This window comes from Virgibacillus siamensis (genome assembly GCF_039522605.1).
In the GTDB taxonomy this organism is placed as follows: Bacteria; Bacillota; Bacilli; order Bacillales; family Amphibacillaceae; genus Lentibacillus; species Lentibacillus siamensis.
In genome coordinates this window covers 115,344-173,014 of the sequence record NZ_BAAADS010000016.1, presented here as the reverse complement: position 1 = coordinate 173,014, position 57,671 = coordinate 115,344, and the positions used below count along the sequence as shown (strand labels likewise).

The following is a 57,671-nucleotide window of genomic DNA, read 5'->3' as shown; positions in this document are numbered from 1 at the left end:
TGTTAAAAGTTGGCTCGTACAATTCGGGGAGGAAGCAAATGAGCCCTTGTCAAATGCATATGCTGAACAATTAGCAAGCAGTTTTATCGGCAAGTACTCGATGTATTTGTGGGAAGTGGATGGTGTACCTGTATCGATGGCAAATCAGTCCAGGAAAACGGAAAATGGGGCTACAATCAATGCTGTGTTTACACCGGATGAATTTAAGCGGAATGGGTATGCAACCGCCGTTGTAGCAGGTCTCTCATCAAAATTACTAGCAGAAGGGTCCAGTTTTTGCAGTCTGTATACCGATTTGGATAATCCCGACTCGAACAGCATTTACCGGAAAATCGGCTATAAAGAAGTGGGAAAGTCGATTGTGTATGAATTTAAGGCGTAGCAGCAATTTTATGCTGCTGCGCCTTATTTTTGCAGATAAGTATAAAACTTTCTTACTGCATAAGTGCAACTATGGCTGTCACCTAAAGGCTTGGTGACAACTAAGTTTTCTAATCAGTCTGAGAAGGCTCATACATTATATCAAAACATCATCCCCGTTTTTCTTATAATATGTCTGATAAACATGGACAATAACTGTTTTGACGATTGCATAGAATGGCACTGCAAACAGGATGCCAAGAAATCCAGCGATACTTCCTGCCGCCAGAATAATGGTGATAACTGTGAGCGGATGCAGCCTCAGCGCGCGTCCCATAACGTTTGGCGATACGAGGTTCCCCTCCAGCTGCTGAGCGACCAGCATAATAATACCTATCCATACTAAATTCATCGGATCCTGAAAAGCCCCAACAATCAGTGCCGGGATAACCGCAAGAAATGGTCCGACAAAAGGGATGACATTAACGAGCATCGCGAACAGTGCCAGTGTTAATGCATAATCCAGGTCAATAATCGAGTAACCAATGTACAATAATACGCCGATGCAAAGGCTGACAATCAGCTGTCCCTGTATGTAGGACGTTAATGTTTCATCAATTTTATGAAGCAGTTCCCGGAAGTTATCGGCTTTCTTTTTTTCAAATATTTGTGTTACAAATGGAACGAATTTGTCGCCGTCCTTCAGCATGAAGAACAGGAAAAACGGAATCAGAACAATCGCGAAGACAAAGCTGATGAGTTCCCCAACAAATCCGAATATGAATGACATTGCAGACTCTATGTATGTTTGCAGGTTGGCCGTAATGTTATTGATGGTTTTGTTGACCTCTTCCGGTATATTTTCCTGGTTCGCCTGCCAGTAGATGATTAATTCCTGAACACCGTCAACCATTTCAGGAATGTTTTCAATCAGTTTGGATACCTGTTTCTGAGCAATTGGAGCAATATAGGTAACCGCCAAATATCCAAATAGAATCAACAGCAAAAACACAATGATAATGGAGATAATCCGGTTTATTTTATATTTTTCCAGAAGATGCATGACCGGCCGGGTTAAGTAATAGAGGACACCTGCACCGATTAGCGGAATCGCAACAGCCCCAACATATTTAAAAAGCGGATCAAAGATAAAATCGGTTGCTGAAATCAGCAGTATCAGTAAAAAAATCAGTATAAAGGTGACCAGCGTTTGGAACCACCGCTTATGCTGCATCATCATCACAACTTTCTTTTTGTTTATTAATCTCTATTTTAACCGTTTGGGGGCAGAATAAAAAGGATGCTTTTTCATATTTTTGGATAAGACCGTCAAAAATGGCTTGTCCATAGTATAAATGATAAAAGTATGCTAGAATTTGGGCATATAAACGGGATTTACATAGAGGGGGAAATGATAATTGGACAATTGGGAAGAAGTGCATGAGAAATGGACATCCTTTCAGAACCTTGATCCGTCATTAAAAAAGGAGCTGGACCATTTAGCGGGTGATAAAAAGAAGCTGGAGGATGCGTTTTATAAGGAATTGACATTCGGTACCGGGGGCCTGCGCGGTGTACTGGGGCCGGGGATTAACCGGATGAATATTTATACAGTGCGAAAAGCGGTAAATGGCCTTGCACAATATTTAAAAGAAAATACGGTGAACGTGTACGACCGTGGTGTAGCAATATCGTACGATTCGAGGTATATGTCACAAGAGTTTGCACTTGAAACAGCGAAAGTTCTCGGAGCATATGGAATCCGGTCGTATGTTTTTGATGAATTGCACCCAACGCCGGCACTGTCGTTTGCTGTCAGAAATCTGGGAACGGCTGCAGGGGTTATGATCACCGCAAGCCATAATCCGCCTGAGTATAACGGGTTTAAAGTATATAATGAAGATGGCGGCCAGATTACACCGGCCGAAGCCAGTGAAATCATCACATTTATCCAGCAGACGGAAAATGAACTGACCGTCCCATATCTGGAGCGAAGTGAGCTGGATAATAAAGAACTGCTTAACTGGATAGGCGAGGAGATTGATAATGCATATCTGGAAGAACTTGCTCAGATCTCCAGGCTCGATGATGACGGGATCAAGCGTGAAAAAGACCTTCCAATCGTATTTACGCCTTTGCACGGAACAGCGCTGGAATTAGTGACGAAAGGATTGAGACAGCTGAACTTCACCAATGTTGACGTTGTGAAGGAACAGGCAGCACCCGATCCTGAATTTTCAACGGTCGACTCACCAAACCCGGAAGAACACCAGGCATTCACAATGGCTATTGAAGAAGGGAAAAAATCAAATGCTGACGTATTGATTGGTACCGATCCGGACGCTGACCGACTGGGGGTTGCAGCGAAAGATGACGCTGGTAAATACAGGGTGCTGACCGGGAATCAGCTTGGGTCATTGCTGTTGGACTATATCCTTTCCCATAGTGACAAAGCGATTCTGACAAACGGCCGGCTGATCAAAACGATTGTGACATCAGAACTGGGCAGAAAAATTGCCGCTAAGTATGGTGTTGAAACGATTGATACACTGACCGGCTTTAAATTTATCGGGGAAAAAATCCGCCAATTTGACGCAACCGGCGAAACATTTGTTTTCGGCTATGAGGAAAGCTACGGCTATTTAATCAGCAGCTTCGCCCGTGATAAAGATGCCGTCCAGGCCGCCATTCTTGCCTGCGAAATGGCGTATTACTGGAACAAACAGGGCAAAACACTGCATGATGCACTGCATGACCTTTTTGAAAAACACGGATTTTATTTGGAAGGGATGTCCTCTTTAACATTAAAAGGAAAAGAGGGTTCTGAAAAGATTGCCGCCATTATGGAAAGCATCCGGAAAGAGCCACTGGCGGAAATAGCAGGGCTGAAGGTACTCGAAGTGGAAGATTACTTGTCAGGGGAACGAACTTTTCCGGAAAATGGGTCAGTTGAAAAAATCAAACTGCCGAACGAAAATGTTGTAAAATATAAGCTTGATAACGATTGCTGGGTATGTCTCCGCCCATCCGGAACCGAACCGAAAATCAAGTGTTATTTCGGAGTCTGCAGTTCAAGCAATCAGGAAAGTGTGGAAACGTTGGAAAGCCTGAAAACAGAAATGGAAAACGTGATGAATCAGGTTTGAGTTGTGGATGGCAGTGGAACAATCACTATAGTGAGGTGATATAAATGCCGGTACAAATCAAACGAATTTATGAGGATGCAAGCCAGGATGACGGTATTCGCGTTTTGGTGGACCGTGTCTGGCCAAGAGGCATGTCCAAAGAAAAAGCGAATATCGATCACTGGATGAAGGAAATTGGTCCATCGTCTGATTTGCGGAAATGGTTCGGACATGACCCGGAAAAGTTTACTGACTTTAAGGGAAAATACAAGGACGAGCTCAGCAGCGGCGAACAGCAGGACGAGCTCAGCAAATTGAAAGACGTCACAAAAGAAAATAATAAAAACGTAACACTGCTGTATTCCGCAAAAGACGAGAAACATAACCAGGCAGTTGTCCTGAAAGAAATATTGGATCACCAATAACGATAACCTCCACCGGATTGTGGAGGTTATTTTGGTGTGATGGGATGGTCGATTTTTAACTCAGTGGATGCTGATTAAAAACTTCCTTACAGCAAACCAACGTTGTTTGATGTTATAGTGATTTAAAAGATAAATTTTTTACTCGAGGTGATGATGGTGGCAGAGCATCAATTTGACTTGAAAGCAGATTGGCCTGGTGGACGAAACAATACAGGTTACATTGAAGCAGGAAATTTACAGACGAAAATATCGATTCCGCCTGAGATGGACGGGCCCGGTGTTGGTACAAATCCGGATGAGATGCTTCTGGGTGCAGCTGCGACATGTTATTTAATTACGCTCGCTGCTATGATCGAACGGGCGAAACTTCCATTGAAAAAGATGGCGCTGGACTCAGCGGGAATTGTCGATGTAACGGATGGTGTTATCACATATAAACGTATTATTCATACGCCGCACGTTTCATTACAGGACGATGCAGAGAAGAAACATTATCGTATGCTGGAAAAGCTGGTTGAGAAGGCGGAAGAAAGCTGCATGATTTCACGTGCCTTGAAAGGAAATGTGAGTGTGGAAGTTGAGCCGGATATAACATAAAGCAAACTGCTCAACTCAATATTTTTCTTTAATCCTGTACCGCTTTTATCGGGTGCGGGATTATTTTTTTGCTCATTCAGCTTCTCTTTTAGAAAAACTCGGCATTCGCCTCGTCTTATAGCGATTGCCGAAGTTTTTCTTATAAGGTCAACCATAATTTATACCCTCTGACGTTACTAAAAAAATCAATTTCTTGACACAATTGAGCCCGCCCCTGTATATTCTTAAAGTATATTAAGTTTATCAGAATAATATACTTAAAGGTGTGAAGGGGGAATTTTTGTGGAAACAGTATATGTTGTCATTAATTTAGCTGTGCTGTTAATGGTGGTCGGTTTACTGGTATATATGCAGAAGAAGCATTTTTCATTCAGTAAACGAGTATTCACCGGATTAGGTTTGGGGATTGTGCTGGGTGCAGTCCTGCAGATGGTTTATGGTGCCGAATCGGAAGTATTGAGTCAAACGGGAGCATGGTACGATATTGTCGGAAGGGGTTATGTCAGCCTGTTGATGATGATTGTTGTGCCGCTTGTAATGGTATCAATCATCCAGTCCATCATTAATTTGGAAAAATCATCTGATCTGGGCAAAATGTCCGCATGGATTATCGGAATTCTGGTTGGAACAGCCATGATTGCAGCAGTGGTTGGAATCGGAAGTGCGGGATTATTCAATTTGAATGCTGATCAGATTGATGCCGGTCAGGCGGAAAACGATCGGGGGCAAATGCTGGAATCAACCTTGAGTGATGTGGAAAACATGTCAACTCCTGAAAAAATTCAAAGCTTTATCCCATCGAACATTTTTCTTGATATGACCCAGCAGCGGCCGACATCGGTTATTGCAATTGTTATTTTTTCTATCATTGTGGGTATCGCCGTTCTTGGATTACGGAGGAAAAATCCGGAACAAGCTGAAGTTTTCACTAAAATTGTCAACTCGTTTTATGCGGTGGTAATGCGGATTGTAACATTGATTCTGCGATTGACACCATATGGAATTCTGGCATTAATTGCAAATATGGCCGCAACAACAGATATTGCCGGCATAGTTGAACTCGGCAAATTTGTTATTGCTTCCTATGTGGCATTGATTGCCATGTTTATCATTCACTTGGTGTTAGTTGGGTTATTCGGATTGAACCCAATGACCTATCTGAAAAAAGTGATGCCTGTGTTGGGTTTCGCGTTCTCATCCAGATCAAGTGCCGGGACGATTCCGTTGAATATCCAGGCGCAACGGAATTCACTTGGTGTTGATTCGGGTATTGCCAATATGTCTGCGTCGTTTGGCGCAACCATCGGGCAAAACGGGTGTGCGGGTATTTATCCGGCCATGCTTGCGGTTATGATTGCACCTTCCGTTGGTATTGACCCGTTTACACCCGGATTTCTGATTAAATTAGTATTGATTGTCGGCATCAGTTCATTCGGGGTTGCCGGAGTCGGCGGTGGAGCAACTTTTGCAGCATTGATTGTTCTATCATCGATGGGACTTCCGGTTGCACTTGCCGGGTTGCTGATCTCGATTGAAGCCTTGATTGACATGGGACGTACTGCACTGAACGTAAACGATGCAATGCTCACCGGAACATTGACATCACGGATTTTGAAGAAATTAAATTTGAAAACATACAACGATAAAACTGCCATTCAACAGGACATTTCGGCATAACGTTTGAGATAGGGGGCGGCTTTTTCATCGGGCCGCCCCCTCAATTTATGCCGGCAGCATTCAAATCGAGAATTCGAGCGAACGAGCCGCCAAATCGAGCGAACGACGCCTCGAATCGAGCGAGCAGCCCCTAATTTTGATCGAACCACACTCCAAATCGAGCGAATCCACGTAAGTCGAGCAAACAGTACTTAATATCGTCCGTCGGTAGCACTGCTGGTACAGCTAACATCTACCTCACCAACTTCAGCAATTTATCCATTTTCTGCTTCTTCCCGACTTCCCAGTATTCAGCAAATGGGCATCCTTTTGCTTTCACGCGATTGACCGTATTTTCAATGGTAAATAAATCCGGGGTGAGGCCTTTTTTTACTTCACTCCAAAACAACGGTGCAGCGATGGCGGCATCGGCGGATCTTCTTGGTGAATAGGGGGCGATCAGTGTTTTATCTTTTCCGTGCTGGACATAGTCGATATAAAGTTTACTGCCGCGTTTTTCCTTTAATCGCTCTGTCGTAAATGAATCAGGGTAGCTGCGTTCAATTGTCCAGGCGATTGCCTGCGTGAAAACGGCTGTTTCATCGTAAGTCAGACTGCCCTCGGGAATGGGAATGTGCACCTGCAGCCCTTTGCCGCCGGACGTTTTTACGAATGATGTCAGCTCCAGGTCATCGAGCATTTCTTTTAGAAGGCCTGCAGCTTTAATGGCAAGTGGGAAAGCCTCTCTGCCCGGGGGATCAAGATCGAAAACTATTTCGCAAGGTGTTTCACTGCCAATAGTCTGAAAGGGCACATGGAATTCAATTGCCCCATGGTTGGCAAACCACGTCAGAGAATTCAAATCTTCACAACTGAAAAACACCTCGTCATCCATATCGATTGCCCGTATGTATTCAGGCGCATAATCCGGCAGGTGTTTTTGAAAAAATGACGTGTCACCAACCCCGTCAGGACAACGGATGACCGTTAAGCGCCGTTCACGTAAAAATGGCAGCATATATGGTGCGATTTCCCGCATGTAGACGAGCAGATTACCTTTTGTCAGCTTGGGTTCCGGCCAAAAAACTTTATCCAGATGTGATGGATCAATCACTTCCGGAATCATGGCAATATCTTGTTGCAGCTTGTCCCACGTGCAGTCATCAGCTGCCATCTTGGGCAGAAGGCGGACAAATTCAGGCTCGCGGACTTCCCCGCCATGTAAATCAAGGGTATGTATCTCAGCACAGATCGCTGGCGGCAGGCGATAGCCGCCCTTTTCGGCAATGCCTTTGGATAAAAAAAGAGACTTCAGCGTTTCCATTTGTTCGTCATCTAAACCATGCTTGCATTTGCCGACTTCATGAACGCCGTCCTTGTCAAAAACGTCGGCAGTGAAATAGCCGTTTCCCGGATGGTAGAAGGTTAAAAAAACGGTAATCGTCCGCCAATTTTTTATCTTATACCAGTCGCGATGCTTTTTTTCAATCCCGTAAGTACTGTCCCGGCGTTTGGCAATCAGTCCTTCCCCTTTATTTTCAAAAATTTCGTTCCAGAGTACAGCTGCATCTTCATGAAAGGGGACATACCGTATCCGACCGTCCGCTTCCAGCCTGCTCAATACATCCGCAAGCCGCTGTTTTCGCACACTAAAGCGCACATTGTCATCCTGATCAAGCAAATCAAACGTCATAAAACTTGCCGGATGCGCATCAGCAGCTGCCGAAATTGCTTCCTTATTGCCAAGGCGCCCACGCTTTTGAATGAATGAAAAATTAGCCTGCATCGGATTGTTCAAAACAACCAGTTCTCCGTCTAATTTGAGCGGCAGTGCATCCGCAACCAAGTCCTGCTGCTCCTGACAATAGGCAATAATCTCCGGAAAATTTCCGGATAAATCCCGGTTATTTCGGCTGAAAAGCTTTATGGAATTCTTGTCCCAAACAAGTACACACCGGAATCCGTCATACTTCACCTCGTAGACCCATTTATCACCGTGTGGAATTTCCCGACTGGCAATTGGCTTCATTAATTTCATTTAAACGCCCTCCTCATTAATAAAGTGGCTAATTCCGGGGGAAAATATGACCGGAACAAAAACGACAGGAGGTTTTCAGGATGCACACGATGTGGAAAGGAACCATCAGTTTCGGGCTTGTCAACATTCCAGTGAAGATGCATGCCGCTACGGAAAACAAGGATGTTAAGCTCAGACAGCTCCATAAAGAATGTCAAACACCAATAAAATATCAACGGACATGTCCCAACTGTGACCGTGATGTGGAAAGTGATGAAATCGTTAAGGCGTATGAATATGCGAAAAATAAATTTGTCGTACTCGATGATGAAGAACTTGCCAATCTAAAAAAAGAACAGCAAGATAAGGCGGTTGAAATTGTTGATTTTGTAAAATTGGAGGAAATTGACCCGATTTATTTCGAAAAAAGTTACTATCTGTCGCCAAGTGAAGGCGGTGGGAAAGCTTACGGATTGCTGCGGTCAGCCTTGAATGAGACAGGAAAAATAGGTGTTGCCAAAATGATTATCCGGTCGAAGGAACAGCTTGCGGTTATTCGGATTTATCAGAACACATTGGTCGTGGAAACGATTCATTATCCGGATGAAGTGCGCGCGGTGCAAGATGTTCCGAACGTCCCGGAAGACACCGAAACGGCCAAAAAAGAACTGGACACCGCCAAAATGCTGATTGATCAACTTACAACCGAGTTTGATCCGGAAAAATACAAAGATGATTATCGTACCGCGTTACTCGAGTTAATTGAAGAAAAGAAAAACCAGGACGAGGTTACCACCGCAAAAGAAAAACCGAAGCCGGATAATGTCACCAATTTGATGGATGCCCTCGAACAGTCACTGGACCGTGCCAAAAAAGACAAACCAAAAACGAAGAAGAAAACCGCATCATCCTCAGGCAAAAGGAAAACGGCATCATCAACCAAAAAGAAAACCGGATCTTGACCAGTTATTGGTTTAAAACCCGGGCTAATTGTGCGAATAGCTGGTCAAACGTGCGAAGTCATCCCGCAAACGTGCGAACAGCCGACTCAAACGTGCGAAGTTATCCCGCAAACGTGCGAACAGCCGGCCCAAACGTGCGAAATCATCACATAAACGTGCGAAGTCATCCGCAAGTTCGACATACTACCGGCACCAACCGAATTTTGTCGAATAATCATTCGTGTGAAGTTGTTTGACACGAACCTTTTTCCGGGAATAGTTGTATAAATCTTATCATGGAAGAAGGGAAAAGGTTTATGGAACAGCGGTTTGAAACTTCGGAATATCAGCAGCGCCTTGAACAGGTGAAAGCAAAAATGGAACAACAGGGTGTGGACGTTTTGCTTGTTTCCAACCCTTCCAATATGAATTATCTGACTGGATATGATGCATATTCCTTCTACGTCACACAGGCTCTGATTGTTATTAAAGAGCAGAATCAGCCGATTTGGGTTGGCAGAAGACAGGACGCGAACGGTGCAAAATTAACAACTTGGATGGATGATGAACACATTTATTATTACACCGATGATTACATGCATTCCGATACGAAACATCCCATGGACGTTATTGCTAATTTGTTTAAAAAACAGAAGCAGGATCAAAGGCGGATTGGTGTTGAAATGGGCAGCTATTTTTTATCCGCAATGGCCTATGAAACATTTAAAAGCTGGCTGCCTGATGCATCTTTTATCGATACGACAACATTGATTGGATTTGTCCGGATGATAAAATCAAATCAGGAACTGCAATATATGCGAAATGCAGCGGCAAATGCCGAGGAAGCGATGCAGGCTGGAATTAATTCCATTCAAAAGGGGATCCCTGAAAATGAAGTTGCTGCCAATATTTATTATGCCCAGATTAATGGTGCCGAGGGAATTGACGGTGACTATCCATCGATTGCTCCGCTGCTGCTGTCAGGCGTTAAATCATCCAGTCCTCATCTGACATGGAGCGGGGAAGTATTTAATGGCGATGAGATTGTTACCATTGAATTGGCTGGTGTGCATAAACGGTATCATTCGCCACTTGCCAGAACCATCAAGCTTGGTGAACCTTCATCGAAAGAAAAACGATTAGGTGATGCCGTAACGGACAGCCTGAATCAAACGTTAAATGCCGTCAAACCAGGTGCAACGTGCGGAGATTTGGCGCTTGTGTGGAGTGACACCATCCGTAAACATGGCTTTGAAAAGTATGACAGACTCGGATATTCGGTTGGCTTAAGTTATCCGCCTAACTGGGGCGAGCATACGGCAAGTATCCGGCAATACAATCAGACGGTGCTTGAGCCAAACATGACGTTTCATTTAATTCCCGGGCTTTGGGAGGCGGATTGCGGGGTTGAAATCAGTGAAACGTTTGTTGTCACTGAAAACGGCTGTGAAACGCTCGCAAACTTTCGACGGGAACTGATCAAGAAGGAAGGATGACAGTCTGTGTTTTTCGGGAGCACAGATTGACAGGCTTGTTTTTTACGTGAATGTATCATTTTTTCATTCTGCTTACACTTAAATAACAACCTCATGAAAACACTGGATTTCTATCGTACTTTTGTTTGAAAATGGGTATACCGTAGTAAAGAGGTTAATTTTGAGAACAAAGGAATGAAAAAGATGAACAGAAACGCGTATTTTGATAATGCGAAAGTCTTTTTAATATTCTTGGTCGTTTTCGGCCATTTGATTCAGCCGTTTACAGAGGGTTCTAACGGGATGAACACACTGTATCTGTGGATTTACACATTTCATATGCCTGCATTCATATTCCTGGCAGGATTTTTTGCAAAAGGGTCGGGTAACTGGAAGTATATTATCAATCTGGCAAAAAAATTGCTGGTGCCGTACCTGATTTTCCAATTGCTTTATACAGCTTACTATTTTTTCATTGGAAAAGAAGGCTGGCAGAGCGGAATCTTTTATCCGCAATGGTCACTATGGTTCATGTTCAGTCTGTTCAGCTGGCATATCCTGCTGGTCGGCTTTAAAAAACTGCCGGCTGCAGCAGGCATTATCACAACAATTGTCATCGGACTGGTGGCAGGATATTTCGGTGATATTGGTCATACGTTCAGTTTGTCCAGAACAATTGTATTCTTTCCGTTTTTCCTGATGGGGTACTGGATGACCAAAGATCAGGTAATGGTATTGAAGCGGAAAGGATTGCAAATAACAGCGGTGGCTGTATTGGTCGGAACAGCAGCAGCGATTTACATTGCGCCTGAGTTTAATTCAGGCTGGCTGTTGGCATCCAAATCATACGGTGACTTGGGGCTGCCGGAATTCGGCGGATTAGCAAGGCTGCTTGTCTATGGCACTTCAGCTGCCATGTCGTTCAGTATCCTGGCTCTGATTCCTCAGTCACACAGTAAAGCTACCAAATTGGGGGCCAGAACATTATATGTTTATTTGCTTCACGGATTTTTCATTCAGCTTTTTCGTGCGACGAATCTGTTTGAAGTGAACAATTTCTTTGATGTACTGGGTCTCGCTGTTATAGCGGCATCAATTGTTTGGCTGCTTTCGAGCAGACCAATTCAGGGAATCTGGCAGCCGTTTATTGAAGGGAAGGCATCGATTTTAAGAGATGTCTTCAAGGATCACGGCAGAAAAGGAAATCAGCATCTTAATACGTGAAGCAAAATTAGTGAAGGAAGGTGTTCAATATGAAAGTATGTGTATTCGGTGCAAGCGGTTATGTGGGAGCGTCCGTATTTCAACTGGCAAAAGAAATTCCGGAAGCTGAGGTAACCGGCACATACCTGGAAGAACCTGCCTTGTTTGATGATTTGTATAAACTGGATGTTAACCAGCCGGAGTCGTTTTCCGATTTCTATAAAGAAGTTGATCCAGATGTTGTCATCTGGTCTGTAATGGATGGTCCTAATGAGCACGAATTGACGGATCAGGGGTTGTTGCATCTGATTACACATTTGACACCACAGACAAAACTGATTTACATTTCATCTGATTTTGTCTTTACAGAAGGGAAAGGCCCCTACAGTGAAGCTGATCCGATGTCCAAACTGCCTGATGACCATTTATTCAGCAGTTATGCAAATGCAAAGATCAAAGCAGAGCGTTTTATCACAAATGAGCTTTCCAATTATGTTATTTTGCGTGCTGGTCCAATTTACGGCGAAAATAAAATCGGCAAACTAGATGAACGTACTGATAAACTATCCTGTTATCTTCGTTCCGGCAAGCCGGTAGCATACCGCGATGATTTAATTCGCACGTTTGTTCATGTGAATGATTTGGCAAAAGTCATTCAGGAGCAGATTGAAAGTGATGTGACCGGTATTTACCATACTGGCGAATCAGAGAGCAGAAGTTTTTACGAGTTTATGCGTATGACGGCTGAGCAATTCGGCTACAATAAGCAGCTCGTTGAAAAAGGTTCCGAGCGGGAAAAAGTTGATCAGGAAGTACCGAAAGACACATCATTAAATACAGAAAAAATCAGGCAAATTACGAAACTTACTTTTGGCTGAAACGTATAACAGATGACCCTCTATAGTTTGATATATTAAAACAGCCCGCTGTCTGCATGATGGCGGGCTGTTTTGATGCGTGACTATGTATTTTTCCGTAGGGGATTATATACAATTTTGTTGTTATTATATCAATATTTTGATAAAATATTGATATAATATAATGAAGAGGTGTATATAATGCCTGAGATTAGACCGAGCTCCGATCTTAGAAATAAGTATAATGAAATATCATCGTTTTGCCACAGTTACCCTGAACCGGTATATATTACCAAGAATGGTGAAGGCGATTTAGCAGTAATGAGCATTGAAACTTATGAGCGACTTGTCGGAAAGTTTGAGTTGTATAAGCTGCTCAATCAGGGAATGGAGGCAGTAGAAAAGAATAAAGTAAAACCATTCCGTGATGCCGTGACAGATATTCAGAAAGGGCTGTCGGAGTGAAGGCTTACCATTTGGTCATTACAGAGCCTGCAGAAACTGATTTAAAAGAAATTGCTGATTATATTGCAAAGGAATTGTTGGAACCGACTGTTGCTAAACAATTAATTGCGAAGATATCTGAATCCATTTTTGAATTGGAGCGGATACCCAAACGACATGCATTGGTTGATGATGAACGTTTAGCCAGTCAAGGTATAAGGAAATTGTTGGTGGACAATTATATTGTTTTTTATATGGCTTCTGAAAAGGATACTTCAGTCTACATTATTAGAATTCTTTATGGTAGACGAAATTGGATAAGTATGTTGTAGGTGATGCATAATGAGTTCAAAGAAAGAGACTTATATTTAAAAAGGCCGCATTTGTTAATGAAAAATGCGGCTTTTTTAATGTTAGGAGTTTAAAAAAGCATATGTGCAATCAGTACGATAACAGGCAGTGTAATAATGGTCCGAAGCAGGAAAATAACGAATAGGTTCCAAAAAGAGACGGGAACTTTCGATCCGAGCAACAAGCCGCCGACTTCGGACATGTAGATTAATTGTGTAACGGATAATGCAGCAATAATGAATCGGGTAATTTCCGCTTCGACCGATGTAATCATAATCGATGGAAGGAACATGTCCGCAAACCCGATCAGAATCGTTTCGGATGCTGCTTCCGCATTTGGTACCTGCATCAGTTCAAGCAGCGGGATAAACGGCAGCCCAAGCCAGGAAAAAACCGGTGTATAGGTGGCAATGATTAATGCAATCAGCCCGAACGCCATAACAATCGGGGCCACACCCATCCACATATCGAGAATGTTCTGTCCACCTTCTTTAAAAAATTTGTATACGCTTGTCTCTGTTTTTGCTTGATCCAGTGCTTTTTTATAGCCGAATGTGAGACTGTTATGCCCGCGTGGAACTTTTTCTTCGATATCTCCTTCCGCTTCACTTATGTATGTATTGGCTTTTGTGGAAAGTGGCGGAATACGCGGCATGATCAACGCTGCTATTACCCCGGCGGCAATAACTGTCAGATAAAACGGGACAAACATATGAATCAGACCCACCTGATCAATGACAACCAGGGTGAACGTAATGGAGACAACCGAAAACGTTGTACCGATGACGGCTGCTTCTCTTTTTGTATAATAACCATCCTCATACTGTTTACTCGTCAACAGCACACCGATTGTACCGTCGCCTACCCAGGAAGCGAGCGAATCGATGGATGAACGGCCGGGCAGCCGGAACAATGGACGCATGATTTTGGTCATCAACGTTCCGAAAAAATCGAGCAATCCGAAATTCATCAGGAGCGGCAGGAACAGTCCGGCAAATAAAAACACGGCAAATAACACGTGCAGCAAATCGCCCAGCAGCAGCTGCCCTGTATCAGGTCCGTAAATCACTTCAGATCCCAGCCGGAAATACACCATTACTGCAAAAATGGCGGCAGCAATTCGTGTAATCGTCCAGAAAGTGCTTACACAAAAAAGCTGTTGAAAAAATGGTGTTTTTTGGAACCCTTCTTCACCGGCAATTTTGCCGATAATGGTCATGATTGCGGTGAGCACGATAATAATCATCATAATGAATGAAAGCTGATTTTGTAATGCTGCCTGGAGCCAATTGGACAGGATAGCAATTGGAATAGTCATCCCCGCATCGGTGCTGACAGGAGTCATGAACAGAAAAATGCCGATTAGCGATGGCACTATGAATTTAATGTGATCTGACCATTTGTATGTATTTTTTTGCATTGTATCCTCCTAAAAAGTCAGTTTTCATCATTATAAACGATTCTGTCACATATGACTATGAGCAAACATAATTATATTCTATTTGATAAATGGTTTAGAATCATGCATAATTCGGGTAAAGTATCGTGAGTACATGATTATTTCAGTGACATCGGCAGTACTCTATCCGATTGAGCAATATAGACTTAGAAGGGGGTGGCAATATGAGTGACTTTTTAAAGAAAGGTTTTTTGCTCGGCCTTGGTGCAGCAGTCAGCGGTAAAGAAAGACTCGACAAAAAGCTGAAAGAACTTGTGGAAAAAAACGAACTGACACAGGAACAGGCACGAACCGTTATGCGTAATTTCGTTGAAAAAGGCGAGCAGAAGACAGATGAATGGAGCACAAAGCAAACCGAACAGACACAGGAGATGGCAACTGACCTTGGTTTAGCCACCAAAGCTGATATAGATGAACTGCGCGAGCGCATAGTTGAACTCGAAAGCAGACTGAAACAGGAACAGTAATATACAGACGCATGCGGATCTCCCAGGTGGGGGATCTTTTTTATGGGGATGTATCGGATCCCAGCCTCTATGTTTAATCACAATTAGAAAGGGAATATATTTTTAGTACATAAATGGGGGGATCAAGATGGAGATAGGATTGTTGACAGCGCTTATCATTATTATCGTGCTTATCGTGGGCATACCGTTATTTTTATTGTTCCGTTTATATATGCACGATGCAAAACAAAAAGAGCATTCGATTCTGCGGAACTATCCAGTTTTGGGCAAAGTCCGCTACATAATCGAAAAGGTTGGACCGGAATTCCGGCAGTATTTGTTTTTGAACAATAATGAGGGAAGACCGTTCCACCGCAGGGAATTTGAGTATGTGTATAAGGCAGCCAAATACAACAGCCGGATGATCGGATATGGTTCGGAACGTAACTTTGAAGAAGAGGGAATGTATATTGTCAATAATATGTTTCCGAGCCAGCGGGAAGAATTAAGGATTGACCAGAATCCGAAAATCGATACAAAGTTGTATACCATTGATAATGAAAAATTGATCAGCCGTAAAGAACATAGTGAAACGCATAAAATAAATCCATTTTATCTGGCGGATGAAGATGCAATTATACTTGGTGAACATACCGTTCGAAAGCCATTTAAGTTAAATGGCATCATCGGACAATCGGCTATGAGTTTCGGCTCGCTGGGGGATCATGCCATTACAGCACTTTCCAAAGGACTGGGCATGGCTGGCGGAACCTGGATGAATACTGGTGAGGGAAGTATTTCGCCGTATCATCAAAGAGGGGATGTCGACATCATGATGCAAATCAGTCCCGGGTTGTTTGGTGTCCGTACCAAAGATGGGGAATTTTCATGGGAAGAATTTAAAAAACAGAGTGAAACTGACCAGGTGAAGGCGTTCGAACTGAAGCTTGCACAGGGAGCCAAAACCCGCGGCGGTCATGTTGACGGGAAAAAAGTTACTGAGGAAATTGCTGAAATCAGAAAAGTGGAACCATGGCAGGAAATTAACAGTCCAAATCGGTTCCGTGAATTTGATGATGCACATGGATTGCTTGAGTTTGTCAATAAACTCCGTGATGTCGGCGGCAAACCTGTCGGGACCAAAATTGTGGTCGGCAATGAACAACAGGCGGAATCATACATTAAAGCAATGAAGGAGGCGGATATCGTCCCGGATTTTATTACGGTTGACGGTGGTAACGGCGGTACTGGTGCGTCTTATTTTGAACTTGCCGAATCAGTGGGACTGCCGACATTTGCTGCATTGCCGCTCGTAGATGATTTACTGAAAAAATATGGTTTGCGTGAGCGGACACGTATCATAGCGTCCGGACAGCTGATTACTCCGGATAAAATCGCTATGGCACTTGCACTAGGTGCTGACATGATTAATATTGCCAGAGGATTCATGCTGTCAGTTGGCTGTATCATGGCACAGGTCTGCCATACGAATAATTGTCCTGTCGGGGTTGCAACAACAGATCCGGATTTGCAAAAAGCATTAAGCGTCGAAGAGAAAAAGTACCGGGTATGCAATTATCTGGTGGCGCTTCGTGAAGGCGTGTTTCAGATGTCTGCTGCTGTCGGTATTAAAAGTCCGACAGAATTCACCCGCGACCATATCGTATACAAAAACCGTCTGAATCAATTGAGCCGAGATGAAGATCTTTCCCGAATAAGTTAATATTATCAGTGAATTGCGCAAATTATAAATTGAATATTGATTCCTTTTCCGTAATTATGTAAAATGAAAGATGGGAATCGTATATAGGGTTCGTTTCTTTATGGGGGGATTTGTGTATGGAAAGTTTTTCGCAGGTTCACGAAGATACAGAAGAAAAGCTGGGCAGGGAATTAGCAGAAAATGAAATGGAATTTTTACATTGGGTCTATCAACGCTATGCTGAAGAACAGCAGCATGTAGGCACATAAGGGAAATAGATATGAAAAAAGTCTTGACGGTGTTCAAGGCTTTTTTTCATGATGTGTGAAATGGTATACTCTGATATAAGGGAGTGAGCGTACGTGGCAGTAGCCAATGAGACGATAATAAAGAAAATGATCAACGAATTAAATAAGGCACGGGATGCGGAAGATCATGTGATGAAAAACCACATTGCCAACGTGCAGCTGCTTTGTGATCTTTTGCTGGAAGGTGACAACACTCAAGCTGACAAAACAAACATTACGAAAGAGGAAATGAAGGCAATGATTGGTGAGAACAGCAATAGTAAGGTGGAACCTGTACAACACAGCACAATCAAGCATGATGATGCAAACGGTGATTCACTTTTTGACTTTTAACACCAGGATTGCGGAAGGAGCAGAACGATGAAATTATTTTTACTGTTGGGTGTACTAAACGGGTTTTTGGCAGTGGCCTTGGGTGCTTTTGGAGCACATGGTCTTGAAGGAAAACTGACGGAAAAGATGCTCGGTATTTGGGACAAAGCGGTAACTTATCAGATGTTTCATACGATGGCACTGCTTGTAACCGGATTGCTTTTTGCCAAAATACAAAGCAGCGGGATGACGTGGGCTGGCTGGATGTTCTTTGTCGGGATTGTCCTGTTTTCCGGCAGCCTGTACATTTATTCACTTTCAGGACTGAAGCTGTTTGCGATGATTACTCCGATTGGCGGTGTAGCGTTTTTGGCAGGCTGGATATTGTTGGGCTATGCCGTCATGAAACACTTATAACTGAAAAAAGAGAACAAGTGTTAAAAGAAGCAGCATGGCAGCCTTTATGAACTGTTTCAGCCCTTCAGTAGTGTGGAATGTGTTCATGGCGATCAAGCCTTCAAAAATCATACTGACTGCCAGGAGAAAGATGCAGAAGAAGATAATCAGCAGGAATCCCTGGAACATGGCAATCAGTCCAATGAACACAGCTGCTGCAAGTGTAAACAATTCCAGTCGGATAAACTTTTCATACGGATGTCGCATATGAAATTCCCCTTTGTTGGGACATTAGAAAAACTTGGGTGAATGCCAAGTTTTTCTAATGAGATACTGTCCCTTATCTTGATGGATATGTCGCCATACTTGAGTTGCCATATGGATAGGAATAATTAATTTCGCCCTCGAACGTTATATAATCCAAATAGATCATTAACAGTAAATAGCGTCTCTCCGTTTCCAGGTCACTGAGGATAATATGATCCAAGCCGGCCGCTTCAATTCTTCCTCTGAATACTTTGGAACTCCACTCGGCGTCATTTTCAAACGACATGTAAACGGTAGCAATTTTTCCTTCATTCAGCCGTAATATATTTTCAATGTATGATGATTGTTCAGTCGGCAACGTTGGTTCGCCTTGTTCCTGTGAGGGGGGTGCAGTGCCCTGCGGCATTTGCATCTGCATCTGCATCTGATTCTGATTCTGATTCTGATTCTCTTGTCTCGGATCATAGGCAGGATAATACGCTGGTGCTGCCTGCGGATAATAATAGTACGGATAATACGCCTGATACGGATTATTGCCGTATGGATCAAAATTACTCATCGAAATACCTCCTTGATTTTAATAGACTTTTAGACATTCGCATGTCTTGGGGACATGAAAGCAATGTGACTTATATCTGCCGGCAACCTCCTGACCGATTCTTCGGGCCGGACATTTGTTATATGGTCTGAAAAATCACAGCGAATTGGTTGCCGGGTGATATGGTTTCCTAATAATGGTTTTGCGAGCGAGTTTGATGTCCTGTTATCTGGCAAAAATAACCCTGACAAAAACACCTCTCGTTTCTGCAGCTCATGCTGTAAGGCTACTAGATATGTGTATGCAAAATGGGCGGGAAAAATGAATGACTTTTGGATTATCATAATCCGGCATTTCGGGAGTGGCAGCATTACGTTGACAGCAAAAAAATGTCCCGGACTGATACAGCCGGGACAATTGATTTTATACACTCAAATATGGACTAACATCTTCTTTTGGTAAGTGATTACCAACGAAAAATTCACCGAACTCGCCATACTTGGCACTTACTTCGTCAAAACGCATTTCATAAACGATTTTCTTAAGCTGCAAAACATCATGGGCAAACAGGGTTACACCCCATTCCCAATCATCAAAGCCAAATGATCCGGTAATAACCTGCTTAACTTCTCCAGCGTATTTCCGGCCAGTTTTGCTGTGCTCGTACAATAGTTTGGCACGTTCCTTAAAATCGAGCGAATACCAGTTTTCTTCTCCCTGCCGACGCTTGTCCATCGGGTAAAAGCACATGTGCTCCCATTTCGGCAGAATCGGGTGCAGGCGCTCAAGTGTCCGGGGATCATCAGCCGGGCGCTGTGGACCATATTTGGAAAGTTCAACAACCGACACATACGAATACGCAGGTTTAAGAAACTCTGCAAATTTCGATTTATTAAATTCCGTTTCCATGTCTGTCAGTTCATTCATCGTCGGACGAAGGAACATAAACATCAGATCTGCCTTCTGTCCAACTACTTTATAAAGAACATGACTGCCGTTTTCATCTGCCTCTACGGATTCCCATTTAGTAAGCAGGTCTTTAAATTCATCAACCGCGGACTTGCGCTCCTCGTCTGATACCATTTTCCATGAGGTCCAGTCGATGGTCCTGAGATCATGTAGGCAATACCAGCCATCCAATGTTTCAACTGCTTCAGCTGCCATTTACTATCTCTCCTTCAATTTGAAAAAATTATCACATGTTTTTACTATATCATAAGAAGGGAACAATAATCATGGGATACAGGTTTCGTCAACGTTCTGTCAAAACTGTGCCGAATTTCAGGATGAGTTTCTTTATCTGAGAGCGGCTATCGATTATCATTTAATTAGCAGTAATTCGAGTTTGGGAGGTTTTGTAATGAGCAGTCTTTTTGAACAGTTGAGCAGTAAATTAGATACTGTAAATAAATCCATTGTTTTTCCAGAAGGCACTGATGAGCGGGTGTTGACTGCCGCCAGTCAGCTGGGCGCTGCTGGTGTGCTGACTCCTGTTTTGCTTGGGGAAATAAACAAGATAAGGGGAAAAGCAGAGGAAATTGGTGTGGATATCAGTGCATGCCGGTTAATGGATCCGAAATCATTTGCTGAATTTGATTTAATGGTTGAAACATTTGTTGAGCGCCGTAAAGGAAAAGTTTCGGATGAAGAAGCTCGGCAGATTCTCTTGGATGAAAATTATTTTGGTACGATGCTTGTCCATATGAATCAGGCGGACGGACTTGTCAGTGGCGCCGCTCATTCAACTGCGGACACAGTCAGACCGGCATTGCAGATTATTAAAACGAAAGCAGGAATTAACAAAACATCCGGCGTTTTTGTCATGGTCCGCAACGATGAAAAATATGTGTTTGCTGACTGTGCGATTAACATCAACCCGGACAGTCAGGATCTCGCTGAAATTGCGGTGGAGAGCGCCGACACAGCAGCATTGTTTGACATTAATCCGCGTGTGGCGATGCTCAGTTTTTCCACAAAAGGATCGGCAGCATCGCCGGAAACGGAAAAAGTTACCGACGCTTTATCGGTTGCCCGGGAAAAGAACCCCGGCCTTCTAATTGATGGGGAGTTCCAGTTTGACGCCGCATTCATCCCGGAAGTGGCAGCAAAAAAAGCGCCTGACTCTGTACTTGAGGGAAATGCGAACGTGTTTATTTTCCCAAGTCTTGAGGCGGGTAACATCGGTTACAAAATTGCGCAGCGTCTTGGAAAATTTGATGCAGTCGGTCCGATCCTTCAGGGGTTGAACAAACCGGTAAATGACCTGTCACGCGGGTGCACCGCTGATGATGTGTACAAACTGGCCATTATCACAGCAGTCCAGGCGGGATAGTTTCTAAAAAGCTTGCAGCGCTGACTCTGACTGCAAGCTTTTTGTTCGTTGTAAACTTTTATAAATGTGCCGGATTCACTGCAATCTCGCAATCCCTTCATTTCGCTTCATCATCTGTGCATACCGCTTTTCAAATTGCGCTTCTTCTGCATCGGAAAAGTCCGTCAAGACAACATCTTCGCTAATTTCCTGCAATGTTTGAACAACCCGCTGTTTCATCTCATCAACGGTAATTCGTCTCCCGAGCAGTTCGGACAAAGATGCCATTGTGGACGGAACTACATCCGGAAAGTCAAAGTTTGTTTCGGTATTTTTAAGGGCCACATCGTAAAAATCCCGAATCAGTTTCGCCCGTTCAAATCCTTTTCCTTCCACATCCAAATAAATTTGAATGGCCGCGCCATCCTTTACGCGCCGCTGCGAAATACCGGCGAATTTACGGCCGCCAATGCTCAGATCATAATCCCCGGGGCAGTAAGAGCCGACGATTTCATACGCTTCAATTTCATCGGTTAAATCGCAAAACATGTACCTGACAAAGCCGACCATCGCTTCATAGCAGTCATAAATGGAAACATGTTTTACGTCAGGCAGGACAAGTGAAATGTTTAAAACGCCGGCATCCAGTGCGACAGCAAGCCCGCCGGAATTGCGGACTACTACTTGATATCCCCGGTCCTTAAGCAGTTTGACACCGTCTTCAATATATGGAACGCGAGCATCGGGAATTCCCAGAACAACTGTGTCCGGATGCACCCATAGTCTTACCGCTGGCACAGTCTGTCCGTCGACAAACAGTGCCAGCACATCATCAACCGCAAATGAGGTCAGTGCGGTATACGGTTTATGTTGAAACGTTTTTTTTCCGGAATGATCAAGGTAACGAATCGTTGCATTCCCGATGAGGTCTCGCCAGTTTTTCATTGTTTTCTCCTTTTGCATGTCAAGATTGACTCTTTTTAAGTTTGTACATCTATTATATAATATAATAAATGTTGTCGAAAAGAAACGGGTTGTAGATATGGCATATAAAGACGAACAATTAAACGAAGAAAAAGTGTTTAAAGATCCTGTTCACCGTTACGTTCACGTGCAGGATCGGGTGATTTGGGATTTGATTGCCACACCTGAATTCCAGCGGCTGCGGCGAATCAAGCAGCTTGGCACCACCTATTTGACATTCCACGGCGCCGAACACAGCCGGTTCAACCACTCGCTTGGCGTGTATGAAATTGTCCGCCGCATCTTGTATAACTTCCAGGGGCGTCCGCACTGGAATCCCGACGAACGGTTGCTGTGTTTGTGTGCAGCGCTTCTGCATGATTTGGGGCATGGTCCATTTTCCCATTCGTTCGAGAAAGTGTTCAAGCTGGATCATGAGTATTTCACCAAGCAGATTATTGTAGGCGACACGGAAATAAACCGGATATTGGAATGTGTTTCGCCCGGTTTTTCCAAAAAAGTTGCTGATGTCATTAATAAGACATATGAGGACAAACTCGTGGTCAGCCTGATTTCCAGTCAGATTGATGCCGACCGGATGGATTATTTGCAGCGTGATGCTTATTTTACCGGCGTCAGTTACGGTCATTTTGATATGGAGCGGATTCTCCGTGTGATGCGCCCGATAGAGGATCAGGTTGTCATTAAATCGAGCGGCATGCACGCGGTGGAAGATTATATTATGAGCCGCTATCAGATGTACTGGCAGGTTTATTTTCACCCGGTTACGAGAAGCGCGGAAGTGATTTTATCGAGAATACTGCACCGGGCCAAATATCTTTTTGAAGAAAATTACACATTCAAACTGAAGCCGATCCATTTTATCTCGTTTTTTAAAGAACAGGTGGATCTCAGTGATTATTTGAAGCTGGATGAGTCGATTGTTTCCTATTATTTCCAGTTGTGGCAGGAGGAAGATGATGATATACTGCGCGATTTGTGCGAGCGGTTCGTGAACCGGCGCTTATTTAAGTATATCGAATTCAATCCGAACCAGCAGATGAACGAATGGATGGAACTCTACCGGCTGTTTCAGAAGGCGGGAATAGACCCGGAATATTATCTGGTCGTTGATTCCTCGTCTGATCTGCCGTATGACTTTTACCGTCCCGGGGAAGAGGAAGAACGCCTGCCGATTCACTTGCTAATGCCGGATGGCGGGCTGAAGGAGCTGTCGCGTCACTCGGATATTGTGGAATCCATTTCCGGAAAAAAACGGACGGACCACAAGCTGTATTTTCCCAGGGACATGCTGGAAAGTCTTACCGATGATGATCCTGTTAAAAGTAGAATTTTGGACCTTTTATCTCCCGCCCGAAACTGACGAGACGGGAGGGGGTCCCCTTATATGCTTATTGAAGTTTCACTATATACGGAGGAATGAGAAATGATGTTGACGAATCATGCGAAGTTAATGCAATTTTTTTCAGTGGCACAAGACATCAGCGGACGGAAAAAGCTGCAGAAAATGATCTATATTTTACAGCAGTGTCACGTACCATTTGAAGAAAAATATCAGTTTCATTTTTATGGACCCTATTCCGAGGAGTTGTCACTGCGTGTGGAAGAGCTGTGCAATCTCGGATTCATTGCCGAGGAGAAAGAGGAACGAAGCAATTATTTTCAATACAATTATACGATTACCGATGACGGGAAAGCCTTTTTAAATCAATTTAAAATGGACATGCCGGAGATGACAACACAGGTTGCACGTTTGCAGGAGAAAAGTTCCCGTTTCCTTGAACTTGTTTCGACCATGCTCTTTTTTAACGATTTACCGGTAAACCAGCTGATTGAAAAAATACATACCGTCAAGCCAAAGCAAAAATATACGGACGAAGAAATCAGCGATGCGCAATCGTTTATTACATCATTACGTGAAAATCCGCCTGTTTGATAGCGGAAGTGTAAATAAGCTTTTTTTTATTTAAGCAATTTAATGCATTAACCATAAAAATAGCTTTAGGTTATGGTAAAATATAGGTTATCAAGCCAAGGACTGCGTCTTCCCTAGAAGGGAGGGTGCGTCGTTGCAATACTATTCAAGAAGACAAAGGAAACAACACGAAAAAATAAAGAAACCCGAGAGTTGGGCTCGGGTAGTATTTTACATCACAGCTGTATGTAAGAATTTATATGTGATTTGTTTGAACATCTTTGATTAACAGCGCACATAGAACATCTAGAGTAATAAAGTACCTGAGTAGGGTTGATTGAGGGATACATAGACTGTAAGCACTGGATTGGTCTGTCCAAGGGTCATGAAAGATGCTGTCATAAGTACTTGAGTTCTGATAATGTATTTATAGGGTAAGATGGTTGCAGCTGGTATCCTGAAACACTTGAAAGGGTGCTTACGTACAAAAAAGCACGACCTCTGATGTTAGTAAGACATCTTTAGGAGGTGTGCTTTTTTGCTTCGATCTTACCTTAGAGTTTTTGTTACGATAATTGTTACCTAAAAAATGGTACTGAAACATGAAAACTCTCCTGTAGCTTAAGTAGATAAACTTGGAGAGTTTGATCTTAACTCAGCTACGAAAGGTAAGTAAAACTTTCAGCCAAGTTCGTCCAAACTCTAAGTTGGATGGTAAGACCTGTCGTCCAAGAGAATGCGTGTTGCACTATTCAAGACAACTGCATGAGTTGTAATCATATTATATAATTATGTTCAAAAGTTTGCAAATAATACACGGACACCCGAAAATTTATGATTATTCTTGATGATTAATTTAAACATAGAAAAAGATTAGTTTCAATCCCTCTTTTAGGTGGGTTATGCAGGTTTTTGTAAATTCATAACTCAACTTTCGCAGGTCAAATGGGTAGATTAGTATTGATGACCGTACAGGGACATGAGATATATTGAGTGGATTGACTTTGGATTAATTTTATGTGGGTGTTAGTCTGCCGCTGCGGAAATACACGTCGCTTTTACTGCCAGCATAAGTGCGACATCAGCTCCAGAAAAACACTTTCGCTGTGTCTTCTTTACCGTGGGCGGCTGTTGAGCCTCCTTGTGCTCGTCGTGTTGCAAGCATATTCAGTGGTGTTACACTCCTCGCAAAAAAGATCGCTATCGCGCTACGGAGTCTCATCTAGGCCTCTGCTCCCACAGGAGTCTCCGCGTATTTCCTCCGCTGTATTATCCACTCTGCTGATATCGATATTGATAGATAGCTAAACATCTCCAGTGAACTAAATCAGCGTTTGATTGGAGTGGAGGGCGGTGACTCCTGCGGGAAAAGCACGAGTCCGAAGACCCCGCAGGAAGTGGGTTTCTTCCGAGGAGGGCTGAGGCCGTGCCCGCGGAAAGCATCCGCCCGGAACGGAAGTCAAACGCGGCGGATGAACATTTTTTAAGATTGTCAAGCAGCAATTAGAAACGATTCAACTTCACCACTGTTGACAGTTTAAGATTATTTTATTGGTGCGAAAGTTGAGTTCATAACTGATGCACGATTTGGCATCAAAGCGCTAGCATGTGAAATACCCCGCCAACCTGTGCTACAATTGAGCCAAAGCTTGAAGGAGGGTCCAAGTAATGAGTTCAGAACAATCTTCTGATAAAAAGAAAACCAATCAGTTTACGATACTAAAGGATGATTCCACTGACGGCCATGGCGGCTATGGGATTGGTGCCATCAGCCTTGAAAATATGTCTCCGGTTATAATTGATCCAAATGAAGACCGGGCGTTTGTTGACATGGGCGCAATGCACGCTCGCAGTGAAGTGGAACGCCGTGTGAAGTTTTTACCGAACAAAGATGAGGTACCAAATGGGAAACTATATTGGATTGTCTGGGTCACGGTGGAAAAAGGTGAAAATGGTCCGTATTTTTCCGGGGTATGCGGCAGTGAAATTCGTGTCGATCGTTCGATTAAACGTGCCTACAAATCCATGCCGGAACACGTGACACATATGGATAAGTCACTGAAAGGCAAGATCATGATTGAGCATATGGATGACCACTCCAAAAAATTATTGAAAGATTTCCTTGCTGACTTTGAAGGCGGGGATTATTGGAATAACTCCGGCAATGTGCTTAAAGAAGCACTTCCGGAATCGTGAACACTTTGTGACTGAATTATGAACAATAATTTAAAATCTTGTACTTTCAACCGGAAATTTGTAAAATATGTATACATGGGCTAACTCATGTATTACTAGGACAAAAAAGAGGCTGACTCCGTTATTGAGAGTCAGCTTCTTTTTTGTTTTGCGCCCTACCGCCCGGGATCGCTTCGGGCGGATGTTTTCCGCGGGCACGGCCGCAGCCTCCTCGAGAAAATCACTCTGCGGGGTCTTCGGACACGTGCTGTTCCCGCAGGAGTCACCGCCCTCCGCTTACCCGGACTAGTGTAGTGGTATCAACCGTTATTCTATAAGCAAAGAGTCATAAACGTAATAATAGCGGAGGAAATACGCGGAGACTCCTGTGGGAGCAGAGGCCTAGATGAGACCCCGCAGCGCGGTAGCGATCTTTTTTGCGAGGAGTGTAACACCACTGAATATGCTTGCAACACGACGAGCACAAGGAGGCTCATCAGCCGCCCACGGAAAGCGACGTGTATTTCCGCAGCGGTGGTAGAGCATCATACTGTGTCGCAGTTTATTTCAATTGTTGGACAGCAACAATGATTATGAAATGTTGTTGAATTTGAGAGGTAGATTAGTTGTAAATTGGACCCTTCAATTGGGAGAGGCAGCGTCAAATGGGAAAGGGGCCAAAAAAAATGAGAAAAACACTCTTTAGATGGGGCCCTCAATCAGTAGCAATGCCTCAAAACAACGCATCAAACAATTTTTCAAAAATGCCTTTATCCTCTTCACGGACCTTCTTATCAGGGTCAGGTTCAATCTCCCCGCCATTGTCTGGCATATGTTTTGTGCAATGTGTCTTTGGTGCGGTGCCTTTTTCAAAATACATCACCCGCCCAGTTTCACAGTATGGTGTTGCCCGTTTACCGGTGACCGGGTCAATCATCACTCCAACAACCCCGTCCGGAGCGGTGAATCCTTGCTCGGGCACGTCCTGGTGCGCAGCTGTCATAAACCCTGCCCAAATATCTTTCGCATAGGCTAATTCCGCTGATTTTACGATTTGATTATTATTGTCATATCCTGTCCAAACTCCCATTACGAGTGATGGACTGTAGCCGATCATCCAGCTGTCCGAATTGGTCGTGCCGGACTTGGCGGCATACGTTCGGTTTAATTCACCGGCGATTGTCGAGCCGGTTACGGACATATAGCCATCCAGTGCGTGATCAAAGATTCCAGTCAATAGTTGGGTCAACACGAACGTGGTCTGCTCATCTAATACTTGCTTGCCGGAGGAGGTATCCCGTTCAAAGACAACTTTTCCGCGCCGGTTAACAATTTTCTGGATCGTGTGTCCTTCGATCTCATTGCCGCCATTGGCAATCATCCCATAGCCGGTTACCATGTCCTCGACAGTAACTGATGCTGTTCCGAGCGCGAGGGAAGGTACTGCCGGGAGTTTACCGTTGATTCCGAATTTCCGTGCGGTATCAACTAGTTTTCCGGTACCAAGGTAAAGGTTTGTTTTAACAGCATACACATTATCTGACAGCGCTAATGCCTGTGCCAGTGATATTGGTTTGTTGGCATAGTAGCCATTGAAATTGCTTGGCTGATATACCTCGCCATCTTCAAGCTTAAAAGCTGTCGGCTTGCTCACCAGCATCGTACTTGGTGTGTAGCCGTTTCGAAGGGCAGCGTAGTACAGAAAAGGTTTAAATGTGGATCCCGGCATACGTTTCGCCCGTACAGCCCGGTTAAACTGGCTTTCCTGATAGTTTTTACCGCCAATTAATGCACGAATACCACCCGTTTTCGGATCCATTGCCATGGCACCAACCTGAATTTCACTGGAATTATCAATAACAGTGGCTGCGTTTTTCTCCAGTTTTTTCTGCATGGACTTATCAAGTGTCGTAAAGATTTTATAGCCGCCGGAGCGGATGGACTCTTTGTCAAGGTCGAGAACCCTTGCAGCTTCTAATAAGACGGTATCCTGAAAATAAGGTGCTGCAGCAGGGTTTTCCTGCTCATCTTTTCCGGAAAAAGCCAGGTTTGCGTGTGCTGCAAGAAAATATTGCTGTTCGGTGATCATGTCATTATCCCGCATAGTCGCCAGGATTTGTTGCTGCCGTTCTTCGGCATTTTCCCTGTCATTTAATGGAGAATAATAGGACGGCCCTTTCGGAATTGCAGCAAGCATCGATGCCTCAGCTAATGTCAGGTCACTCGCCGGTTTATCGTAAAAAAACCGACTGGCCGCTTCGATGCCATATGCACCATGGCCAAAGTAGATTGTGTTCAGGTAGCCTTCGAGAATTTCATTTTTGGAGTAGTACATTTCAATGCGAATCGTATAAAAGGCTTCCTTTATTTTACGGATCCACGTTTTTTCATGGGACAAAAAAAGATTTCTGGCGTACTGCTGGGTTAGTGTGCTTGCGCCTTCCTCCAGTGACATGCTTTTTAGATCAGCAAGGACGGCACCAGCTATTCGTTTCAAATCAAATCCATTATGTTCATAAAAATGCTGATCCTCAATCGCAAGTGTTGCGTTGATCACATGCGGCGATATATCCTCCAGGTCGACCCAATACCGATTTTCAACACCGCTTTCTTCACCGATGACTTCATCATGAATGCCATAATAAATGGTGTTTTGTTCGGTTGTAAGTTTAGGCGGTCCCAGTAAAAAGCTGATAAAATAAACAGATATAAGTGCAGCAACACCAAGCATGGCCATGCCGCCAATGATATATAGAAACCGGTAATATTTATTTTGCGGAAAAAATTTTTTCATACGGCCCTACCCCATTAAACATTATTAATACCATTATGGGAAAAGGATGGCTGAATTAAACGGGAAAGGTCGCATATTTCCAAGTGCGTGTGTAAAATGGTTTTTGTGTTGATAAACAGGTGCCATTATCGCTATAATAGGAAATTATACATTGCAGGAACGGAGCAGGATGAACTTGAAGCCAAAATCCATTACAATTAACATGCAGACAATCATTGATAACGACGGACAAATGGAGTATAACAGGATTAATGCGACCGGCGCGTATTATGAAAAGGGCGATCGCTGCATTCTGACGTTTGAGGAAACATCGGATGACGGTGCACCGATTAAAAACCTGATAACCATCAATCCGGATAAGGTGAGCATTAAGCGCGTTGGTCCGGTTGCGATGCATCAGCAATTTCATACCAGCCGAAAAACGGAAAATGTATTCCAGCATCCGCATGGAAATATACATATGGAAACACATACCGATACAATTTCTTTTCAATCTCTGACGGATGAGCAGAATGGATTTTTGACAATTGATTATTCGGTAAGCCTGAATGGGCAGGAAGAACGGAAACACAAACTGGAATTAACCATAAAGAAGGAGGATGCCGAATGAACGTCCTGGCACAAACAGAAGATATGTTGAAACAGGAAATTGAAGCGGCGGTTTTGCAGGCTGAACTTGCATCCAAAGCAGAGCTTCCGGCAATTAACCTGGAAAAACCGAAAGAAAAAGCACATGGGGATTTCGCAACCAACATTGCGATGCAGCTTGCCCGTATTGCCAAAAAGGCTCCCCGTCAGATTGCCGATGATATTGTGCACCATCTGGACAGTACGAAAGCGGCAGTTGACAAAGTGGAAATTGCCGGACCCGGTTTCATCAATTTTTTCATGAAAGATGACTATCTTGGTGAATTGATTCCGACTATTTTAAACGCCGGTGAATCATACGGCAAAACGGATGCAGGTAATGGGGAAAGAGTTCAGGTGGAGTTCGTTTCCGTTAACCCGACTGGTGATCTGCACCTTGGACATGCCCGGGGTGCGGCGTTCGGCGATGTGCTTTGCAATGTGCTGGAAATGGCCGGTTACCAAACAGAGCGGGAATATTATATTAATGATGCCGGCAGCCAGATTGATAATCTCGCCATGTCGATTGACGTGCGATACAAAGAGGCGCTCGGAATGGATGCAGACATGCCGGAGGACGGATATCGCGGCTCTGATATAATCGACATCGGCAAAACACTTGCTGCCGAGTATGGTGATAAATGGGTACAAACTGACGAGAAAGAACGCCTTGCTTTTTTTAAGGAATATGGACTGAATTTTGAGCTGGATAAATTAAAAAAAGACTTGAACGATTTCGGCGTCCATTTTGACAACTGGTTCTCGGAGCAGTCGCTGTACAATGCCGACAAAGTGAATGAAGCCGTTCAGACGCTGAAAGATGACGGTTATGTCTATGAACAGGATGGTGCTGTCTGGTTCCGCTCCACTGCATTCGGTGATGATAAGGATCGGGTGCTCATTAAACAGGACGGTAATTACACCTATCTGACACCGGATATTGCCTATCATAAGAACAAATTGGAGCGCGGTTATGATCAGATTGTCAATGTATGGGGCGGCGATCATCACGGTTATATTGCAAGAATGCGTGCTGCAATTCAGGCGCTTGGTTATCCGGCAGCAAAATTTGGCGTTCAAATCATTCAAATGGTTCGTTTGTTTGAAAATGGTGAACTGGTCAAGATGTCCAAGCGAACCGGAAAAATCGTTGCACTGCGGGATCTGCTGGATGAAGTCGGTGCCGATGCAGTCCGGTATTTCTTTATCATGCGTTCCAATGATACACCATTGGATTTTGATATGGATCTTGCCAAATCGGAATCAAACGACAATCCGGTCTACTATGTCCAGTATGCTCATGCAAGGATTTGCACCATGCTCAGACAGGCCAACGATAAAGGATTTGCAATTGACGAAACGTACAATGCTGACCTGCTGACCGCGGAAAAGGAAGTCGAACTGCTGAAAAAACTCGGCGAATTCCCGCAGACGGTTGCCGATGCAGCACAAAAGCAGACACCGCATAAAGTTACGCAGTATGTGTTCGACCTCGCATCCCTGCTGCATAGTTTCTACAATGCAGAAAAAGTGTTAAACCCGGATGACCCGGAACGAACCAAAGCACGCATCGCTCTGATGAAAGCAGTGCGGATCACGATTCAAAACAGCCTCCAATTGCTTGGGGTTCATGCACCGGAGAAGATGTAAAATTCCTGTATTACTTTAAAAGTGGTTCGGGTGCTTTATACGTTCATTTGTTCCATGGAGCCCGGAATTGGGACCAATTATATAAAAACGGAATAGTTGAGTATTGAGGCGTCAGCATTTGAAGCTGGCGCCTTTTAGACATCATAGAAGGTGAAAAATAGGCCCCTTTATATAATTACTATCGAAACCAAATCATCAAAGGTGGCATGTAATGAAAAATTTATAACGTCTTATTAAACAGGCAATACAGCCCACTCAATTTATGACAAATGTCACATTTCACAAAAAATGAGTTGACTGAATGATCATTCACTTATAAAGTATAACTATAGACATTTCTCATAGGTTCATTTTTTTATTTTACTGAAAAATGCAATCGTTGTCATTTTACGTTACAATACTTACAGAGGGGGAGCGAGAGATGGACACATTTTTACTTATAAATGCACTGGCGTTCGCAGCTATTGTCATCTATGGTGTATACTTGTTTGCCAGAGTTGTGACAACGCGAATCGCATACATTAAAATGGGGAAGAAATCAGATTTTGACCGTGATTTTAAAGAACGGTTCCGCCGGATTGGCAAAATTGTTTTTGGACAGTCCAAGCTGCTGAAAGATAAAAAATCAGGATCCATTCATGTCATGATGTTTTATGGTTTCCTGCTCGTCCAATTCGGTGCAATCGACTTATTTATAAAGGGGCTTGCTCCCGGCAGTCACTTGCCGTTCGGGCCTGTATATCCGATCTTCACGTTTTTCCAGGAGTTGGTCGTGTTAATGATCCTGGTTGCGGTGGTGTGGGCATTCTACCGCCGCTACATTGAAAAAATCGTCCGCCTGAAGCGCGGGTTTAAAGCGGGACTTGTGCTGCTTTTCATTGGTACATTGATGTTGTCTGTTCTGATGTCAAATGGGATGGAAATCATTTGGCTGGATGAAATCGATCCGGGAATATCTCAGCCTGTTGCCAGTTTAATAGCTTTAGCATTCGGCTGGCTGCCTGAAACTGCTGCGGTTGCACTGTTCTTTGTGTTTTGGTGGGTCCACACCATTACCATTCTGTCATTCCTGATCTATGTACCACAATCCAAACACGCACACTTGATTGCTGCACCGGCCAACGTGTTTTTGAGTAAACGTGTACCAGGAAAACTGAAAAAAATAGACTTTGATATTGATGAAGATGAGGATGCCGATGAAATCTCTTTTGGTGTCGGTAAAGTGGAAGATTTCGAACAGCACCAGATGATTGACTTTTACGCCTGTGTGGAATGCGGGCGCTGTACCGATGTCTGCCCGGCATCCGGAACAGGAAAAATGCTGTCACCGATGGATATCATGATTAAAGCGCGTGATCACCTGACACAAAAAGGTGCAGCAGTTACCGGAAAAAAACCATGGGTACCGACCTATGCATTTTCAGGCACGGCTGGTAATCAAATGGCAACTGCTGATGGAGCAGTCAGCAAGATGGAGGCTGTCAGTCTGATTGGTGATGTTATAACGGAAGAGGAGCTTTCCGGCTGTACGACATGCCGTAACTGTGAAGACGCATGTCCGGTTAATAACGAACACGTCGGTACAATCATTGACATGCGCCGCTATCTGGTAATGACAGAAGGAAAAATGGATCCGGAAGCCCAGCGTGCTGTTATGAACATCGAACGTCAAGGCAACCCATGGGGACTTTCCAAAAAAGACCGGGTCAAGTGGCGCGAACAGGATGAGGATGCATACATCCCGACTGTCAAAGAGCTGAAAAAAGAGGATAAAGATTTTGAATATCTTTTCTGGGTAAGTTCCATGGGGTCATTTGACAATCGCAGTCAAAAAATCGCACTTGCGTTTGCCAAGCTGATGAACCAGGCGGGAATCAGCTTTGCGATTTTAGGAAACAAGGAACAGAACTCCGGTGATACGGCACGCCGCATTGGAAATGAATTTTTATTCCAGGAAATTGCCGAGAAAAACATTAAGGAATTCAATAAACATGATGTGAAGAAGATCGTAACCATCGATCCGCACGCATACAATATTTTCAAAAACGAATATCCAGATTTCGGTTTTGAAGCGGAGGTGTATCACCATACACAAATGTTGTATGACCTGGTGATGAACGGCAAGCTGGAGCCGAAGCGGGAAATTAATCAGCGCCTGACATACCATGATTCCTGCTATCTTGGACGATACAACGGCGTATATGATCCGCCAAGAGAAATTCTGAAATCAATACCAGGACTTCAATTGATTGAAATGGAGCGCAGCAAAGAAAACGGTATGTGCTGCGGTGCCGGCGGTGGTCTGATGTGGACTGAGGAAACAACCGGTAACCGGATTAACGTTGCCCGCACCGAACAGGCGATGCAAACAGAATCCACGATGATTTCCAGTGCATGTCCATTCTGTCTGACCATGCTTAGTGACGGTACGAAAGCGAAAGAAGTCGACGAAGACATCAGCACAATGGATGTTGCGGAAATTCTTGCACTGAGTGTTTTCGTGGAAGAAGAAGTAAAAACAGCATAAGTGCAAAACAGAGGGGTGAAATGCCCCTCTGCTTTTAAGCCAATACCTGAGCGAGCGTTCAATCGTTTTTTGATTGCAACTTCACAGGTGGGATGATACGTTAAAAGAAAGCGTTGCCACATGAAACTATAAAACTAGTATAGAAAAGGGAGCTGACGAAATGCGTAAAACCGTTATTGTATCAGGCGCCAGAACACCATTTGGGAAATTTGGGGGAGCGTTGAAACCTTTTACTGCCCCGCAGCTTGGCGGAAAAGCAATCCGTGAAGCATTGAACCGCGCCGGACTTGATGAAAAAGAAATCAATGAAGTGATCATGGGAACTGTTTTGCAGGGCGGTCAGGGCCAGATACCATCACGCCAGGCTGCACGCGTTGCAGGCATTCCATGGGATGTTAAAACAGAAACGGTTAATAAAGTATGTGCATCAGGACTGCGCAGTGTAACCCTTGCCGATCAGCTGATCCGCGTTGGTGATGAAGACGTGATTGTAGCCGGGGGGATGGAAAGCATGAGCAATGCGCCGTATTATCTGCCGGATGCGCGCTGGGGCAATCGTATGGGTGATAAGCGTGTTGTCGATATGATGGTTCATGACGGGCTGACATGTTCGTTTAATAATGTACACATGGGCAGTTACGGAAATGGCACTGCCGAAGAATTTGATGTATCCCGTGAACAGCAGGATGAATGGGCATACCGCAGTCATCAGCGCGCCGTAAAAGCGATCGAGGATGGCAGATTTGCTGAGGAAATCGTTGCGCTTGAAGTTCCGCAGCGTAAAGGTGATCCACTTGTTGTTGATACCGATGAGGCACCTCGTAAAGACACGAGTGTTGAAAAACTTGCGAAATTGCGTCCGGCGTTTGACAAAGATGGCTCCATTACTGCCGGCAACGCCCCTGGTGTCAATGACGGTGCATGCGCATTTGTCGTGATGTCGGATGAAAAAGCGGAAGCACTCGGTAAAACTCCAATGGCAACCGTACTGGGGCATGCTGAAGTAGCAGTTGATACAAAGGATTTCCCGCAAACACCGGGACTCGTCATTAATAAACTGCTTGAAAAAACCGGCTATGCGAAAGAAGACATTGATCTGTTTGAAATTAACGAAGCTTTTGCTGTCGTGTCACTTGCCAGTGGCAAAATTGCCGGTATTGATCCGGAAAAAGTGAACGTGAATGGTGGAGCAGTCGCACTGGGACATCCAATCGGCGCAAGTGGTGCACGAATTATTTTGACATTGATTCATGAACTGAAGCGCCAGGGCGGCGGACTTGGCATCGCAGCCATCTGCAGCGGCGGCGGTCAAGGTGATGCTGTTTTGATTGAAGTACCGAAGCAGTAGTCTTTCGCAACTGTCTGCAACTGTTTTTGTTGGGAAATTCGTTTAACTGTTAGAGTTTTTGTGTGAAGTGCCATAGTTTTCAACTGAGGTGCTAGAAGTTCACGGGTCAAGTGCTAGAAGTTCACAAATTTTTTGCGGCAACACGATTTATATGGAAATAAAAACATTTCCTGCTGAGACAAAGAAATAGTTCAATCAAGGAGGCAACAAAACATGGCGATAGAGAAAGTAATGGTAATAGGCGCCGGACAAATGGGGGCTGGCATCGCCCAGGTATGCGCCCAGTCAGGCTTTAAAGTTCTTTTAAATGATGTAAATAAAGAAGCGCTGGATAAGGGAATGAAAAATATCGAAAAACTCCTCGCCCGTGCTGTTGAAAAAGAACGCATCAGTGAATCAGACAAAACCGATGCCATTAACCGGCTGACACCTTCAACGGAAATTAAAGATGCCGGGTCATGTGACTTAGTGATTGAAGCAATTGTTGAGAATATGGACGTGAAAACAAAAGTGTTCAGTGATCTTGATGCGTTTGCTCCAAAACATGCGATTTTGGCATCAAACACATCATCACTGCCGATTACGGAAATTGCAGCAGCGACAAAACGGCCGGAACAGGTTATCGGGATGCACTTCATGAACCCGGTTCCTGTCATGAAGCTTGTCGAAATTATCCGCGGTATCCAAACCAGTGATGAAACGTATCAGATTATTGAAGAGATGGCGAAAAAATTGTCGAAAGCGCCGGTTGAGGTGAATGACGCGCCCGGGTTTGCAGCGAATCGTATCTTAATGCCGATGATCAATGAAGCAATTTTTGCGGTGCACGAAGGGGTTTCATCGGTTGAAGATGTCGACACTGTTATGAAACTGGGTATGAATCATCCAATGGGACCGCTGACATTGGCTGACTTCATCGGTCTTGATACATGCCTTTACATTATGGAAGTGCTGTATGAAGGCTTTGCTGACAGCAAGTATCGTCCATGTCCATTGCTCAGAAAGTATGTTAAAGCCGGATGGTTAGGTAAAAAATCAGGCCGAGGCTTTTATCAGTACAGTTAAATACAGCGCAGCACGATAATCGAAAGTTGAAAATCAACAGGAAGAACAGGAAGGAGGGCAAACAGAATGAACCTGCATTTCACCGAAGAACAGGAAATGATGCGCAAAATGGTTCGCGATTTTGCCCAGAAGGAAGTAGAGCCTCGTATTAAACAAATGGAGGAAGAAGACCGTTTTCCGGAAGAAATTATTCATAAAATGGGGGAACTCGGGCTGATGGGAATCCCGATACCTGAAGCGTACGGCGGAAGCGGCATGGACTTCACGTCATATATTATTGCCATTAATGAGCTTGCAAAAGTAAGTGCGACGGTTGGTGTTATTTTATCTGTCCACACATCAGTTGGTACAAATCCAATTTTGTATTTTGGAAATGAAGCACAAAAAAAGCATTACATTCCAAAATTGGCATCCGGGGAATACCTGGGTGCGTTTGCTGTGACGGAACCTGGTGCAGGGTCTGACGTGGCAAGCATGAAAACCAGGGCGAAAAAAGATGGCGACCATTATATTATGAACGGATCCAAAATTTTTATCACGAACGGCGGCTCGGCCGATACATTCATTACTTTTGCCCAGACGAGCGATGAGGCAGGCTCAAAAGGAGTTAGTGCTTTTATCATTGAACGGGGAACACCTGGATTGGAAATCGGTAAGGCGGAAAAAAAGATGGGGCTGCATGGTTCCAGTACTGTCCAAATAAATTTTGATAACTGCAAGGTGCCAAAAGAACAGATGCTTGGCAATGAAGGTGACGGATTTAAAATTGCAATGGCTAATCTGAATGTCGGCAGGATTGGGATTGCCGCACAGGCGCTTGGTATCGGTGAAGCAGCACTTGAGCATGCTGCCGCCTATGCAAAGGAACGGAAACAATTTGGCAAGCCAATCGCTGCCAATCAGGGTATATCTTTTAAATTGGCGGATATGGCAACAGAGGTGGAAGCAGCAAAACTATTAGTCTATAACGTTGCGTCATTGGTGGAGCGCGATATCCCGGCAGGCAAACAGGCATCGATGGCAAAAATGTATGCATCCAAAACAGCCCGAAAAGCGGCCATCGAAGCAGTGCAGGTTTTCGGCGGATACGGCTATACCGAGGATTATCCGGTTGAGCGCATTTTCCGCGATGCTAAAGTAACTGAGATTTACGAAGGCACGAATGAGATACAGCACATTGTAATCGCCAAAAATCTTTTGAAGGACTAGGGAGGAAGACGGAAATGGATTTTCAATTGACGGAAGAACAGGAAATGCTGCGTAAAATGGTTCGTGATTTTGCCAAAAATGAAGTGGAACCGTCTGCAGCTGAGCGCGATGAAGAGGAACGCTTTGACCGGAGTATTTTTGATAAGATGGCTGAACTGGGATTGACTGGAATTCCATGGCCGGAAGAGTACGGCGGAATCGGGGCGGACTTTGTAAGTTATGTCATCGCGGTTGAGGAATTGTCCCGTGTCTGCGCATCGACTGGTGTAACGTTGTCGGCACATTTGTCACTTGCCAGCTGGCCGATTTACAAATACGGAAATGAAGAACAGAAGAAAACATTCCTTCATCGCCTGGCAACCGGCGAGGCCTTGGGTGCATATGCCCTTTCCGAACCAGGGTCAGGCAGTGATGCAGCAGGCATGAAAACCGTCGCCAAAAAAGACGGGGATGATTACATTTTGAACGGCAATAAAGTCTGGATCACCAATGGCGGTGTAGCAGATCTTTACCTTGTTTTTGCCATGACAAATCCGGAAGCGCGTCATAAAGGGATCAGCGCATTTATCGTTGAGAAAGGAACAGACGGATTTACATTCGGTAAAAAGGAAAAGAAACTCGGCATCCGTTCATCCCCTACAACGGAACTAATTTTTGAAAATTGCCGGGTACCAAAGGAAAATATGCTCGGTGCTGAAGGTGACGGATTTAAAATTGCCATGACCACACTTGATGGGGGCCGCAACGGCATTGCCGCGCAGGCACTTGGAATCGCTCAGGGTGCACTTGATGCCGCGACAGATTATGCGAAGGAGCGCGAACAGTTCGGCAAACCAATCGCAGCGAACCAGGGTATTTCCTTCAAGCTTGCTGATATGGCAACTGAAGTCGAAGCGTCACGCCTCCTGACTTATCAGGCAGCATGGCTCGAATCAGAGGGTAAGCCATACGGAAAAGCATCTGCAATGTCGAAATTATTCGCCGGTGACGCCGCAATGCGCATAACCGTAGAAGCCGTTCAGGTATTTGGCGGATATGGCTACACGAAGGATTACCCGGTTGAACGGTACATGCGCGATGCGAAAATTACACAAATCTATGAAGGAACGAACGAAATCCAGCGCTTGGTTATTGGCCGGATGCTGACGAAATAGGCGTGATTTGCCTGATTCGCTTTGGGTTGTTAGAAGTCTCGATTAAAGTGCTTGAAATTTATCAATAAGTGTTAGAAGTTCACAAATTCGAACGCACGCAACCAGCAGAAAGGATGATCAAAACATGCACCCTCTTGTGGAGCAGATTAATGAAAAAAACATACGTGCACTGGCTCGTGCCATCACAATGGTGGAAAATGATCATCCTGAGAAACTCGATATGCTGAGCGATGTTTTTGCAGCAAAAAAACACGCGCGGTATGTGGGACTGACCGGTTCGCCCGGTGCCGGCAAAAGTTCACTGGTTAACCGGATGATCACGCATATCCGTAATGAAGGAAAGACAGTCGCGGTCATAGCGGTTGATCCAACCAGCCCGTTCAGCGGAGGTGCGCTGCTTGGCGACCGTGTTCGGATGAATGAACATTTTACCGATGACGGTGTGTACATTCGCAGTATGGCGACACGCGGCAGCCTGGGCGGTCTGGCCAGGGCAACCAAAGACGCGGTCCGGATTTGTGATGCGTACGGTTTCGATGTCGTGCTTGTCGAGACGGTTGGAGTCGGTCAGTCTGAACTCGACATCATGAAAATTGTCGATACCACGGCACTTGTTTTAACCCCGAACAGTGGGGATGTCCTGCAGATTTTCAAAGCAGGCATTATGGAGATTGCCGATTTGTTCATCATCAACAAGGCAGATTTACCTGGATACGGTAAATTGAAGGCATTATTAAAAGAACTTGTCATGATGACAGCAAAAGGTGATCAGGAAACGCAAATCGTCAAAACGATAACAACGGAAAATAAAGGGATTGACAAACTGTGGCAAAAAATCAGTGAGCATCATGACTTTTTATACAGCACAAAAGAAGGCCAAAAACGCCGTCGATTTCAGCAGCAGCTGGAGGTTTATGAGCTGATTCGTGAAGAAATCTGGCGTGATGTAAAAACATACGTTGAAGAAAATAACAGGGACATAACAATCGAAGCTGACAGCGACCCATATCAGCTCGCACAAAATATTTTTGAAAAATGGAAGGAGGACAACGGATGAGGCAAAACAAAATCCTTTCTTCTGTAAAAGACGAGAATCTCGTTGAAAAACGCCGAAATCAAATGATTAAAGGAGCAATCACCCTTTTTAAAGAAAAGGGTTTTCACCGGACAACGACACGGGAAATCGCCAAAGAATCGGGTTTCAGTATTGGAACCCTTTATGAATATATCCGAACGAAGGAAGATGTGCTTTTTCTTGTGTGTGACGCGATATATCAACAGGTGAGGGAGCGGCTGGAAGCGGCAATTGATCTGAAAAAGCCCTCGGTTGATAACCTGGAAAATGTCATCCGTTCCTATTTTGAACTGATGGATGATATGCAGGAGGAAGTTATTATCCTGTATCAGGAAGTCAAGTCAATGAAAAAAGAAACACGCGAATATGTCCTGCAAAAAGAACGCGATATGGTCGGCATGCTCGAGGAAGTGATTGTTTCGTGCGTTCCGGCTGACCTCGCCAAGCAGGATGTAAAACTTTTGGCAAATAACATTTTTGTCCAGGGTCAAATGTGGGGATTCAGACGGTGGATGCTGCAGAAGCAATTCACCCTTGATGAATATATCAAACGTCAGACCCACTATTTTATGCAGGCGCTGGCAATTCATAAAAACACGAACGACAGGAGGATTGATGATGGAACAAGTGCAACTGTATAAACCGGAAAATCCCGTTCGTTTTGTAACGGCATCAAGTTTGTATGATGGCCATGATGCGTCCATCAACATTATGCGCCGGATTCTTCAGGCAAGCGGAGCAGAAGTGATCCACCTCGGCCACAACCGGTCCGTTGAAGAAGTGGTCCATGCGGCAATTCAGGAGGATGCGCAAGGTATCGCGATTTCATCGTATCAGGGAGGTCATGTTGAATACTTCAAATATATGATTGATTTGCTGAATGAATTAGGTGCTTCACACATCAAAGTGTACGGCGGGGGCGGGGGTGTCATTATCCCGCGGGAAATTAAAGAACTGCATGAGTACGGTGTTTCACGGATCTTTTCACCGGAAAACGGCCGTGAATTGGGTCTTCAGGGTATGATCAATCAGATGCTGGAGGAATGTGATTTTCTCCCGCCCATCGACTTGAAACAGGATCAGGAAAAATTGGCAGCAGGTGAGCGTCAGGCAGTTGCCCGGTTCATAACGTATATGGAAAGCAGCCAGGATGATGATTCTCAGAAACATTCCATTCTGAAAAAACTGCAGGAACAATCCAACCATGCCCCGGTTATGGGGATGACCGGTACCGGCGGCGCGGGGAAAAGCTCCCTGACCGACGAACTGATTCGCCGCTTTATCAATGAGGTGCCTGACAAGAAAATTGCCATTATCTCGATTGATCCGACGAAAAAGAAAACCGGCGGCGCATTATTAGGTGATCGGATTCGGATGAACGCTATTTTTACCGATCGTGTATATATGCGCTCACTGGCAACACGCGATTCGAGAAGTGAATTATCCAAGGCAATCCAGGATGTCATTGATGTTGTGCGTGCAGCAAACTACGATTTTATCATTGTTGAAACAAGCGGAATTGGGCAGGGTGATGCAGCAATTACTGACGTTACTGATCTGTCGATGTATGTGATGACGGCTGAATTTGGTGCACCGTCACAACTGGAAAAAATCGATATGATAGATTTTGCTGATTTCATTGTTATTAATAAATTTGAGCAAAAAGGTTCCGAGGATGCCCTCAATCAGGTACGTAAACAGTACGAACGCAGTCATATGCTGTTTCATGAAGATAAAACGAAATTTCCTGTTTATGGTACCATTGCAAGCCAGTTTAATGATGCCGGAACAAATTCCTTGTTTGCTTCGATCATTGATACATTAAATGAAAAATATGACTGGGACAATGCGGTTGATTTTGAACGGAATATCATCGCACAAAAAGATAACATGATTATAACGAATGAACGCCGGCATTACTTGCGTGAAATTGCCACACATGTCCGCAATTATCATAAGCATGCCGATAAACAGAGTAACATTGCCCGGAAACTTTACCAGCTGGAAGGTGCAAAAGAAATACTGGACGACGAGAATGCTGTTGAAGCAATCAATAATTCAATGGAAACGTACCAGGATGAATTGGATCCGAAAGCTAAAAAAATGCTTCATGGGTGGGACGAAACGAAGGAACGTTACAGCGGGGATAAGCTGACATATACGGTTCGTGACAAAGAAATTGAGATCGATCTGACAACGGAATCACTTGCCGGATTGAAAGTTCCTAAGGTTGCCTTCCCGAAATTTACGGATTGGGGGGAGCGTCTGACCTGGCTGATGAAGGAAAATGTACCAGGCGTATTTCCGTTCACGGCAGGTGTTTTCCCGTTCAAACGAAAGGGAGAGGACCCAACCCGTCAGTTTGCCGGCGAAGGAACGCCAGAACGAACCAACCGCCGTTTTCATTATTTATCCAAAAATGAAGACGCTAAACGGCTTTCGACTGCTTTCGACTCCGTGACTTTGTACGGCGAGGATCCGGCTGAACGTCCGGATATATATGGAAAAGTCGGTGAAAGTGGTGTGAGCATCTGTACATTGGACGACATGAAAAAGTTGTACAGCGGTTTTGATCTGACCGACCCGAAAACGTCCGTGTCAATGACGATTAACGGACCGGCACCGATTATTTTGGCGATGTATTTTAATACGGCAATTGATCAGCAGATTGCCAAGTTTAAAGAAGAAAATAACCGTGAGCCGAACAGAGAAGAGTACGAAGCAATCCGCGATGAAACGGTATCCGTTGTCCGCGGCACGGTACAGGCGGATATTTTGAAAGAGGACCAAGGTCAGAACACCTGTATCTTCTCAACCGAATTCGCACTCAGGATGATGGGGGATATCCAGCAGTACTTTATCGACAAACAGGTACGCAACTATTATTCCGTATCGATTTCCGGCTACCACATTGCCGAAGCTGGAGCAAACCCGATTACACAGCTTGCTTTTACGCTGGCAAACGGATTCACGTATGTGGAGTACTATTTAAGCCGTGGAATGGACGTAAACAAATTTGCGAAAAACCTGTCGTTCTTCTTTTCAAACGGACTCGATCCGGAGTACACAGTAATCGGACGTGTAGCCCGCCGCATCTGGGCTGTCACGATGCGCGATAAATATGGCGCCAATGAACGAAGTCAGAAGTTGAAGTACCATATTCAGACTTCCGGACGCTCACTGCATGCCCAGGAAATTGATTTTAATGATATCCGGACAACGCTGCAAGCACTGCTGGCGATCCAGGATAACACGAATTCCCTGCATACGAATGCATATGATGAGGCAATCACGACACCGACAGAAGAATCTGTCCGACGCGCGATGGCCATTCAGATGATTATTAATAAGGAATTCGGTCTGACGAAAAACGAAAATTCCCTGCAAGGATCGTTTGTGGTAGAAGAACTGACAGATCTCGTGGAAGAAGCAGTTCTGCAGGAATTTGAAAAAATGAACGACCGCGGCGGCGTACTTGGTGCGATGGAGCGTCAATATCAGCGCGGGAAAATCCAGGAAGAATCACTTTATTATGAAGGCAAAAAACATTCCGGTGAGCTGCCGCTTGTCGGCGTGAATACGTATATCAATCCGAATCCGCCATCAGAAGATCAGATTGATTCGATGGAACTTGCTCGTGCATCCAAAGAGGAAAAAGAGCACCAGATCAGTGAACTGCATAAATTCCAGGATGCAAACAAAGACCACACCGAAGCAGCATTATCCAGGCTGAAGGAAACTGCGGCATCAGGCGGAAATATTTTCGTTGAATTGATGGAAACTGTAAAGGTCGCCAGTCTTGGCCAAATTACCAACGCACTTTACGAAGTCGGCGGGCAGTATCGAAGGAATATGTAGGAACAAAAACGAACAGATCCACCCCGTTACGGAAAAACTGTAAATTTCATGAACAAAGGCGTAAGCGCCCGTTTAGCGACGTACAAACTGCGCCCTGCCATGCAGGGTGGGTCGGCGTTGCCGCGCAAAGCGGCGAAGTTAGCCGATCTTCTTTAATCCGCAATGAGATAAAGGAAACACGCCCCTTCATAGGGGTGTGTCGACGTTGGCGCGGGAGGCCGGTTTTAGTCGGCCTTCCTTAAAGTACGAACCGATGTTGACTTTCACCGCAAGGGTATAAGTGCGACTAAGCCTCTGGTTTCACCAATCGGCAAGTCTTCTTTATCGTAGTGAGGAAGTGCGAAGTTTGGGACTGCGCTAAATGCTCGTCCCACCAAGTTCACTGCTAGTCGCTGGGCACTGTAGCCGGACGTGGCTTTTCATTAATATAAAAATTATCCACAAGTAATAAATTTTATAGTTTCCTATGCATTGATAAAAAGTTGAGAAAACAAGTTTTTCTCAACTTTTTTCAGGTATTCCAGGCATATTCAATTCAGATTTGATTACAATGTATGTTATGCTTTATAATATGCATTTATAAAATGGACATAATGATTTGATGAACAGACAGCATCACCTAAATACATGTAAAAAGGGAGTGCGGTAGCATGGGTTTGAACGATTACAGCCGCGAGGAAATGCAAAGAATGCCAATGGTTGATTTGGCGCATCATATTTTATCAGGTAAACAGAAAGCTGTTCATTACAGCGAGTTATATGATCAGGTTGCTGAAATGAAAGGGTTTACCGAAGAACAAAAAGCGGGATACCTTTCCCAGTTTTATACAGATCTGACGGTTGATGGCCGGTTGATAACAACAGGCTCCGGTATCTGGGGTCTGAAACGCTGGTACCCTGTCGAACAGATTGATGAGGAAGGCGGGGCACCAAAGAAGAAAAAGAAAAGTACGACGAAAAAGAAAGCAACAAAAAAGAAACAGGCAGCTAAAAAGAAAGAACCGGAACCGGAGCCGGATGTTCCCGAGAATGACCTCGAGGTGCTGACGGATAAGTTTGAAGATGAAGCAGCTGACGATGAAGAAGACCACCTTGACGGCGGCTTCGATGATGAACGTGACGATTATGATTACGACGATGAGGAACACGACGAAGACGAAGAATATGATGACGAAGAAGAGGATCAAGAAGACGAAAAGAAATAAAAACCCTGCTTGACTTTTTCATAGCGTATGCGTACAATTTTTATTGGGCTCTTTAATTTAAAAGATACAAAGCGTTTCCCCTTACCAAAAGAGGGGAGCGCTTTTTTTGTTTTTTGGTTCTTTTTTTATCCGTGAATCACAGCGGAGGAAATACACGGAGACTCCTGGGGTAGCTGAGGCCTAGGTGAGACTCGTAGTGCGTCAGCGATCTTTTCTGCGAGGAGTGGTGCTTCTCCGAAATTACTTGCAACACGACGAGCACGAAGAGGCTCAGCAGCCGCCCCCGGTAAAGAAGACACTGCGAAAGCTTGCTTGAGCAGATGTCGCACTTATGCTCGAAAGTGAAAGCGAAGTGTATTTCCGGAGCGGTGTCACAGCTCATACAAAAGATAAAAACGGCAATAAAGCTTTTCATGATTTATTTTTCACACAAACGAACATATTAACAATAGAAAGAAGAGGGATGTATGATGACGAAATATATATTTGTAACCGGGGGCGTTGTTTCTTCGTTGGGAAAAGGGATAACTGCTGCTTCATTGGGACGGTTATTGAAGAATCGCGGATTAAAAATTACCATCCAGAAATTTGACCCATACATTAATGTCGACCCGGGAACGATGAGTCCGTACCAGCACGGTGAAGTTTTTGTAACTGAGGACGGTGCGGAGACAGACCTTGACCTGGGACATTATGAACGGTTTACCGATATTAACCTGAACAAATACAGTAACATTACAACGGGAAAAGTGTATTCCAGTGTCATTAAAAAAGAGCGCCGTGGTGATTACCTCGGTGGTACGGTGCAGGTTATTCCGCATATTACCAATGAGATCAAGGAACAGGTTTTCCGTGCCGGACAGGAAACGAAGGCTGATGTTGTCATTACCGAAATCGGCGGTACAGTCGGTGACATTGAATCATTGCCATTTCTGGAAGCAATCCGGCAGATTAAAAGCGACATCGGCAGAGACCATGTCATGTACATCCATTGCACACTTGTTCCATACATTAAGGCGGCAGGTGAAATGAAGACAAAACCGACTCAGCACAGTGTGAAAGAGTTGCGCTCGCTGGGGATTCAGCCGGATGCGATTGTACTGCGAACCGAACTTCCGATCAGCACGGAAATGAAAGAGAAAATTGCGCTTTTCTGTGATATCGATGAACAGGCAGTAATTGAAATGATTGATGCGGACACATTGTACCAGATTCCGGTATCTTTGCAGGAGCAGCAGCTCGATCAGCTTACCTGTAACCACTTTGGCCTGGAGTGCGGCCCGGCAGATATGGATGAATGGATGAAACTGGTCAATAAAGTACGTGGCCTTTCAAAAACCATTACAATCGGCCTTGTCGGAAAATATGTGGAACTTCCGGATGCGTATCTTTCGGTTGTTGAGTCGCTGAAACACGCTGGCTATTCCTATGATTCCAATGTGGAAGTGAAATGGATTAATGCTGAGAAACTGGACAAAGAGCACATCAAACAGGAATTGAAAAATGTGGATGGCGTTCTTGTTCCAGGTGGATTCGGCAATCGTGGAATTGAAGGAAAAATTGAAGCAATCCGTTACGCCCGTGAAAATAAGGTTCCATACTTCGGCATCTGTCTGGGGATGCAGCTGGCAACAGTGGAATTTGCCCGAAATGTACTCGGATTGGACGAGGCGCATTCGGCTGAAATAAATCCGCAGACACCATATCCGATCATTGACCTGCTTCCGGAGCAGAAAAATATTTCCGATATGGGCGGCACATTAAGACTTGGTATCTATCCATGCAAGCTGGTTGACGGTACGAAAACGAAAGCCGCCTACCAAAATGACGATCTTGTTTATGAACGGCATCGTCACCGTTATGAATTTAACAATGAATACCGCGAGCAAATGGCAGATAACGGGTTTGTCTTTTCCGGGACAAGTCCGGATGGCAGATTGATTGAGACAATCGAAATTTCGGATCATCCGTGGTTTGTAGCTTGTCAATTCCATCCGGAGTTCAAGTCACGTCCGACAAATCCGCAAGCATTGTTCGAAGGGTTTATCGGAGCGGCACACAAACAGCGGAACGATAAATAGTATGCAGGACCTACACACTGTGAGTTTAACCTCTTCATTGTGTAGGTCTTCTGTATGCGTCCGCTACAAATTACTTATTTCTTGATGAAAAGTGCTGACGCGGAAGGATATTTTCAATTTACGTTGAATTAGTTATAATGTGCAAAAATCGATATTAGGGGAAAAAATTACACAATTGCGATACGGGGATGGGGATGGTTATACATTATGACAAGAGAGATTCTGGTCGTCGATGATCAGCCTGGTATCCGCCTGCTCTTGCAGGAGGTTTTTACAAATGAAGGCTATCATGTAACGACTGTGACAACTGGAAAAGAAGCGCTTGATAGGCTGTTCAGTAAAAAATTCGATTTAATTATGCTGGATTATAAATTGCCTGTAGTTGACGGCATTGAAGTGCTGAGGGAGATGAAAGACGGTGATATTTCAACGCCGGCAATTATTATGAGTGGACTTCCGGAAGATATCAGCACGGAAGCCGAACAGTTAAGTCCGGTGAAAAAAGTTCTGGCAAAACCGTTTAATGTTCAGGAGGTTTGTGATTATACCAAAAGTTTGCTTGGATAATGACGAATCAAAACAGCCGATGATTGCATCACCGGTTGTTTTTTTGTGAGGAATTAGCACTTGGGCATTTGCTCTTGCCACTTCCGTCAGTAGTTGGTATTCTAATATTGTAGCAAAATTATAGACAAAATGACTTTGGTATTTTTGGATAGGCGGGTTGCATGGCTTTCATAATCATGGAATCATTGTCATATTGACGAAAAAAGCCGTCGAATAATTGTGCTTTTACAGTATTATTGTCGAATTGAAATCGGATAAATGCAGTTGAAATATCCGCATCCGGTTCATTTGAGCGGAAAAGAGTCATAAGCATTAATAATGCAGGAAAGTGGGGTAAATAATCATGAAATTTTTTATCGATACAGCGAATATTGATGAGGTACGTTCTGCAAATGACCTTGGAATTCTTGCCGGCGTAACGACTAACCCGAGCCTGGTGGCAAAGGAAGGTGTTTCTTTCCATGACCGATTAAAGGAAATCACCAGTGAAGTGGACGGTTCCGTCAGTGCTGAAGTAATTGCCGAAGATGCAGAAGGTATGATTAAGGAAGGCAAGGAGCTTGCCGCGATTGCACCAAATATTACGGTCAAAGTTCCGATGACACTGGAAGGCTTAAAAGCAGTTAAAGCATTCAGTGATTTGAATATCAAGACAAACGTTACATTGGTTTTCAATGCAAACCAGGCACTGCTTGCAGCACGGGCAGGTGCATCATACGTATCACCATTCCTTGGCAGACTCGATGATATCGGGCATGACGGAATGGACTTAATTGCAACGATTTCGCAAATATTCGATCGTCACGGCATCGAAACTGAAATTATTGCTGCTTCAATCAGACATCCACTGCATGTTATCGATGCAGCAGCAAATGGAGCACATATTGCAACAATCCCATACAAGGTACTGGGACAGCTCGTCAAACATCCATTAACAGACCAGGGCATCGAAAAATTCCTTTCTGATTGGAATAAGCAAAAATAAATACATGAAAATGGAAAATTTGTGCAAACTATGGTTGAATATGGATGAAAATGAGTGGCAGTTTAATGTCAGCCTGCATCAGTAAGTCCTGTAACAAACAAAGTGGGGTGCTCCAAAGTGCAAAAGATGTTAGTTGAAGGCGGTCATTTGTTAAATGGAAAAGTGCGGATTAATGGTGCCAAAAACAGTGCAGTTGCGTTGTTGCCAGCTGCACTTTTAGCCGATTCAGAGGTAGCCATTGAAGGTCTCCCGGAGATATCGGATATCTATACACTTGGCGGTTTGCTCGAGGAAATCGGCGGCAAAGTCAGCTGGGACGGACAAACGGTTTACATTGATCCGGAACACATGGTGTCGATGCCATTGCCAAATGGGAAAGTCAAAAAACTTCGGGCATCCTATTATTTTATGGGTGCGATGCTGGGTAAATTCAAGCAGGCGGTCATCGGACTGCCAGGCGGCTGTCATCTCGGTCCGCGTCCAATCGACCAGCACATTAAAGGATTTGAGGCGCTTGGAGCGGAAGTGACCAATGAGCAAGGGGCTATTTACCTTCGTGCCAACGAGCTGAAAGGTGCCAGAATTTACCTTGATGTGGTCAGTGTTGGTGCGACGATTAATATCATGCTTGCTGCTGTTAAAGCGAAAGGTAAAACAGTTATTGAAAATGCTGCCAAAGAACCGGAAATTATTGACGTTGCCACCCTGTTAACGAATATGGGTGCGAAAATCAAAGGTGTCGGTACGGATGTCATCCGGATTGAAGGGGTATCCTCGCTCAATGGCTGCCGGCATACAATCATTCCGGACAGAATTGAGGCGGGCACATATGCAATCGCTGCAGCAGCACAAGGGGATGAAGTTATAATCGATAACGTGATCCCGCAGCATTTGGAGTCTGTGCTTGCCAAACTGCGTGAAATGGGTGTCAGCATTGAGGAAGGTGATGAGCAATTACTGATTTCACCAAAGAATCCTCTCAAAAGTGTTGATATCAAAACATTGGTTTACCCGGGATTTCCAACCGATCTGCAGCAGCCGTTCACAACGCTTTTAACGAAAGCAGTCAATACTGGTGTCATTACAGATACTATTTATTCGGCAAGATTAAAACATATTGATGAATTACGCCGAATGAATGCTATAATAAAAGTTGAAGGTGGCTCAGCCATTGTATCCGGCCCCGTTCAGCTGCAGGGAGCAAAAGTGAAAGCCAGCGACCTGCGCGCAGGAGCATCACTTATTATTGCCGGATTGATGGCTAATGGCGTAACAGAGATAACAGGCCTTGAACATATTGACCGCGGGTACGAAAAAATATCAGATAAATTACTTACCCTCGGAGCAAATGTCTGGCGTGAGGAAATGTCCGAAGAAGAAATACGTCAGTTTCAAAACTCCTAACAGTCTGGTGAAACGTGCGAACTTCGGCATAAACGTGCGAACTCACCGCCAAAACGTGCGAACTCCGGAATAAACGTGCGAAGTTGCCGCCAAAACGTGCGAACTCTGGAATAAACGTGCGAACTCATCGCCAAAACGTGTGAACTCCGGCTGAAACGTGCAAACTCACCGCCAAAACGTGCGAATTCTGATCTAATCGTGCGAACTCCAACCCCAACTGTTGCGTGTTTCTGGAAGTAACAACAGCAGTAAGAGGGAGATGTGCTTTTGGCGAAAAATCACGTTAGTTGGATTTTGACGTTTTTAACCAGGCTTGCAGATAATTAAGTGCGAAACATGACTCGGACACAACGGCCTTTGCCATGGTAATAGAGAAAAATGCTTGGGATAAAGGTATATTTCCGCAGCGGCTGAATTCACCTTAAATTTTATAATTCCGAGCTGAAAAGCTTTTTCATCCTTTAATCGGATGTTGAAAATATCTTCGTGGGATGAGGATATTTTTCATAAAAGGAGAGATTTAATATGGAGAGAAGTTTAACAATGGAAATCGTACGCGTTACCGAGGCAGCGGCCCTGAAATCCGCACGCTGGATGGGACGGGGTAAGAAGGAAGAGGCCGACGATGCTGCAACTTCTGCTATGCGTGACGTATTTGATACCATCCCGATGAACGGGCGGGTTGTTATCGGGGAAGGTGAAAAGGACGAGGCGCCAATGCTGTACATAGGCGAGGAACTTGGTACTGGAACTGGTCCTAGTGTAGATGTTGCGGTAGACCCGCTCGAAGGAACAAACATCGTTGCCCAGGGTACATGGAATGCACTGGCAGTGATCGCGATTGCTGATCATAAAAAGCTGCTGCATGCACCAGACATGTACATGAAAAAAATTGCAGTAGGACCGGAAGCAGTAGGCAAAGTTGATATTAACGCTTCCACGGCCGATAACTTGCAAGCTGTTGCAGAGGCGAAGAATAAAGCGGTTGAAGATCTGGTTGTCATCGTACTGGATCGGCCGCGTCATAAAGAATTAATCGAAGAAATCCGGGAAGCTGGCGCCCGTATCAAGCTAATTTCGGACGGGGATGTGGCAGCTGCAATGAACACGGCTTTTGATGATACAGGGGTGGATCTCCTGTTGGGAATTGGCGGTGCCCCGGAAGGCGTACTCAGTGCTGTTGCATTGAAATGTCTTGGCGGTGAAATCCAGGGAAAACTGCTTCCAAAAGATGAAGCGGAACGTGAGCGCTGTACTAAAATGGGTATTGTGGATGCTGACAAAGTTCTCTACATGGAAGACTTATGCGGCGGTGATGATGCCATTTTCGCAGCCACCGGTGTAACCGACGGCGAGTTGCTGCAGGGTGTTCAGTTCAAAGGGGAAAAAGCAACAACTGAAACAGTCGTTATGCGAGCAAAAAGCGGAACAGTCCGTTTCATCGATGGAAAACACAGTCTGGAGAAAAAACCAAACTATGTTATAAAATCATAAACAGCTGCAGGGAAGCCGGGAATTCAGGCTTCCCTCTCTATTATTTTTAAAAGATATTTTTGATGAAAACCGGCAACATATCAAGGGTGAGGCCGTTTTTTTAAATATTGGTATTGAAACTTACAAGGTTAAAGGGTATTATGGTAGATGTTTAATACTAGTTTAGTTTGGATAATATAGTTATAATGTGTACAAACTTCTATTCTAGCTCCCAGTAATTCTTCATTTCATATAAACTGACCATCAACAGGAAATTAAAATGAATCGAAAACATATCTTTATCAACAATCAAAATTGTAAAAATGAATAGGCGTGGTGAATTGAATGACAGCATTAACAATATCTCATTTAGAGACACTGACATTAAAAGAAGTATATGCGTTAGCGCGTGAATACAAGGTGTCCTATTATGCAAAACTGACAAAACGTGAACTGATTTTTGCTATTTTAAAAGCACAGGCGGAAAAAGACGGATACTTATTTATGGATGGTATTTTGGAAATTATTCCGTCAGAAGGCTTTGGATTCCTCCGTCCGATTAACTACTCCCCGAGTGCAGAGGATATTTATATTTCCGCTTCACAAATCAGGCGTTTTGATTTGCGTAATGGCGATAAAGTTTCCGGTAAAGTCCGCCCTCCGAAAGAGAATGAACGCTATTATGGCTTGCTCCACGTGGATGCAGTCAACGGCGAGGATCCGGAAACAGCGAAAGAACGAGTACATTTTCCGGCATTGACGGCACTTTATCCGGATCGCTTCATGAAGCTGGAAAAAGAAACAAAAAGACTGTCTACACGAATTATTGATCTGATGACACCAGTTGGTTTTGGACAGCGCGGACTGATTGTTGCGCCGCCAAAAGCAGGGAAAACGGTATTGCTGAAGGAAATTGCCAACAGCATCTCCGCCAATCATCCGGATGCAAAATTGATTATTCTGCTGGTGGACGAGCGGCCAGAGGAAGTTACCGATATTGAACGATCGGTTTCACCGGATGTCGATGTGGTCAGTTCGACATTTGACGAAGTTCCGGAGAGCCACATCAAAGTTTCCGAACTTGTCTTGGAACGGGCAATGCGTCTTGTTGAGCACAAACGTGATGTAATCGTGCTGATGGACAGCATCACCCGTTTGGCACGCGCGTACAACCTGGTAATCCCGCCGAGCGGACGTACACTGTCGGGTGGTATCGATCCAGCGGCATTCCATCGGCCGAAACGTTTCTTCGGGGCAGCCCGGAATATCGAAGAAGGCGGCAGCTTTACCATTTTGGCAACTGCGCTGGTTGACACAGGCTCACGCATGGATGACGTTATTTATGAGGAATTCAAAGGAACCGGCAACATGGAGCTGCACCTTGACCGCAGCCTCGCAGAACGTCGAATATTCCCGTCAATCGACATTCTGAAATCTGGTACAAGAAAAGAAGAACTGCTTATTTCAAAAAGTCATCTTGATAAAATCTGGGCCATCCGCAAAACGATGCAGGATTCACATAACTTCCTGGACCGCTTCCTGAAGCGATTGCGCTCATCCAAGAACAACGACGAATTTTTTCAGCAGATGGATGAGGAAATGACCCGCAAAGGTGTAAAAAAATAGCCCGCTTTAATTAGCTATTGCAATTGAATCAGCGGACTGTTATAATCTTTTTATGTGAGTTTAGATAAGGTATTTTACCTGTGACGGCTCTTACAATAACTCTGTTTCCATGGGATACAGGGCAAAAAGGAGTGGAAGACATGAAAAAGGATATTCATCCGGAATACAGAAAAGTTGTGTTTTTGGACACGAGCTCTGATTTTAAATTCCTGAGTGGCTCAACACAAAATTCAGAGGAAACAATCGAGTGGGAAGACGGTAACTCATACCCGCTGATTCGTGTTGAAATCAGTTCAGATTCACACCCGTTCTACACTGGTAAGCAAAAAGCCGATAAAGTTGGCGGACGTGTAGACCGATTCAAGAAAAAATATAATATGAAATAAGATAAAAAGGTGGAGACGACTGGTCAGAAGCGGACACATAAGCAAGGGACTGAAAAGCGCGTGGTTTTTCGCGCTTGAAGTGTCAATTGCTTATGATGGCAGCTTACTAGGAGTCGAAGCTGGATTATAAAAGGTGGAGCCGACCGTTTATGTGCGACAGCATAAGCAAAGGACCGAAAGACGCCTGAATTGTGGTGTCTGAAGAGTCAATTGCTTATGACGCGAGCACATGGGAGTCGAAGCTGGATTAATAAAAGGCTGAGGCGGCTGCCCGGCTGAAAATGTATATGAAAAAAACAGGCAAAGTGTCTAAATCGTTGCCTGTTTTTTTACTTTCAATTTTAAGTGAAAATTTGTCGAAAAAAGTGTTATACTATTAAAAACTTGGTATTCGATAAAGGGATTCTTATGAAAGCGTCTTTTGCTTTCTTAGAAGCCCTTATGCTTAAAGTATTAGCGTTTAGTCGAATATCGCCGATACACTGATGCAGTACATAGGATAACACGCTGAAGGGAGATCCACTTATGTATGTTATGAAACAAAGCGGCTGGGTTGAAGTGATTTGCGGAAGTATGTTTTCCGGAAAATCCGAAGAACTGATTCGGAGAGTGCGCCGGGCAACATTCGGTCATTTGTCCATCCGTGTGTACAAACCTGCAATCGACGACAGGTATGCCGATGATTCCGTTGTATCACATAATGGCAATTCAACCATCGCGCGTCCGGTCAAAAATTCGGATCATATTCTGGCGGACATTGAAGGCGATTCAAACGTCGATGTGATCGGAATCGATGAGGCGCAATTTTTTGATGAGAATATTGTTGCCGTGGCCGATGAGCTGGCCAATGAAGGCATCCGCGTCATCATTGCCGGACTTGATACGGATTTCCGCGGTGAGCCATTCGGTCCGATGCCAAAACTGATGGCACTTGCCGAATCCGTCACCAAACTGAATGCCATTTGCCCTGTCTGCGGATCTCCCGCCAGCCGCACCCAGCGTCTGATTAACGGCAAACCCGCATCCTACGATGACCCGGTCATCATGGTCGGCGCATCCGAATCCTATGAACCAAGATGCCGTCATCACCATGAAGTCCCAAACAAACCCAGTAGTGTAGCACTAACTGCCGGATTAAAAAGTGCACAACGCTGAAGGAAGAGCGCCTGGATGGGTGCTCTTTTATTAAACCTTAATTTGTGGAAAAAGTTAATTTAACGTAAAAAAGTCGGTTGAAAATTGATTTTCTATAGCAGCTTAATTTGGTATCTGAGTTGAATTTCGGGGGTAAAATTAAATTTTAGCAAATATCTCAAGTGTTCGTGGTTGTTGTATAATAATGGCATACCATAACTATGGAAGGGTTGTAATGCTATGCCGCTTATACAGCACGAACGCTCGGATTATTTGTCAAAATTGGAAACCCTTTATCGGCGCCTTCCAGCAAGGCATCCATTGAAAAATAAAATAAAGGATGAGCTGATCAAAGAAAAGACAGGATTGAAAGGTGAAAATGATGTTCAGTTCATGCTTCGATTTTTACCCACTGATGATCATTATCATCACCGAAATCCCCGCATATCCTGTACAGACAGTCATTTCGAAATAGATAATCTAATGATGTATGGCATGCAGTTTCTGGCAGTTGAGGTCAAAAACTGGTATGGAACGATATTTTTTGATGGGGACAAACAGGTGATCCGCCGTGATGATCATGGGGTGGATACGGGTATGCTGAATCCGATCCCTCAGGTTAAACTGCAGATGCACCGCTTGCGCTTACTACTGAACAAAATGAATCTCCCGCATATCCCGCTCCACTATTTTGTCGTTTTCAGCTCACCGAAAACCATTATCAAACCGTTATATCCAGAGAACCCTGTCCCGAAAGAAGTCATCCACGCCAATCAAGTATTTTTTAAAATAAACGAATTGCTGCAGCAGAACCTGCCTCCCGTGCTGGATATGGATACCATTGCGAAAATATCGGAGCGGCTGATTGAGGAGCACACTCCAAAAAAAGTAGATGTTCTGGATAAGTTCGGTATCAAGCCGGGCGAACTGATCTGTGGGGTATTTTGCCAAGCGTGCGGTGCGGCGCCGATGAAAAGGGGGTACGGGAAGTGGCATTGCCCGACTTGCTATCACGTCTCCAAAAATGCACATCTTGCAGCATTGAACGATTATTTGCTTTTGGTTAACGATGAAATCACCAATGCTGAAGCTAGAGTGTTTTTGAAGTTGGATTCAGCGGATATAGTAAAGAAATTATTGCAAAAAGAGTACGTATCATATGGCGCAAATCGGAATCGAAAATACGGGCTGAAGGTGAAATACTGATAAAAACAATGAAGTGACCGATAAATTTATAAAAGTGGCTGATAAACATACCAAAGTGACTGATAAAACCATGAAAGTGGCTGATAAATATGCTAAACTGACTGATAAACGTAGATTCAATCGACAGTCATGACATAACTTTGACCACTCCCCCCGAGTATACTATAATTAGACTGTTAATCGAAAAAGAGGTGACGGTTTTGTTAGAACGTTTACAATCATTGGAAGATCGATACTATAAATTAAATGAACTGCTTAGTGACCCGGATGTGATCAGTGATACGGATAAATTGCGTGAGTATTCCAAGGAACAGTCTGATCTGGAGGATGTTGTTCAGGCATATGGGGAGTATAAAGATGTAACACAGCAATTAAAAGATGCCCGGGAGATGCTTGATGAAGATTTGGATGATGAAATGTATGAGATGACGAAGGAAGAGATTTCTGATCTTGGTCGGCGCCAGGAAGAGCTGGAGGAAAAGTTGAAAGTTCTTCTGATTCCCAAGGATCCGAATGATGACAAAAACGTTATCATGGAAATCCGCGGGGCGGCCGGTGGCGATGAGGCGGCACTGTTCGCCGGTGACCTTTACCGGATGTACTCCAAATTTGCTGAGAACAAAGGCTGGAGAACGGAAGTTATTGAAGCGAGCTCAACCGGTGTCGGCGGTTACAAAGAGATAATTTTCATGATTAACGGGACTGGTGCGTATTCTGAGCTGAAGTTTGAAAATGGTGCGCATCGTGTGCAGCGTGTGCCGGAAACGGAATCCGGCGGGCGGATCCACACATCGACTGCCACGGTTGCGGTGTTGCCGGAAGCGGAGGAAGTGGAAGTTGATATTCATGAAAATGATATTCGTGTAGATACGTTCGCATCAAGCGGTCCCGGAGGCCAGAGTGTAAACACAACGATGTCTGCTGTCCGTCTGACCCATGAACCAACTGGTATTGTGGTGTCCTGTCAGGATGAAAAATCACAGATTAAAAATAAGGAAAAAGCGATGAAAGTGCTGCGCGCACGTATTTACGATAAGTTTCAGCAGGAAGCCCAGGCGGAGTATGACGAGAACCGCAAGTCCGCTGTTGGAACGGGTGATCGGTCTGAGCGGATTCGTACGTACAATTTTCCGCAAAACCGGGTGACAGATCATCGCATGAACCTGACCATTCATAAACTCGATCAGATTATGGAAGGAAAAATTGAGGAATTCGTTGAGGCCCTGTTAATTGAGCAGCAAACGAAAAAATTAGAACAAATTGGTGAGTAACATGACCAACGGATCGAAGCAATACGATGTACTAAGCCGGGCCTCTCTTTTTTTAAAAAAACATCATCGTGAACCTAAAGTGGCGGAACTGCTCCTGCAGCATTACCGCGGTGTCTCAAGGTCGAGGTTTTTCATGGATATGCGGGAGCCCGTACCGCGGGAAGTGGAAGAACCGTTCCAACAGGCAATCATCAAACATGCAAAAACTGGGATACCGATCCAGCATATCATGGGAAGCGAAGCATTTTACGGGAGAAAATTTCAGGTGAACCGGCATACGCTAATACCACGGCCGGAAACCGAGGAGCTGGTCCAGCAGGTAATCCGATCGACTCCCGCCAATGAGCCGCTCACGATTGTCGATGTTGGTACGGGGAGCGGAATTATCGCCATTACGCTTGCCCTGGAGCTGGATCAAGCTACTGTATATGCAACGGACATTTCCGAAGAGGCACTTCAAGTGGCCAAACAAAACGCAGCCGCACTTGATGCTGAAGTCCATTTTTTACAAGGTGATTTTCTCAAACCAGTTATCGAACAAAATATCCATGCTGATATCATCGTGTCCAATCCACCATACATTGCCGAAGCAGAAAAGGCTGCGCTCACGGATACGGTAAAAAACTTTGATCCGGACCTCGCCTTATTTGCGGATGATAACGGACTGGCAGCCTATAAAAAAATCATCCATGACTTGCCGCATGTAATGAAGCAACATGGGCAGATTTTTTTCGAAATCGGCGCGGAACAGGGGCTCCCTGT

50 protein-coding genes (2 of these 50 cut by a window edge) are annotated in these 57,671 nt (G+C 44.4%); 42 read left to right on the top strand and 8 right to left on the bottom strand.

Annotated features, from left to right (window positions below):
• Window positions 1-382, top strand: partial view of a GNAT family N-acetyltransferase gene (locus ABD010_RS12010; RefSeq protein ID WP_343813321.1) — the end only. 470 nt of this gene lie to the left of the window's left edge; the window shows 382 of its 852 coding nt (coding positions 471-852); its start codon lies beyond the left edge, outside the window; its stop codon occupies window positions 380-382.
• 135 nt (window positions 383-517) lie between these two features.
• Here ABD010_RS12010 and ABD010_RS12005 read toward each other — a convergent pair whose 3' ends face one another.
• Complete coding sequence (locus ABD010_RS12005; protein ID WP_425542261.1) at window positions 518-1,600, bottom strand: AI-2E family transporter; 1,083 nt, start codon at window positions 1,598-1,600, stop codon at window positions 518-520.
• A gap of 178 nt (window positions 1,601-1,778) precedes the next feature.
• Between ABD010_RS12005 and ABD010_RS12000 the strand changes: the two genes are divergently transcribed.
• The 4 genes from ABD010_RS12000 (at window position 1,779) to ABD010_RS11985 (ending at window position 6,184) form a co-directional block, all read left to right on the top strand.
• Window positions 1,779-3,506: a phospho-sugar mutase gene (locus ABD010_RS12000; protein WP_343813319.1), complete on the top strand. Its 1,728-nt coding sequence runs from the start codon at window positions 1,779-1,781 to the stop codon at window positions 3,504-3,506.
• A gap of 44 nt (window positions 3,507-3,550) precedes the next feature.
• Window positions 3,551-3,910, top strand: coding sequence for a DUF488 domain-containing protein (locus ABD010_RS11995; RefSeq protein WP_343813317.1), 360 nt, complete (start codon window positions 3,551-3,553; stop codon window positions 3,908-3,910).
• Between the two features lie 156 nt (window positions 3,911-4,066).
• Window positions 4,067-4,507 (top strand): OsmC family protein, encoded by a 441-nt coding sequence (locus ABD010_RS11990; RefSeq protein WP_343813316.1) that lies wholly within the window; start codon window positions 4,067-4,069, stop codon window positions 4,505-4,507.
• A 282-nt stretch (window positions 4,508-4,789) separates the two neighbouring features.
• The gene (locus tag ABD010_RS11985) at window positions 4,790-6,184 is read left to right on the top strand and encodes an L-cystine transporter (RefSeq protein WP_343813314.1); all 1,395 of its coding nucleotides are present in this window, start codon (window positions 4,790-4,792) and stop codon (window positions 6,182-6,184) included.
• 232 nt (window positions 6,185-6,416) lie between these two features.
• Here ABD010_RS11985 and ligD read toward each other — a convergent pair whose 3' ends face one another.
• Window positions 6,417-8,201, bottom strand: a complete 1,785-nt coding sequence (gene ligD / locus ABD010_RS11980; protein ID WP_343813312.1) for a DNA ligase D — start codon at window positions 8,199-8,201, stop codon at window positions 6,417-6,419.
• Window positions 8,202-8,281: 80 nt separating this feature from the next.
• Between ligD and ku the strand changes: the two genes are divergently transcribed.
• From ku to ABD010_RS11950, 6 genes are all read left to right on the top strand, one after another.
• On the top strand, window positions 8,282-9,142 hold the full coding sequence (gene ku, locus ABD010_RS11975) for a non-homologous end joining protein Ku (protein WP_343813310.1): 861 nt from the start codon (window positions 8,282-8,284) through the stop codon (window positions 9,140-9,142).
• A gap of 296 nt (window positions 9,143-9,438) precedes the next feature.
• Entirely contained in the window at window positions 9,439-10,617 is a 1,179-nt protein-coding gene (locus ABD010_RS11970) for a M24 family metallopeptidase (RefSeq protein WP_343813308.1), read from the top strand.
• A 183-nt stretch (window positions 10,618-10,800) separates the two neighbouring features.
• Window positions 10,801-11,820, top strand: coding sequence for an acyltransferase family protein (locus ABD010_RS11965; RefSeq protein WP_343813306.1), 1,020 nt, complete (start codon window positions 10,801-10,803; stop codon window positions 11,818-11,820).
• Window positions 11,821-11,849: 29 nt separating this feature from the next.
• A complete protein-coding gene (locus ABD010_RS11960) occupies window positions 11,850-12,677 on the top strand; it encodes a sugar nucleotide-binding protein (protein WP_343813304.1) in 828 nt (275 codons plus the stop codon).
• A gap of 180 nt (window positions 12,678-12,857) precedes the next feature.
• A complete protein-coding gene (locus tag ABD010_RS11955; protein ID WP_343813302.1) occupies window positions 12,858-13,121 on the top strand; it encodes a type II toxin-antitoxin system Phd/YefM family antitoxin in 264 nt (87 codons plus the stop codon).
• Window positions 13,118-13,432 carry a type II toxin-antitoxin system RelE/ParE family toxin gene (locus ABD010_RS11950; RefSeq protein ID WP_343813300.1) on the top strand — a complete coding sequence of 105 codons (315 nt, stop codon included), beginning with the start codon at window positions 13,118-13,120 and terminating at the stop codon, window positions 13,430-13,432. Before ABD010_RS11955 ends, ABD010_RS11950 begins: the two co-directional genes overlap by 4 nt.
• Before the next feature lie 89 nt (window positions 13,433-13,521).
• On the opposite strand, the gene ABD010_RS11945 is transcribed toward ABD010_RS11950, so the two are convergent.
• Entirely contained in the window at window positions 13,522-14,871 is a 1,350-nt protein-coding gene (locus ABD010_RS11945) for a YjiH family protein (RefSeq protein ID WP_343813298.1), read from the bottom strand.
• Between the two features lie 203 nt (window positions 14,872-15,074).
• Between ABD010_RS11945 and ABD010_RS11940 the strand changes: the two genes are divergently transcribed.
• From ABD010_RS11940 to ABD010_RS11920, 5 genes are all read left to right on the top strand, one after another.
• Window positions 15,075-15,377, top strand: a complete 303-nt coding sequence (locus ABD010_RS11940) for a phasin family protein (protein ID WP_343813296.1) — start codon at window positions 15,075-15,077, stop codon at window positions 15,375-15,377.
• A gap of 127 nt (window positions 15,378-15,504) precedes the next feature.
• On the top strand, window positions 15,505-17,079 hold the full coding sequence (locus ABD010_RS11935; protein WP_343813294.1) for an FMN-binding glutamate synthase family protein: 1,575 nt from the start codon (window positions 15,505-15,507) through the stop codon (window positions 17,077-17,079).
• A gap of 116 nt (window positions 17,080-17,195) precedes the next feature.
• Window positions 17,196-17,327: a hypothetical protein gene (locus ABD010_RS11930; RefSeq protein ID WP_343813292.1), complete on the top strand. Its 132-nt coding sequence runs from the start codon at window positions 17,196-17,198 to the stop codon at window positions 17,325-17,327.
• Window positions 17,328-17,420: 93 nt separating this feature from the next.
• Window positions 17,421-17,699, top strand: a complete 279-nt coding sequence (locus tag ABD010_RS11925; RefSeq protein ID WP_343813290.1) for a YwdI family protein — start codon at window positions 17,421-17,423, stop codon at window positions 17,697-17,699.
• A gap of 27 nt (window positions 17,700-17,726) precedes the next feature.
• Entirely contained in the window at window positions 17,727-18,095 is a 369-nt protein-coding gene (locus tag ABD010_RS11920; RefSeq protein ID WP_343813288.1) for a DUF423 domain-containing protein, read from the top strand.
• On the opposite strand, the gene ABD010_RS11915 is transcribed toward ABD010_RS11920, so the two are convergent.
• From ABD010_RS11915 to hemQ, 3 genes are all read right to left on the bottom strand, one after another.
• Complete coding sequence (locus ABD010_RS11915) at window positions 18,090-18,341, bottom strand: hypothetical protein (protein WP_343813286.1); 252 nt, start codon at window positions 18,339-18,341, stop codon at window positions 18,090-18,092. The two genes, ABD010_RS11920 and ABD010_RS11915, sit on opposite strands and share 6 nt — an antisense overlap.
• Before the next feature lie 73 nt (window positions 18,342-18,414).
• Window positions 18,415-18,900, bottom strand: a complete 486-nt coding sequence (gene gerQ / locus ABD010_RS11910) for a spore coat protein GerQ (RefSeq protein WP_343813284.1) — start codon at window positions 18,898-18,900, stop codon at window positions 18,415-18,417.
• Window positions 18,901-19,302: 402 nt separating this feature from the next.
• Complete coding sequence (gene hemQ, locus ABD010_RS11905; protein ID WP_343813282.1) at window positions 19,303-20,043, bottom strand: hydrogen peroxide-dependent heme synthase; 741 nt, start codon at window positions 20,041-20,043, stop codon at window positions 19,303-19,305.
• A gap of 196 nt (window positions 20,044-20,239) precedes the next feature.
• On the opposite strand from hemQ, the gene pta reads away from it, so the two are divergent.
• Window positions 20,240-21,211, top strand: coding sequence for a phosphate acetyltransferase (pta, locus tag ABD010_RS11900; RefSeq protein WP_343813281.1), 972 nt, complete (start codon window positions 20,240-20,242; stop codon window positions 21,209-21,211).
• A gap of 75 nt (window positions 21,212-21,286) precedes the next feature.
• Here pta and ABD010_RS11895 read toward each other — a convergent pair whose 3' ends face one another.
• A complete protein-coding gene (locus ABD010_RS11895) occupies window positions 21,287-22,135 on the bottom strand; it encodes a lipoate--protein ligase family protein (protein ID WP_343813279.1) in 849 nt (282 codons plus the stop codon).
• Between the two features lie 97 nt (window positions 22,136-22,232).
• Between ABD010_RS11895 and ABD010_RS11890 the strand changes: the two genes are divergently transcribed.
• The 3 genes from ABD010_RS11890 (at window position 22,233) to ABD010_RS11880 (ending at window position 26,285) form a co-directional block, all read left to right on the top strand.
• Complete coding sequence (locus ABD010_RS11890) at window positions 22,233-23,537, top strand: HD domain-containing protein (protein WP_343813277.1); 1,305 nt, start codon at window positions 22,233-22,235, stop codon at window positions 23,535-23,537.
• Window positions 23,538-23,603: 66 nt separating this feature from the next.
• Window positions 23,604-24,110 carry a YwgA family protein gene (locus tag ABD010_RS11885; RefSeq protein WP_343813401.1) on the top strand — a complete coding sequence of 169 codons (507 nt, stop codon included), beginning with the start codon at window positions 23,604-23,606 and terminating at the stop codon, window positions 24,108-24,110.
• Between the two features lie 1,647 nt (window positions 24,111-25,757).
• Window positions 25,758-26,285, top strand: coding sequence for a YwhD family protein (locus ABD010_RS11880; protein WP_343813276.1), 528 nt, complete (start codon window positions 25,758-25,760; stop codon window positions 26,283-26,285).
• 712 nt (window positions 26,286-26,997) lie between these two features.
• Here ABD010_RS11880 and ABD010_RS11875 read toward each other — a convergent pair.
• On the bottom strand, window positions 26,998-29,058 hold the full coding sequence (locus ABD010_RS11875) for a transglycosylase domain-containing protein (protein WP_343813274.1): 2,061 nt from the start codon (window positions 29,056-29,058) through the stop codon (window positions 26,998-27,000).
• A 169-nt stretch (window positions 29,059-29,227) separates the two neighbouring features.
• Between ABD010_RS11875 and ABD010_RS11870 the strand changes: the two genes are divergently transcribed.
• The 22 genes from ABD010_RS11870 to prmC all read left to right on the top strand — a co-directional run.
• On the top strand, window positions 29,228-29,668 hold the full coding sequence (locus ABD010_RS11870; protein ID WP_343813272.1) for a YwiB family protein: 441 nt from the start codon (window positions 29,228-29,230) through the stop codon (window positions 29,666-29,668).
• Window positions 29,665-31,335, top strand: coding sequence for an arginine--tRNA ligase (gene argS / locus ABD010_RS11865; protein WP_343813270.1), 1,671 nt, complete (start codon window positions 29,665-29,667; stop codon window positions 31,333-31,335). The genes ABD010_RS11870 and argS overlap by 4 nt, the downstream gene beginning before the upstream one ends.
• A 421-nt stretch (window positions 31,336-31,756) precedes the next feature.
• Complete coding sequence (locus tag ABD010_RS11860; RefSeq protein ID WP_343813268.1) at window positions 31,757-33,862, top strand: (Fe-S)-binding protein; 2,106 nt, start codon at window positions 31,757-31,759, stop codon at window positions 33,860-33,862.
• A gap of 160 nt (window positions 33,863-34,022) precedes the next feature.
• Window positions 34,023-35,210: an acetyl-CoA C-acetyltransferase gene (locus ABD010_RS11855; protein ID WP_343813266.1), complete on the top strand. Its 1,188-nt coding sequence runs from the start codon at window positions 34,023-34,025 to the stop codon at window positions 35,208-35,210.
• 213 nt (window positions 35,211-35,423) lie between these two features.
• Window positions 35,424-36,275, top strand: coding sequence for a 3-hydroxybutyryl-CoA dehydrogenase (locus ABD010_RS11850; RefSeq protein ID WP_343813264.1), 852 nt, complete (start codon window positions 35,424-35,426; stop codon window positions 36,273-36,275).
• Between the two features lie 66 nt (window positions 36,276-36,341).
• Window positions 36,342-37,484: an acyl-CoA dehydrogenase gene (locus ABD010_RS11845; RefSeq protein ID WP_343813262.1), complete on the top strand. Its 1,143-nt coding sequence runs from the start codon at window positions 36,342-36,344 to the stop codon at window positions 37,482-37,484.
• 14 nt (window positions 37,485-37,498) lie between these two features.
• Complete coding sequence (locus ABD010_RS11840; protein ID WP_343813260.1) at window positions 37,499-38,638, top strand: acyl-CoA dehydrogenase; 1,140 nt, start codon at window positions 37,499-37,501, stop codon at window positions 38,636-38,638.
• 124 nt (window positions 38,639-38,762) lie between these two features.
• Window positions 38,763-39,695 (top strand): methylmalonyl Co-A mutase-associated GTPase MeaB, encoded by a 933-nt coding sequence (gene meaB, locus ABD010_RS11835; RefSeq protein ID WP_343813258.1) that lies wholly within the window; start codon window positions 38,763-38,765, stop codon window positions 39,693-39,695.
• Window positions 39,692-40,354, top strand: a complete 663-nt coding sequence (locus ABD010_RS11830; RefSeq protein WP_343813256.1) for a TetR/AcrR family transcriptional regulator — start codon at window positions 39,692-39,694, stop codon at window positions 40,352-40,354. The genes meaB and ABD010_RS11830 overlap by 4 nt, the downstream gene beginning before the upstream one ends.
• A complete protein-coding gene (gene icmF, locus ABD010_RS11825; RefSeq protein ID WP_343813399.1) occupies window positions 40,332-43,571 on the top strand; it encodes a fused isobutyryl-CoA mutase/GTPase IcmF in 3,240 nt (1,079 codons plus the stop codon). Before ABD010_RS11830 ends, icmF begins: the two co-directional genes overlap by 23 nt.
• A gap of 650 nt (window positions 43,572-44,221) precedes the next feature.
• Window positions 44,222-44,776 (top strand): DNA-directed RNA polymerase subunit delta, encoded by a 555-nt coding sequence (gene rpoE / locus ABD010_RS11820; protein WP_343813254.1) that lies wholly within the window; start codon window positions 44,222-44,224, stop codon window positions 44,774-44,776.
• A gap of 470 nt (window positions 44,777-45,246) precedes the next feature.
• Entirely contained in the window at window positions 45,247-46,857 is a 1,611-nt protein-coding gene (gene pyrG / locus ABD010_RS11815; RefSeq protein ID WP_343813397.1) for a CTP synthase, read from the top strand.
• Window positions 46,858-47,064: 207 nt separating this feature from the next.
• Window positions 47,065-47,424, top strand: a complete 360-nt coding sequence (locus ABD010_RS11810) for a response regulator (RefSeq protein WP_343813252.1) — start codon at window positions 47,065-47,067, stop codon at window positions 47,422-47,424.
• 343 nt (window positions 47,425-47,767) lie between these two features.
• On the top strand, window positions 47,768-48,409 hold the full coding sequence (gene fsa / locus ABD010_RS11805) for a fructose-6-phosphate aldolase (protein WP_343813250.1): 642 nt from the start codon (window positions 47,768-47,770) through the stop codon (window positions 48,407-48,409).
• Between the two features lie 117 nt (window positions 48,410-48,526).
• Window positions 48,527-49,813: a UDP-N-acetylglucosamine 1-carboxyvinyltransferase gene (locus ABD010_RS11800; protein WP_343813248.1), complete on the top strand. Its 1,287-nt coding sequence runs from the start codon at window positions 48,527-48,529 to the stop codon at window positions 49,811-49,813.
• Window positions 49,814-50,338: 525 nt separating this feature from the next.
• On the top strand, window positions 50,339-51,307 hold the full coding sequence (glpX, locus tag ABD010_RS11795) for a class II fructose-bisphosphatase (protein WP_343813246.1): 969 nt from the start codon (window positions 50,339-50,341) through the stop codon (window positions 51,305-51,307).
• 324 nt (window positions 51,308-51,631) lie between these two features.
• Window positions 51,632-52,912, top strand: a complete 1,281-nt coding sequence (rho, locus tag ABD010_RS11790; RefSeq protein WP_343813244.1) for a transcription termination factor Rho — start codon at window positions 51,632-51,634, stop codon at window positions 52,910-52,912.
• Between the two features lie 140 nt (window positions 52,913-53,052).
• The gene (locus ABD010_RS11785) at window positions 53,053-53,298 is read left to right on the top strand and encodes a type B 50S ribosomal protein L31 (RefSeq protein ID WP_343813242.1); all 246 of its coding nucleotides are present in this window, start codon (window positions 53,053-53,055) and stop codon (window positions 53,296-53,298) included.
• A 525-nt stretch (window positions 53,299-53,823) separates the two neighbouring features.
• Window positions 53,824-54,453, top strand: a complete 630-nt coding sequence (locus tag ABD010_RS11780) for a thymidine kinase (RefSeq protein ID WP_343813240.1) — start codon at window positions 53,824-53,826, stop codon at window positions 54,451-54,453.
• Between the two features lie 300 nt (window positions 54,454-54,753).
• Entirely contained in the window at window positions 54,754-55,638 is an 885-nt protein-coding gene (locus tag ABD010_RS11775) for a nuclease-related domain-containing protein (protein WP_343813238.1), read from the top strand.
• Window positions 55,639-55,838: 200 nt separating this feature from the next.
• Window positions 55,839-56,909 (top strand): peptide chain release factor 1, encoded by a 1,071-nt coding sequence (gene prfA, locus ABD010_RS11770; RefSeq protein WP_343813236.1) that lies wholly within the window; start codon window positions 55,839-55,841, stop codon window positions 56,907-56,909.
• A 1-nt stretch (window position 56,910) separates the two neighbouring features.
• Window positions 56,911-57,671: the 5' portion of a peptide chain release factor N(5)-glutamine methyltransferase gene (gene prmC, locus ABD010_RS11765; RefSeq protein ID WP_343813234.1), read on the top strand. Its footprint extends 94 nt past the window's final position; only the first 761 of its 855 coding nucleotides appear in the window; the start codon lies at window positions 56,911-56,913; its stop codon lies beyond the right edge, outside the window.

Excerpts from the sequence above, each read along its gene's own strand:
- ABD010_RS12005 (WP_425542261.1), bottom strand. The coding sequence starts at position 1,600 with ATGATGATGCAGCATAAGCGGTGGTTCCAAACGCTGGTCACCTTTATA.
- ABD010_RS11995 (WP_343813317.1), top strand. The coding sequence starts at position 3,551 with ATGCCGGTACAAATCAAACGAATTTATGAGGATGCAAGCCAGGATGAC.
- ligD (WP_343813312.1), bottom strand. The coding sequence starts at position 8,201 with ATGAAATTAATGAAGCCAATTGCCAGTCGGGAAATTCCACACGGTGAT.
- ku (WP_343813310.1), top strand. The coding sequence starts at position 8,282 with ATGCACACGATGTGGAAAGGAACCATCAGTTTCGGGCTTGTCAACATT.
- ABD010_RS11970 (WP_343813308.1), top strand. The coding sequence starts at position 9,439 with ATGGAACAGCGGTTTGAAACTTCGGAATATCAGCAGCGCCTTGAACAG.
- ABD010_RS11965 (WP_343813306.1), top strand. The coding sequence starts at position 10,801 with ATGAACAGAAACGCGTATTTTGATAATGCGAAAGTCTTTTTAATATTC.
- ABD010_RS11960 (WP_343813304.1), top strand. The coding sequence starts at position 11,850 with ATGAAAGTATGTGTATTCGGTGCAAGCGGTTATGTGGGAGCGTCCGTA.
- ABD010_RS11955 (WP_343813302.1), top strand. The coding sequence starts at position 12,858 with ATGCCTGAGATTAGACCGAGCTCCGATCTTAGAAATAAGTATAATGAA.
- ABD010_RS11945 (WP_343813298.1), bottom strand. The coding sequence starts at position 14,871 with ATGCAAAAAAATACATACAAATGGTCAGATCACATTAAATTCATAGTG.
- ABD010_RS11940 (WP_343813296.1), top strand. The coding sequence starts at position 15,075 with ATGAGTGACTTTTTAAAGAAAGGTTTTTTGCTCGGCCTTGGTGCAGCA.
- ABD010_RS11935 (WP_343813294.1), top strand. The coding sequence starts at position 15,505 with ATGGAGATAGGATTGTTGACAGCGCTTATCATTATTATCGTGCTTATC.
- ABD010_RS11930 (WP_343813292.1), top strand. The coding sequence starts at position 17,196 with ATGGAAAGTTTTTCGCAGGTTCACGAAGATACAGAAGAAAAGCTGGGC.
- ABD010_RS11920 (WP_343813288.1), top strand. The coding sequence starts at position 17,727 with ATGAAATTATTTTTACTGTTGGGTGTACTAAACGGGTTTTTGGCAGTG.
- ABD010_RS11915 (WP_343813286.1), bottom strand. The coding sequence starts at position 18,341 with ATGCGACATCCGTATGAAAAGTTTATCCGACTGGAATTGTTTACACTT.
- gerQ (WP_343813284.1), bottom strand. The coding sequence starts at position 18,900 with ATGAGTAATTTTGATCCATACGGCAATAATCCGTATCAGGCGTATTAT.
- hemQ (WP_343813282.1), bottom strand. The coding sequence starts at position 20,043 with ATGGCAGCTGAAGCAGTTGAAACATTGGATGGCTGGTATTGCCTACAT.
- pta (WP_343813281.1), top strand. The coding sequence starts at position 20,240 with ATGAGCAGTCTTTTTGAACAGTTGAGCAGTAAATTAGATACTGTAAAT.
- ABD010_RS11895 (WP_343813279.1), bottom strand. The coding sequence starts at position 22,135 with ATGAAAAACTGGCGAGACCTCATCGGGAATGCAACGATTCGTTACCTT.
- ABD010_RS11890 (WP_343813277.1), top strand. The coding sequence starts at position 22,233 with ATGGCATATAAAGACGAACAATTAAACGAAGAAAAAGTGTTTAAAGAT.
- ABD010_RS11885 (WP_343813401.1), top strand. The coding sequence starts at position 23,604 with ATGTTGACGAATCATGCGAAGTTAATGCAATTTTTTTCAGTGGCACAA.
- ABD010_RS11880 (WP_343813276.1), top strand. The coding sequence starts at position 25,758 with ATGAGTTCAGAACAATCTTCTGATAAAAAGAAAACCAATCAGTTTACG.
- ABD010_RS11875 (WP_343813274.1), bottom strand. The coding sequence starts at position 29,058 with ATGAAAAAATTTTTTCCGCAAAATAAATATTACCGGTTTCTATATATC.
- ABD010_RS11870 (WP_343813272.1), top strand. The coding sequence starts at position 29,228 with ATGAACTTGAAGCCAAAATCCATTACAATTAACATGCAGACAATCATT.
- argS (WP_343813270.1), top strand. The coding sequence starts at position 29,665 with ATGAACGTCCTGGCACAAACAGAAGATATGTTGAAACAGGAAATTGAA.
- ABD010_RS11860 (WP_343813268.1), top strand. The coding sequence starts at position 31,757 with ATGGACACATTTTTACTTATAAATGCACTGGCGTTCGCAGCTATTGTC.
- ABD010_RS11855 (WP_343813266.1), top strand. The coding sequence starts at position 34,023 with ATGCGTAAAACCGTTATTGTATCAGGCGCCAGAACACCATTTGGGAAA.
- ABD010_RS11850 (WP_343813264.1), top strand. The coding sequence starts at position 35,424 with ATGGCGATAGAGAAAGTAATGGTAATAGGCGCCGGACAAATGGGGGCT.
- ABD010_RS11845 (WP_343813262.1), top strand. The coding sequence starts at position 36,342 with ATGAACCTGCATTTCACCGAAGAACAGGAAATGATGCGCAAAATGGTT.
- ABD010_RS11840 (WP_343813260.1), top strand. The coding sequence starts at position 37,499 with ATGGATTTTCAATTGACGGAAGAACAGGAAATGCTGCGTAAAATGGTT.
- meaB (WP_343813258.1), top strand. The coding sequence starts at position 38,763 with ATGCACCCTCTTGTGGAGCAGATTAATGAAAAAAACATACGTGCACTG.
- ABD010_RS11830 (WP_343813256.1), top strand. The coding sequence starts at position 39,692 with ATGAGGCAAAACAAAATCCTTTCTTCTGTAAAAGACGAGAATCTCGTT.
- icmF (WP_343813399.1), top strand. The coding sequence starts at position 40,332 with ATGGAACAAGTGCAACTGTATAAACCGGAAAATCCCGTTCGTTTTGTA.
- rpoE (WP_343813254.1), top strand. The coding sequence starts at position 44,222 with ATGGGTTTGAACGATTACAGCCGCGAGGAAATGCAAAGAATGCCAATG.
- pyrG (WP_343813397.1), top strand. The coding sequence starts at position 45,247 with ATGACGAAATATATATTTGTAACCGGGGGCGTTGTTTCTTCGTTGGGA.
- ABD010_RS11810 (WP_343813252.1), top strand. The coding sequence starts at position 47,065 with ATGACAAGAGAGATTCTGGTCGTCGATGATCAGCCTGGTATCCGCCTG.
- fsa (WP_343813250.1), top strand. The coding sequence starts at position 47,768 with ATGAAATTTTTTATCGATACAGCGAATATTGATGAGGTACGTTCTGCA.
- glpX (WP_343813246.1), top strand. The coding sequence starts at position 50,339 with ATGGAGAGAAGTTTAACAATGGAAATCGTACGCGTTACCGAGGCAGCG.
- rho (WP_343813244.1), top strand. The coding sequence starts at position 51,632 with ATGACAGCATTAACAATATCTCATTTAGAGACACTGACATTAAAAGAA.
- ABD010_RS11785 (WP_343813242.1), top strand. The coding sequence starts at position 53,053 with ATGAAAAAGGATATTCATCCGGAATACAGAAAAGTTGTGTTTTTGGAC.
- ABD010_RS11780 (WP_343813240.1), top strand. The coding sequence starts at position 53,824 with ATGTATGTTATGAAACAAAGCGGCTGGGTTGAAGTGATTTGCGGAAGT.